Source organism: Streptomyces sp. NPDC014864, from assembly GCF_043081525.1.
Taxonomy (GTDB): domain Bacteria; phylum Actinomycetota; class Actinomycetes; order Streptomycetales; family Streptomycetaceae; genus Streptomyces.
In genome coordinates this window covers 57,672-105,446 of sequence record NZ_JBIBWT010000021.1, presented here as the reverse complement: position 1 = coordinate 105,446, position 47,775 = coordinate 57,672, and the positions used below count along the sequence as shown (strand labels likewise).

Sequence of the window (47,775 nt, the reverse complement as noted above, 5' to 3'; positions counted from 1 at the left end):
ATCCGAGAACCGATCAACCCCCGACGACTTCACCTGACCCGGCCTTGGCACAACCCACCCAACGACCAGAACCCACCAAAGTCACCGGTATTGGCACTAGGCCTGGACGCCGCCGGCCCGCGGGCCGGGCCGCGGAAAGCGAACGGGCCGACCCTGGCGGGTCGGCCCGTTCGTGTTTCACGTGAAACGTCACTCGGCGATGAAGTCCTCGAGGTCGCGGACGATCGCGGCCTTCGGCTTCGCCCCGACGATGGTCTTGGCGACCTCGCCGTTCTGGTAGACGTTCAGGGTCGGAATGGACATGACGCCGTACTTGGCGGCCGTACCCGGGTTCTCGTCGATGTTGAGCTTGACGACCTCGATCTTGTCGCCGTACTCGCTGGCGATCGCCTCGAGGGACGGAGCGATCTGGCGGCAGGGACCGCACCAGGCGGCCCAGAAGTCCACCAGGACGGGCTTGTCGCTCTTGAGGACGTCCTGCTCGAAGCTGTCGTCGGTCACGTTCTTCAGGGTGCCGGCCACGGCGGGCTCCTTAACTGGTTCGTGCGGTGGGGTGGTTGGGGGTCTCAGACGGTGGTCTTCTCGGGCTCGGCCTTCTGCTCGTTGTCCGCGAGGACCGCGAGGAAGCGCTCGGCGTCGAGGGCGGCGGAGCAGCCGGTGCCCGCCGCGGTGATCGCCTGACGGTAGGTGTGGTCGACCACGTCTCCCGCGCCGAAGACCCCGGTGAGGTTGGTACGGGTGGACGGTGCGTCGACCTTGAGGTAACCCTCTTCGTCCAGGTCGAGCTGGCCCTTGAAGAGTTCCGTGCGCGGGTCGTGCCCGATCGCGATGAACAGGCCCGTCACCGGCAGGTCCGAGAGCTCGTCCGTCTTGAGGTTGCGCAGCTTCAGGCCGGAGAGCTTCTGCTCGCCCTGGATCTCGGCCACCTCGCTGTCCCAGATGAACTTGATCTTCGGGTCGGCGAAGGCGCGCTCCTGCATCGCCTTGGAGGCGCGCAGGGTGTCGCGGCGGTGGACGACCGTCACCGACTTGGCGAAGCGCGAGAGGAAGGTGGCCTCCTCCATCGCGGTGTCGCCACCGCCGATCACGGCGATGTCCTGGTCCCTGAAGAAGAAGCCGTCGCAGGTGGCACACCACGAGACACCGCGGCCGGAGAGGGCGTCCTCGTTGGGCAGGCCGAGCTTGCGGTGCTGCGAGCCGGTGGCGACGATGACGGCCTTGGCCCGGTGCACCGTGCCCGAGGTGTCGGTGACGGTCTTGATCTCACCGGTCAGGTCGACGGAGACGATGTCGTCCGGGACCAGCTCGGCACCGAAGCGCTCGGCCTGGGCGCGCATGTTGTCCATGAGGTCGGGGCCCATGATGCCGTCGCGGAAGCCCGGGAAGTTCTCCACGTCGGTGGTGTTCATCAGCGCACCGCCGGCGGTGACGGCGCCCTCGAAGACCAGCGGCTTCAGCGACGCGCGCGCGGTGTAGAGCGCCGACGTGTAGCCTGCGGGCCCGGAGCCGATGATGATCACGTTACGGACGTCGCTCACGGCTTGATTCCTCGTCTCTGGACTGTGTCGTACGGCGGCGGGAGCCTCTCTCACAGCTCTCACCCCACCCAACGGATCCTACGGGGCGTGCATTCCCGGCGTGGCTGGGCACACGGAGGCGCGTCAGCGTACGGAATACCACGCAGCGCGCGAATCAGGCGTGCGCGCTCAGGAACGCGTGTAGGAACGCTTCAGCAGTACCTTGGCCGCCGTCGCGGGGTGGTGGACGCAGGTGGCGTCGACGACATAGGCCGTGACCCGTGTGCTCTCGCCGGAGGCGTCGGGCAGCACGACCAGAAAGGCGTCCTTGCCGGCGTAGGTGCCGTGCTGGGCGGCGAGCGCCGTGTCCTCGCGTGCGATGCCCTGCTGGACGCACGGGGGGACCGAGACGGTGGGCTGAGTCTTGAGGACCCGCGGCCGATCGGTGTCCGGGGCGGAATCCACGCCGAAACTGTGCGGGGCGCGCGTGTCGCCCTGTTGCTTCTGAGCCTTGGCAAGGAGGTCCGAGACCCGGCCCTCCAGGGTCCCCGCGGCGAAGGTGTCCGCGGAAGCGGTCGGCCGACCCTGCGCGGTGGTGTCGGAGCCCTTGCCGTCGTGCAGGGAGGCCAGCACCACGGACGCGATGCCCAGGACGGCGAGCGTGCACACGGACCCCAGGACGGCGATCCTGCGGCGCCCGTGCCGCGTACGGGTCTTGCGGGCCGGGCCGGTGATGGAGGCGCGGGGGTGGCCCCTGGGACGGTCCGCCGTCGATGTTTCACGTGAAACGTGCGCGCCGTCACCGGCATCGGTCTCGGGGCGGGAGGTGCGGGAGGTGCCCACAGCGGCAGGTGTGTGCGTGGCCTCGCGCTCGTCCGTGGCCTCGGCGGCCGTGGCGCTGAGCAGAGCCTCGGCGGCGAGCGCGGCGTCGATACGGCCCGCGACGTCGTTGGGCATACGGGGCGGGCCCGGCAGCGTGCCGAGGAGGCCGCGGATCTCCTCCAGGGACGCGTAGACGTCGGCGCACAGCTCGCAGCCGTCCAGGTGCCGCCGGAGGGCCGTGCTGCGGGACGGTGCCAGCAGGCCTTCGGTGAGGTCGGAGATCTCGGTGACGTCCGGGTGCCCGGCCCTGTCCGTCGTGGATGTCACGCCCGCCCACCTCCGCCCTTCACAGCAGTCGAATCGTCCGGCCCCGCCCCCTGTGGACCCGTGTCCAGAGGATGCGCTGCCGGTGGGACGGATGTCCCCTGCGCCCGGTTCCGTCCTCTGTCCGGTTCCTTTTCCCCTCCCGTACTTTCCGCCGCGCCTCCCGGCCGCAGATGGGTGAGCAGCGGCAGGAGCCGCGCTCTGCCCCGGGCGCAGCGGCTCTTCACCGTCCCGGTCGGCACGTCGAGGATCCGGGCGGCCTCGGCCACGGGGTAGCCCTGCATGTCCACGAGGACCAGAGCGGCCCGCTGGTCGGCCGGGAGGGTGCCCAGCGCCTCGATGAGCTGCCGCTGGACGTCGTTCCGCTCGGCGGGCGCCGAGGCCGACTCGTGCGGCTCCAGCAACTGCTCCAGGCGCTCGGTGTCGTCCACCGGCGAGGTCTTCCGCGAGGCCGCCTTGCGGGCGCGGTCCAGGCAGGCGTTCACCGTGATCCGGTGCAGCCAGGTCGTGACGGCCGACTGCCCGCGGAAGGTGTGGGCGGCCCGGTAGGCGGAGACGAAGGCGTCCTGGACGGCGTCGGCGGCCTCCTCGCGGTCCCCCAGCGTCCTCAGGGCGACGGCCCAGAGGCGGTCGCGGTGTCGCCGTACGAGCTCCCCGAAGGCGTCGGGGTCACCTTCCACATGGCGGGACAGGAGGTCCTGATCGCTCAGGTCGGCGTGAGCGCTGCCCTCTGCCATCCGACCCCCTCCCCCTCGTTTGAGACGTCAGCCCGTGAACTTCACTTCGGTGATGGCCTGCTTGTAGCCGGCGCCGGTGTACGCGCTCGCGTCCGCGCCGGAGTACGGCACGGCGGTGAGCCAGACGAGGACGTACCGCGTCTTCACCGGCTTGGTGACCTTCACCGTGGCGGTGTTCGCGTTCGTCCTGGCCGTGCCGAGCCGCTGTGCGGAGGTCAGCGACGCCGATGCGAGCGAGTCGGACGCGTACAGCTCGACCGTCGTGTGATCGCCCGCGTAACGCAGACCGATGGACGCGGTGGTGAGTTCGTGCGGCGAGCCGAGGTCGTAGACGATGCCGACGCCCGGCTTGTAGGGCGCGAGGGCCGGACCGTCTATGAAGGTGTTGGTCTTCCAGAACGTCGAGTTGTCGCCGTCATGGGTCCTGCCGACGTCACCGGGGTGCTGGGCGTCGCCCTTCACGACGTACTCCTGGGCGCCCTGGATCGCGATCGGCCTGACCGGCTTCGGCTGCTTGCCGCCCTTGCCGCTGCCGTCCGTCGTCTGGGTCTGATTGCCGTTGCCGGACTTGCCGCCCTGGTCCATCAGGGCGTCCGCGAGCTGCCAGCTGCCCAGGCCGAGGGCGGCGATGAGGAGGGCCGAGACGGCCCACTTCAGCGCCTTGCCGGTGCGGCTCTGCAGCGGGGGCGGCGGCGGGGCCACCGCCTGCGTGACACCGTGGTGCGGCGTCGTACGCCCGTAGGAGCCCTGCTGGTAGGCCGTGTGCTGGTACTCCGGCGGAGCGGCGAACGAGGGCTCCGGCGGGCGGATGCGCGGCATCTCGCCGATCGCCTTCACCAGTTCCTCCGGCGTGGTGCAGGGGGACTCGTGGCGGGAGGCGGTGGCGCCGTTGTTGGCGAGGGCACGCATGGCGAGTTCGGACAGGCCCCGGTGCACTCCCGCCCGCACCTGGTCGGGCGGGATGAGACCGATGTCCTTGGGCAGGCCGGACAGACCGTAGGCGTCGCTCTCGTACGGCCAGCGCTGGGTCAGCGCCGCGTACAGCAGGGCGCCGATCGACTCGGTGTCGGTGCGCTGGGGGGTGTCGGAGCTGACACCGCGCAGCGCCGCGTTCACGGCGAGGCCGCGGATGCGCCACTGGCCCGAGGAGGTGCGCAGCACCGCGTTGGGGTTCAGACGCAGATGCGCGAGGCCCTCGCGGTGCGCGGCGGCCATGGCGGAGGCGACCTGGCTGACCAACTGGTAGGCGTCGTGCGGCTCCATGGGCCCGGCGGACAGCAGGGTGGTCATTTCGACGGCGTCGGGCAGCCATTCGTGGACCACGTAGACGACGTCGTTCTCCTCGACGGCGTCCAGGACCTGGACGAAGCGCGGATCGCCGAGCAGGGCCGAGGAACGGGCCGCGGCCAGCACGGAGCGGGCGCGCGTGTGGTCCGCGGGCAGGATGTGGACGCCGACGGCGCGGCGGAGCTTCTCGTCCACCGCTCGCCAACTGCTGAATCCGTCCAGACGGGTGACGCACTCTTCGAGGCGGTAGCGACTGGCGAGCTTGTGACCGCTGTGCAGTTCGGGCGGTGAGGCCTTCTCTCCGGGACTCTGGGTCCCTCGGCTCCCCTGTGCCTCGTCGTTGTCCGTGTCCCGCTCCCGGTTCTGGGCCACCCCGTCGGCCGTGGCCTGGTCCGCCTTCGCGGTCAGCGGCTCGTCGCCGCTGTTCTCTGCCACGTCGACGGCAGCCGTGCTCCGTTCCGCCACCGTCGCTCCTGCCTCCCCATCCATTGCGCGCTGTCCGACGCCGAAACCAATTGTGCCCACAGTCCGCTGCTATGCACGACACACGGCCGCGGACGATGGTTGTGCGCCTACCCCCGCCTCAACGCCCCAGGCGCCCGCGGACCATGCCCACGAGCGAGTTGAGTTCCTCGATGCGCATACGGCGGGCGGCGACGAAGAAGACCCCGAGCAGCAGGGCCCCGCCGGCCAGCAGCGCCGCGAACGACCCGAGGACGCCCTGGCCCAGGGCGTGGCCGATGGCGTAGCAGGCCGCGCCGCTGAGCAGCGCCGCCGGCACCGAGGCGATGCACAGCCGTGCGTACGTCCGCATGACACGGGAGCCGTCGAGGTCGCCGCCGAGCCGCACGCGCAGTCGGCGCCAGGCGACACCCACGCCGATCGCGTACGCGAGACCGTACGCGGCGGCCATCCCTGCGACGGCCCAGCGGGGCGGAAGCAGCACGTAGCAGAGCGCGGAGGCACCCGCGTTGACCGCGGCCACGATGACCGTGTTGTAGAAGGGCGTCCGGGTGTCCTCGTACGCGTAGAAGGCACGCAGGACGACGTACTGCACCGAGTAGGGGATCAGGCCGAGGGCGAAGGCCATCAGCATGTAGCCCATGTTGGTGGCGGCGCCGGTCCCGGAGGAGCCGAAGATCAGGGTGCACATCGGGATGCCGAGGGAGAGGAACCCGAAGGCGATGGGCACGATGGCGACGGCCGTCGTGCGCAGGCCCTGCGAGATGTCGTCACGGACGGCTCCCGCGTCGCCCTCGGCGGCCGAGCGCGAGATGCGGGGCAGCAGCGCCGCCATCAGCGAGACCGTGATGATGGCCTGCGGCAGACCCCAGATCAGCTGCGCGTTGGCGTAGGCGCTGAAGCCCGTGCCGGGCAGCTCGGTGTCGGTGACCGCGGCGGTGGCCAGCTGGGTGACGACCAGGGCGCCCGCCTGATTGGCGAGGACGAACAGGACCGTCCACTTGGCGAGCATGGCGGCCTTGCCGAGGCCGTGGCCCCGCCAGTCGAAGCGCAGGCGCAGCCGGAAGCCGGTCTCGCGCAGATACGGGATCATCGCCAGCGCCTGCACGACGAGGCCGAGCAGCACGCCGACGCCCAGCAGGCGCTGACCCTCCACCGGAATGTTCGTGACGTTCATGTGGGAGTCCGCGGCGGTGCCGTAGACCCACAGGAACATGCCGAGCGTGGCGATGATGACGATGTTGTTGAGGACCGGAGTCCACATCATCGCGCCGAACTTGCCCCGGGCGTTGAGGATCTGCCCCATCACCACGTGGATGCCCATGAAGAAGATGGTGGGCAGGAAGTACCGGGTGAAGGTGACGCCCACCTCGTTGGCCGCGGGGTCGCTGGCGACCGGGTTGGACAGCAGCCGGACCAGGAGCGGCGCCGCGAACATCGCCAGCGCGGTGAGCAGGCCCAGCGCCACGACGACCAGGGTCAGCAGCCGGTTGGCGAAGGCCTCGCCGCCGTCCTCGTCCTCCTTCATGGCGCGGACGAGCTGCGGGACGAACACCGAGTTGAGGCCGCCACCGACGGTCAGGATGTAGATCATCGTCGGCAGCTGGTAGGCCACCTGGAAGGTGTCGCCCAGGAGGGCCGTGCCCAGCGCGGCCACGATCATCGCGGAACGGACGAAGCCGGTGAGCCGGGAGACCATCGTGCCCGCCGCCATCACGGCGCTCGACTTCAGCAGCCCCGACGCGCGCCCGCCCTTCTTCGCCGCCGCGGGCACGGCGGCGGGGGCGGTCGTCTCCGTGGCGGCCGGAGCCGCGGCGTACGGTCCCGCCGGGCCCTGGCCGCCGGCCGGCGCGGGCGAGGGGCCGGGGACCGAGGGCGCGTCCGTCCGCGGGTGCCCGCCGGTCTGCTGCGGGGGCTGGTAGCCGCGCTGCCCGGCCTCATGGAAACCGTCCTGGCGCGCGTCGGGGTAGCCGCCCTGCCGGGCGTCCTGGTAGCCGCCCTGCTGCTGGTCGCGGAAGAGGTGGGCGAAGGCGTCCGGCTCGTGGCGCTCCTCGCCGGAGTGGCTGACGAGGTCGTCGACGCCCACGAACCGGGTGCTGCGGGGGTCCTCCCCGTGCGGCAGGTACTGCGTGGTGCCCGACGGCTCCGGCGGCGGGGTCTGGGCCCACACGCGCGGGTCGGGGGCGTACGGCGACTGCTGCGGCGGGCCGTACAGCGGCTGCTGCGGCTGCTGCGTGCCCGGAGCCTGCGGAGGATGGGCGGCACGGTCGTACAGCGCCTCGTCGACCGGGTCCTGGGCGGAGAGGTCCTGCGCCCGGTAGGGGTCGTCCGCGTAGGCGTCCTGGAGGTACATGTCCGCCGGCGGCTGCGAGGGCACCTGGCCGTGCTCGGGCGGCGCCCCCTCGGGGTGGCCCGAGCCGCCCACGGCCTGGCCGCGGTCACCGTCGTACGGCGCGTTCATGCTTACCCCACCTCGTCGTCCCGGGCCCACCGGGCCATGACATCCTCAACGGTCCACCCTCTCACCCGTGCCGGAGGGGTCGGCGTCTCCCGCTGCGGTGTCCGGTGCCGGGTCACTCGGCTGCTCGGGGGTGTCCGCCCCGGGCCGAGCGCCGGACTGTTCTGTGAGACGGTCCGCGGGGCCCTCGGGGTTCTCCGCACCGTCGTTCTCCTGCTCGTCGGGGGTTCCGGCGTCCTCGCCGGTCCCGTCGGGGCCGTCCTCCGCGGTGTCACGGGCGGCCGCCCGCTTGCGCTGGGTGTACATGCGGAAACCGGCGAGGACGAGCAGCAGGACGCCGCCGCCGATGACCAGCATCACCGTGGCCGTGACCTCGGTGACCTTCACGTCGAAGGTGACCGGGTCCCCGTACTCCTGGCCGTCCTGCGTGTACAGCTGGGCCACCACGGTCACCGGGCCGTTGGCGTTGGCGGAGGTGGTGAACTTCACGGACTGGCTGTGCCCGCCGGAGATGGCCACGCGCTGTTCCGTGTAGGCCTTGCCGCCGATCTTCAGTCGCGTCGGGTTGGTCGAGGTGAGCCGCAGCACCAGGTGGTCGACGCCCTGCACCAGGTTGTTCTGCACGGTGACCGGGATGGTCGCGCTGCGCCCGGAGAGCTTGGTCTCCGACTTGTCGATCAGCTTGACCTCCTGGGCGAGGTCGTCGAGGTACGCCTCCACGCCGTCCCGGTAGTCCGCCGCCGCGGAGGACCGGCCGCGCCACGACGTGGACATCTCGCGGTTCATGGCCCGGCCGAAGGGGGTGACGACCCGGGACTCGTCGGTGAGCACGACCTTGAAGTTGTCGACCTTGTCCTGCGTCCTGCCGATCGAGGCGAAGGCGGAGCGTGCCAGCTCCTGCCTGCGCAGCGAGGAGGGGTAGTCCGCGGACGACGGCACCCGCGTGGTGGCGCCGGGGTCCGGCTTGGCGTGGGCGGCCGCGGTCAGGTCCTGCGCCTCCGACCAGGTGCTGTGCTGGAGGTCGGTCAGCGCCTGCGCCATGGCCCGGGCCTGGCTCGCGCTCGGCATCCGCTGCGGGGTGACGACGATGCTGCGCTGCTTACCGGTCTGTTCCCCGAGTTCCAGGCTCTGGGCGAGGAACTCCTGCACGGCGAGCGTGGAACTGCCGGCCTCGGTCAGGTCACCCTGGAACGCCGTGGACAGCCGCGCGTCCGCGACCACGGCCGTGGTGCCGCCGCCGATCGGGCGGGCCGCCGAGGGCGTGTAGGACAGACCTTCGGTCTCCTGGAGGCTGTCGCCGCGCGCGATCACCTTGTCGGCGCCCGCGGAGGTGGCGACCTTCACGATCGACGGGTCGACGGCGCCGTCGACGGGCCAGGCGAAGTCGGTGCTCGGCTTCACGTGGAGCACCGTCTCCACCGTGCCGGCGGCGACTTCGGTGGCGTCCCTGAGCTGGCTGAGGGAGCCGGTGACGCTCGTCCCGCTGTGTGCGAGGGAGGCCAGGTCCGGGTCGGCGAAGGGGAGCGCCACCACGTCCTTGCCCGCCACCGCCTGCTGCAACTCGGCGAGCCACTTCTTGGCGACCGCCTGCTTGGTGCCCGCCACGGGACGGCCGCTGCCGTTGCGGATGCGGTAGTTGCGGGTCATGGCGTCGACGGAGGCCAGCAGGTCCGGGTCGATCACCCAGGTGACGTCGAGGTCCTTGCCCAGCGCGAGCATCTGCTCCAGACGGCCGCCGGGAGCGAGGTCCTGGGCGAGGTCGTCGTTGCCGAAGGTCGGCGTCTGCTGTTCCCCGGGGCCGGTCTCAGCGGTCATGTGGACGTCGGAGACGAGCGGCCACAGATAGGTGGTCTTCGTCTTGGTGTCCGCCTCGTCGGGCTTCCAGGGCAGGAACGTGTGCCGGATGCCCAGCACCTGGTCCCACGGCTGCGCGGCGGTCCGGCCGGAGAGCGAGACGGAGAGCGCGTAGACCCCGTCCGGGCCGAGGTCGAGCTTGTCGACCGGCACCGAGATGCTGAAGTGCTCGGCGACGCCCGGGGTGAGCCGGTCGAACTTCTGGGCGTACTTGCCGCCGACCTCGGCGCCGTCGGTGCCCGGCACGAAGTCGGTGCGCCGGGCGACCGCGTCGATCGCCGAGCGGGTGTTCAGCTCGGGGCCCACGCGCAGGCCCACGTGGGCGCCGGTGACCGCCTGCTTGCCGTTGTTCGTCACCGTGCCGCTGACGGTGACGGTGTCACCGTCGGAGGGGGCGCTGGGGCTGAGCGAGTCCAGGGAGACGGCCACCGTGCGCGAGCCGGTGGCGGCCGCCTGTGCGGCGTCCTGGCCCGTGGCGTCCGCGGTCGGCGCGGCGGGCAGCTGGAGCAGACCGGCCAGCAGGGGCGCCCCGGCGAGTGCTGCGCCGGTGCGCCGCAACCAGCGGCGGGCAGGTGAGGGAGTGGTCCCCTGGAAGTCTGCCGCGTCGGCCACGCGCTCGCCCGTCCCTCGTCGTCGTCAGTGGTCGTCGGATGTGCGTCCCCGCATGGTAACGATGTGCGCTGAGGCGAAGTGCCACGGAGGCGCCCACAAGATCGGCGGGCACCGGCGCTCGCCCTTCATATGCCCGTTTCCGCGGATGCTGTTCATTACGTCACAAATGCGCTGATCGCGTGCCTGGCGGAAGGACCTGCGTCTCCCGTCGGCGGGCCCGCCGGGCTCCGTATATGGCGGCGCGTCCGGGCGGCCGGGCCACGTACCCTCTTCTGTTGTGCCGAACGCCAACGAAGACACTCCCCCTGCCCTGAGCCAGGTCCAGCAGCGCGCGGTGAACGAGCTGCTGCGGGTGGCCCCCGTCGCCGACGACCTCGCGCGCCGCTTCCAGGAGGCCGGGTTCTCACTCGCCCTGGTCGGCGGCTCGGTCCGGGACGCGCTGCTCGGCCGGCTCGGCAACGATCTGGACTTCACGACCGACGCCCGCCCCGAGGACGTACTGAAGATCGTGCGGCCCTGGGCGGACGCGGTGTGGGAGGTCGGGATCGCCTTCGGCACGGTCGGGCTCCAGAAGCAGGCCCGCGTGGGGGACGTCGACCGGTGCTTCCAGATCGAGGTGACCACCTACCGGTCGGAGGCGTACGACCGCACCTCACGCAAGCCCGAGGTGTCGTACGGCGACTCCATCGAGGAGGACCTCGTCCGGCGTGACTTCACGGTCAATGCGATGGCCGTCGCGCTGCCGCGGATGGAGTTCGTGGACCCGCACGGCGGGTTGGACGACCTCGCGGCTCGGGTGCTGCGCACCCCGGGCACGCCCGAGGAGTCCTTCTCCGACGACCCGCTGCGGATGATGCGGGCCGCGCGCTTCGCCGCCCAGCTCGACTTCGAGGTGGCGCCCGAGGTCGTCGCCGCGATGAAGGGGATGGCCGAGCGGATCGAGATCGTCTCCGCCGAGCGGGTGCGGGACGAGCTGAACAAGCTGATCCTGTCCGCGCACCCGCGCAAGGGCCTCAGCCTGCTGGTCGGCACCGGCCTGGCCGACCGGGTGCTGCCGGAACTGCCCGCCCTGCGCCTGGAGAGCGACGAGCACCACCGGCACAAGGATGTCTACGAGCACACGCTGATCGTGCTGGAGCAGGCGATCGCGCTGGAGGAGGACGGCCCCGACCTGGCCCTCCGGCTCGCCGCGCTGCTGCACGACATCGGGAAGCCGCGCACGCGCCGCTTCGAGAAGGACGGCCGGGTCTCCTTCCACCATCACGAGATGGTCGGCGCGAAGATGACCAAGAAGCGCATGACGGCGCTGAAGTACTCCAACGACCTCGTGAAGGACGTCTCGCGACTGGTCGAGCTCCACCTGCGCTTCCACGGTTACGGCACCGGCGAGTGGACCGACTCCGCGGTCCGCCGTTACGTCCGCGACGCCGGGCCGCTCCTGACCCGGCTGCACAAGCTCACCCGCTCCGACTGCACCACGCGCAACAAGCGCAAGGCGGCCGCGCTGTCCCGCGCGTACGACGGTCTGGAGGCGCGCATCGCCGAGCTTCAGGAGAAGGAGCAGCTCGACGCCATCCGGCCCGACCTCGACGGCAACCAGATCATGGAGATCCTCGGGATGAAGCCCGGCCCGGCCGTCGGCAAGGCCTACAAGTACCTGCTGGAGCTCCGTCTGGAGAACGGCCCGATGGACCACGACGCCGCGGTGACGGCCCTCAAGGAGTGGTGGGCCGAGCAGGGCCCGCAGGGCTGAGGCCACACGGCACTGGGTCGCGCCCACGGGGCCGAGTGGCACCGGGTTCGTGTTTCACGTGAAACACAGCCGCGCGGCATGACCCCCGGAAAGCCCGAAGGGGCGATGTTTCACGTGAAACATCGCCCCTTCGTCATGGGGACCGAGGTGTTACTTGGTCTCCTTCAGGCAGAGCACCACGTTGTGGCCGCCGCCCGACTGCACGTAGTAGATCGTCGAGTCCGTGACCGTCTTGCACTGGGACTCGTCGGTGGAACCGTCGAACTTCTGGACGACCTTGTACTGGGCGCCGCTGGACGAGCAGTCGACATCCTGGAGGTCGGGCTTGGAGTACGAGCCGTCGTTGTGCATGCACGAGCCCACTGACGTGGTCTCCGCGTCGTCGCGGGTGAGGAACCAGCCCGCGCCGAACTTGATGATGCCGATGATGACGGCGACGACGATCAGCCCGACGATGCGCAGCGCCTTCTTGCCCGCACGCTTGCCGACCGAGGGCGGCGGCGGGGGTACCGGAGCGCCCTGCTGCTGCGGGAACGGAGCGTACGGCTGCTGCGGTGCACCCGGAGTGGCCGGCTGCCCCGTGGGCGCCTGGGCGTACGGGTTCTGGCCCTGGGCAGGCGGTGGAACGGTCACTTGGGGTCCCCCTGGAAAGTAGGCGGCGCCGCTGACGCGGACATGGCGCGAATAAGACGCACGTAAATTACCGGTCCCCACTGACAGCGCGGCAGCCGAGGCGGACTCTGTAGCTCTGATGTGACACTTACCAGCGCTCAAAGCGGGCCATAGCGGCCGCAACCGCGCCGTAGATCACGCCGATCGTGATCACCAGTGCGGCCGATCGCCCGTCCGGCGGGAGCATCAGCGCGGCGACGCCGGCGGCGCCGACGAAGGAGACGTTGTACAGCACGTCGTAGACGGAGAAGATGCGGCCGCGGAAGCCGTCCTCGACCGTGGACTGCACGACCGTGTCCGTGGCGATCTTCGCCCCCTGGGTGGTCAGTCCCAGCACGAACGCCGCCACCAGCAGCGGCCCGACGGCGAAGGGCAGGCCGAGCGCCGGCTCCAGGACCGCCGCGGCCGCCGCGCACACGACGATCCAGCGGGCGGGGCCGAGCCGTCCCGCTTCCCACGGAGTGACGAGCGCCGCCGCGAAGAACCCGGCGCCCGAGGCGCCCAGCGCCAGGCCCAGCAGGCGCAGCCCCTCCTGCGGGTGGGAGGTCAGCCCGTACCGGCACAGCATCAGCACCATGACGGTCAGCGCGCCGTAGCAGAACCGCATCAGCGTCATCGAGGCCAGCGCCCAGGCGGCCTCCCGGCGCGGCGGGGCCGCGAGGTGCCGCACGCCCGCCGCCAGGTCGCGCGCGGTGCCCCGAAGCGCCACGCCAAGCCGGGGCTGGATCAGCTCCTGGTCGGGGCCCAGCAGCTCCGGCGCCATGAGCAGCGACACCAGGGCGGCGCACAGGTACAGCGCGGCGCCCAGCAGCACCACGGCCGCGTCGGAGTCCTCGGCCACCAGGCGGACCGAGAAGGCGAGCCCGCCGCCCGCGAAGGCGGCCAGTGACCCGGCGGTCGGGGACAGGGAGTTCGCGATCACCAGGCGCTCCCCGTCGACCACGCGGGGCAGCGCCGCGGACAGGTCCGACAGGACGAAGCGGTTGACGCCGGTCACGCACAGGGCGGAGACGTAGAACAGCCAGTCCGGGACGGCGGCGACCATCAGCACCGCCGTCACCGTGGCCATCGCCGCGCGGGTCAGGTTGCCGTAGAGGAGCACCTGGCGGCGCCGCCAGCGGTCCAGCAGGGCTCCGGCGAACGGGCCCACCAGGGAGTACGGCAGCAGCAGTACCGCCATGGCGGAGGCGACCGCGGCGGCCGAGGTCTGCCGCTCCGGGGAGAAGACGACGTAGGTGGCGAGCGCGGTCTCGTACACGCCGTCGGCGCCCTGGGAGAGCAGCCGCACGGACAGCAGACGCCGGAAGTCCCGGAAACGCAGCAGGACGCGCAGGTCACGGACGACGGGCATGGGGCACAGCCTCACATACGGGAAGGGCCCCCGGGGGGATGATCCCCCCGGGGGCCCTCAAGGACCCGTGATCACGAGCGTGTTCAGCGCTCGACCTCGCCGCGGATGAACTTCTCCACGTTCTCCCGGGCCTCGTCGTCGAAGTACTGGACCGGCGGGGACTTCATGAAGTACGAGGACGCCGACAGGATCGGGCCGCCGATGCCGCGGTCCTTGGCGATCTTCGCGGCGCGCAGCGCGTCGATGATGACGCCTGCGGAGTTCGGGGAGTCCCACACCTCGAGCTTGTACTCGAGGTTCAGCGGGACGTCGCCGAAGGCGCGGCCCTCGAGGCGGACGTAGGCCCACTTGCGGTCGTCCAGCCAGGCCACGTAGTCGGACGGGCCGATGTGGACGTTCTTCTCGCCGAGCTCCCGGTCGGGGATCTGGGAGGTGACGGCCTGCGTCTTGGAGATCTTCTTGGACTCCAGGCGCTCGCGCTCGAGCATGTTCTTGAAGTCCATGTTGCCGCCGACGTTCAGCTGCATCGTGCGGTCCAGGATGACACCGCGGTCCTCGAACAGCTTCGCCATGACGCGGTGCGTGATGGTGGCGCCGACCTGGGACTTGATGTCGTCCCCGACGATCGGGACGCCCGCCTCCGTGAACTTGTCCGCCCACTCCTTGGTGCCGGCGATGAAGACCGGGAGGGCGTTGACGAAGGCGACCTTGGCGTCGATGGCGCACTGCGCGTAGAACTTCGCCGCGTCCTCGGAACCCACGGGCAGGTAGCAGACGAGGACGTCGACCTGCTTGTCCTTGAGGACCTGGACGACGTCGACCGGCTCCTCGGCGGACTCCTCGATCGTGAGGCGGTAGTACTTGCCGAGGCCGTCGAGGGTGTGACCGCGCTGGACGGTCACGCCGGTGTTCGGCACGTCGCAGATCTTGATGGTGTTGTTCTCGGAGGCGCCGATGGCGTCCGCGAGGTCGAGGCCGACCTTCTTCGCGTCGACGTCGAAGGCGGCGACGAACTCGACGTCACGCACGTGGTACTCGCCGAACTGCACGTGCATGAGGCCCGGGACCTTGGACGCCGGGTCGGCGTCCTTGTAGTACTCGACGCCCTGCACCAGCGACGCGGCGCAGTTGCCCACGCCGACGATGGCTACGCGAACCGAACCCATTGGCGGTTGCTCCCTGTGTGTACTCGGTGAGGTCCCGTCGGGACCTCACGTGGCGGTGTCGTCGGGCGTATCCGGCCGGGGCGACTCCCCGGACCGGGGCAGGCCGCCCGTCGCTCCAGATGTGGTGTCCTGCTGAGCGGATCCCCCGGGGCCGGAACCCTTCAGGTCCCGTCCGGCCCGCTCGCTCTCGATGAGCTCGTTCAGCCAGCGCACTTCGCGCTCCACGGACTCCATCCCGTGGCGCTGGAGCTCGAGGGTGTAGTCGTCGAGGCGCTCCCGGGTGCGCGCCAGGGAAGCGCGCATCTTCTCCAGGCGCTCCTCCAGCCGGCTGCGGCGGCCCTCCAGTACGCGCATGCGCACGTCGCGCGACGTCTGCCCGAAGAAGGCGAAGCGGGCGGCGAAGTGTTCGTCCTCGTACGCGTCGGGGCCGGTCTGCGAGAGCAGCTCCTCGAAGTGCTCCTTACCTTCCGCCGTCAGCCGGTAGACGATCTTGGCGCGGCGCCCTGTGAGGGGAGCGGCCAGGGCGTCCTCGTGGGTGCTGCCCGGTTCCTCGATCAACCAGCCGTTTGCGACGAGCGTCTTGAGGCAGGGGTAGAGCGTCCCGTAACTGAAGGCACGGAACACACCCAGTGACGTGTTGAGGCGTTTGCGCAGCTCGTAGCCGTGCATCGGAGACTCGCGGAGCAGGCCGAGCACGGCGAACTCGAGGATGCCGGAACGTCGGCTCATCGTCGCCCCTCTCGTCCTTATCTCGCGCTGATGTATCGACTCGATACATCACGACGATAGAACGGCCGTCCGGATGCGACAAGAGGGCACATGGTGAACGGGATCACATCACCGTTTCGTTGCAGGCGAGTTGCCTGATTTGGGGTGAACTCGGCGGCTCGGGGGGTTTTGGCGATGCGTAGTCTGTGCGCCATGCACACCACCGGGAACCGAGAGACTCCTGGGGACGTCCTCGTCCTCGGTGCAGTACGGGTGAATGCGCAACCGACCACATCCGTACTTCGGGGGGACCGGAAACCAGCCGCCGTTTCCAGGCGCGCAAGGGTGCGCCTGCCCGAGGAGTAATCGTTCGATGAGCGAGCACCGTCGCAAACCGCCGCAGCCGCAGGAAGGCGGACGTGCCGCGGCCCGACGCGGTCAGTCCGGTTCGCCCTCCGGCCGCCGCGCGGCACCGCGAGGCGCCACCGGATCTCCCGCCGACTCCTATGGGTCCAGTTCCCATGGATCCAGTCCCTACGGGGGTTCCCAGGGCGCGGGGCCCCATGGCATGGGGGATGAGGGCCGCGTGTACGGCAGCCGTGCCGAGGCCAGGCGCGCGGCGCAGAGAGGCGGCGGCCGCCGCCGCGCGCCCGAGCCGGCCGGCCCCGGCCGCGGCAGGGGCCGCAGCGCCCCTCCCGCCGCCAAGCGGATGATCGACTACCCGCGCGCGGGCAAGTACGGATGGCGTCGCTGGATGCCGTCCTGGAAGCTCGTGACCGGCCTGTTCATCGGCCTCGTCGGGAGTCTGGTGGCGGTCGCGGGCATCGGGTACGCCATGGTGAGCGTGCCCAACGTCGCGGACACCGCCGAGGCGCAGAACAACGTCTACTACTGGTCCGACAAGACCCAGATGGTCGCGACCGGTGGTGAGACGAACCGCCAGATCGTCAACCTCTCGGAGATTCCGGAGGCGATGCAGAACGCGGTCATCTCCCAGGAGAACAAGACCTTCTACAGCGACAGCGGCGTCGACCCCAAGGGCATCGCCCGCGCCGTGCTGAACATGGCCCGGGGCGGTCAGACACAGGGTGGCTCCACCATCACCCAGCAGTACGTGAAGAACGCGCGGCTGGACGACCAGTCGCAGACGATCACCCGCAAGTTCAAGGAGATCTTCATCTCCATCAAGGTGGGCGCCACGGTCCCCAAGAAGGAGATCCTGGCCGGCTACCTGAACTCGGCGTACTACGGCCGCGGCGCCTACGGCATCCAGGCGGCGGCGCGCGCGTACTTCAACAAGGACGCCATCAGGCTGAACCCGGGCGAGTGCGCCTTCCTGGCCGCGACGCTCAAGGGCGCCACGTACTACGACCCGGCGGGCGCGACCTCCATCGACCCGGCCGCCACCGAGCAGGCCAACAGCAAGCGCGCGCTGAGCCAGATGCAGGACACGCTCGAGAAGATGGTCGAGTACGGGCATCTGAGCGCCACGGAGCGGGCGAAGTACACCAAGCTCCCCAAGGTGCAGAACCCGCGGTCGAACACCCGGCTGAGCGGCCAGACCGGCTATCTGGTCGACCTGGCCAAGGCCTACATCATCAACAACACCGACATCTCCGCCAGCGAGCTGCAGCGGGGCGGGTACCGGATCTACACGACCTTCGACAAGAAGAAGGTCAACGCCCTCAAGACCGCGGTGGAGAAGGTCCAGAAGAGCAACATCAAGCCCAAGCTGCGTCCGGACACCGACACCCACGTCCAGTTCGGCGGCGCCTCGGTGGACCCGAGGACGGGCGCCATCGCGGCCATCTACGGCGGTGAGGACGCCACCAAGCACTTCACCGACAACGCCGACGCCACCGGTGCCCAGGTGGGCTCGACCTTCAAGCCGTTCGTGCTGGCCGCGGCCATGAAGTGGGGGGTGCGCAACCCCGACGGCCTGGAGGACCAGCCACAGGACGAGCGCACGCAGGTCTCCCCGAAGAGCCTGTTCAGCGGCCAGAACAAGCTCAAGATCAAGGACTATCGGGGCGACGTCTGGAAGAACGAGAAGGGCGAGGAGTGGCTGCAGACGAACGACGGCAACCAGTCCTACGGCACCCCGCCCCAGTACCAGATCGACCTGCGTGAGGCGATGCGGGAGTCGGTGAACTCCGCCTTCGTGCAGCTCGGCATGGACATCGGCCTGGACAAGGTCAAGGAGTCGGCCATCGACGCGGGCCTGAAGTCGAACAGCCTGGCCGGTACCAACTACCCCTCCTTCTCCATCGGCATCTCCGACCCGAGCGCGATCCGCATGGCGGGGGCGTACGCGACCTTCGCGGCCAGCGGCAAGCAGAACGAGCCGTTCTCGGTCAAGGAGGTCAAGGACAAGGACGGGACGCGCTACAAGCACGAGGCCAAGACCAAGCAGGCCTTCACCTCCAAGGTCGCCGACAACGTCACAGACGTGCTGAAGACCGTGGTCGAGAAGGGCACGGGTACCAACGCCCAGCTGCCCGGCCGTGACGTGGCCGGCAAGACCGGCACCACCGACGGCAACAAGTCCGCCTGGTTCGTGGGCTACACCCCGCAGCTGTCCACCGCGATCAGCATGTTCCGGATGGACGACAACGCGGAGAACAAATCGCGCACGTTTCTGAAGATGTACGGAACGGGTGGGCAGAAGAAGATCCACGGTGCCTCGTTCCCGGCCCAGATCTGGCACGACTACATGGCCGAGGCGCTCAAGGGCCAGCCGGCGATTCCGTTCCAGGCGCCCGAGCCCATCGGCGAGGTCGTCAACGCCCAGCCCAGCCCGACCCCGACCCCGTCGGTCACGCAGAGCCAGGACCAGGAGACGAGCTCGAGCCCGTCGCCCACGCCCAGCGAGACCCAGACCAGCCCGAGTCCCTCGCCGAGCGACAGCTGTGGCTTCTTCGGCTGCAGCAACAACGGCGGACAGAACGGCAACGGCGGTACCACCGACGGCGGCACCAGTCCGACGCCGACGATCACGGACACGAGCACCACGAGCAGCACCCGGGGCAACGGCAACGGCGGCTTCTTCGGAGGCAGTACGGGCTGACCCCGGCCGGCCGGTCCCCCGGCCGGCCACCGTGGCGCGGCACCCGCGCCGGCACGACAGGGCAGGGCCCCCGGAACCGATCCGGGGGCCCTGCCCTTTTCCGCGCCGTGGTTCCTCGTCCGGGTTTCGTGCCGAGGCTTCGTGCCGTTCCGTGCCGCTGTTCCGCGCCGGGTTCCGGGTTTCCCTGCCGGGCGGCCGCGGAGAACGGTGTGCGCGGCGTCCCGCTCAGGCGCGTACGGCAGGATGTGCGGCATGACCGGTGCTGAATCGACGCAAGCGAGCGTGCCCGAGACCGACCCGGTGCGGCCGACCGTGGAGGACCCGGTCGCCGCGGCCGGCAGCGAGCTGATCGGCGGACCCGTCGGACGGCTCGCCCTGCTCGGGACGTCCTGGTGGACCCCGGTACGGGTCGTGGCGCTCGTGGCGATCGGCATGTTCGCCCTCGGCCTGGTCCAGAAGGCGCCCTGCTACAACGGCGCCTGGTTCTTCGGAGCCGGCTCGCAGTACACCAAGGCCTGCTACTCCGACATCCCGCACCTCTACCAGGGGCGCGGGTTCGCCGAAGGGCTCGTGCCGTACTTCGACAAGCTCCCCGGCGACATGGACTACCTCGAATACCCGGTGCTGACCGGCGTGTTCATGGAGGTGGCCGCCTGGCTCACGCCCGGCAGCGGCAGCATCCAGCACCAGGAGCAGTGGTACTGGATGGTGAACGCGGGGATGCTGATGGCCTGCGCGGCCGTGATCGCCGTCTGCGTCAGCCGGACCCACGCGCGCAGGCCCTGGGACGGTCTGCTGGTCGCGCTGGCGCCCGCCTTCGCCCTGACCGCCACCATCAACTGGGACCTGCTGGCGGTCGCCCTGACGGCCGCGGCGATGCTGATGTGGTCCCGCGGCCGGTCCCTCGCCTTCGGCGTCCTGCTCGGGCTCGCCACGGCCGCCAAGCTGTATCCGGTCTTCCTGCTCGGCCCGCTGCTGATGCTGTGCTGGCGCGCGGGCAGGTGGCGGGAGTTCGGCCGGGCGTTCGCCGGCGCCGCCGTGGCCTGGCTGGTGGTGAACCTCCCCGTGATGCTGTTCGCCTTCGAGGGATGGTCGAAGTTCTACCGGTTCAGCCAGGAGCGCGGTGTCGACTTCGGTTCCTTCTGGCTGATCCTCGCCCAGAACTCCAGCAGCCCGCTCAGCACCGACACCGTCAACACCCTCGCCACTCTGCTGATGCTGCTGAGCTGCGTCGGTATCGCGGCCCTCGCCCTGACCGCCCCGCGCCGGCCCCGCTTCGCCCAGCTGGCCTTCCTGATCGTCGCGGCCTTCATCCTCACCAACAAGGTCTACTCGCCCCAGTACGTCCTGTGGCTGGTGCCGCTGGCCGCGCTGGCCCGGCCCCGGTGGCGGGACTTCCTGGTCTGGCAGGCGTGCGAGGTGGCGTACTTCCTGGGGATCTGGATGTACCTCGCGTACACGACCAGCGGGGACGCCCACAAGGGGCTGCCGACCGACGGCTACCACTGGGCCATCGGCGTGCACCTGCTGGGAACGCTGTACCTGTGCGTCGTCGTGGTGCGGGACATCCTCATGCCGGAGCGGGACGTGGTGCGCCGGGCCGGGGACGACGACCCCTCGGGCGGTGTGCTCGACGGCGCGGAGGACGTCTTCGTGCTCGGCACGGCGGCCCGTCCGCGGCGCCACGCTGCCCACTTCGCCGGGCCCCAGGTGGAGTGGGGCGCCCGGGCCGTCGCCTCCCCCGGAGAAGGTTCGCTCTGAGCGAACAGGGGGCGAAGGCCCCCACAGCCCCGGCCGCATGCGAAAGGCCGTACACCGGGCGTTCCGGGTACGGCCTTTCGTGCGGATGGGACCTCAGCGGTCCATGAGCCGGTCGAACTGCGTGGTGGTGTGCCGCAGATGGGCCACCAGCTCGTCGCCGACCTTCGGCTCCGGGGCGTCCATGGGCACGAACAGGATCGAGACCTGCATGTGCGGCGGCTCCGCGAACCAGCGCTGCTTGCCGCCCCAGACGAACGGTGAGAGGTTCCGGTTGACCGTGGCGAGGCCGGCGCGGGCGACGCCCTTGGCGCGCGGCATGACGCCGTGCAGCGCCTTCGGGGCCTCCAGGCCCACACCGTGCGACGTACCGCCCGCCACGACCACCAGATAGCCGTCGGAGGCGGCCTTCTGCTGCCGGTAGCCGAAGCGGTCGCCCTTGGTCACGCGTGTGACGTCCAGGACCGCGCCGCGGTACTCGGTGGCGTCGTGGTCCCCCAGCCAGAGCCGGGTGCCGATCCGGGCCCGGAAACGGGTCTGCGGGAACTGCTGCTGGAGCCGGGCCAGTTCGTCGGCCTTGAGGTGGCTGACGAACATCGTGTGCAGCGGCAGCCGGGCCGCGCGCAGCCGGTCCATCCAGCCGATGACCTCCTCGACGGCGTCCGAGCCGTCGGTGCGGTCCAGCGGCAGATGGATGGCGAAGCCCTCCAGCCGGACGTTCTCGATGGCGGCGTGCAGCTGGGGCAGGTCCTGCTCGCTGATGCCGTGCCGCTTCATCGAGGACATCACCTCGATGACGACACGGGCGCCGACGAGGCCGTACACCCCGTCGACCGAGGACACCGACCGGATCACCCGGTCGGGCAGCGGCACCGGCTCCTCACCGCGCCGGTACGGCGTCAGCACCAGTAGGTCGCCGCCGAAGAAGTCCTTGATCCGGGCGGCCTCGTACGTCGTGCCGACGGCGAGGACGTCCGCGCCCAGCCGTGTGGCCTCCTCCGCCAGGCGCTCGTGCCCGAAGCCGTAGCCGTTGCCCTTGCAGACCGGGACGAGGCCCGGGAACTGCTCCTGCACGTGCTTGTGGTGCGCCCGCCAGCGCGCGGTGTCGACGTAGAGCGTGAGCGCCATGGCCGGACCTGGAACCTTTCCTTCTGGTGGCTGCGGTGGTCTGCTGCGGTGGTCTGCTGCGGTGGTCAGCTGTGGTGAAGAGGGGACGGGGGACGGGGGCTCAGCGCCGGGACATGTAGATGTCGAGCGCCTTGTGGAGCAGCTTGTTCAGGGGGAAGTCCCACTCGCCGAGGTACTCGGCGGCCTGTCCGCCGGTGCCCACCTTGAACTGGATCAGACCGAAGAGGTGGTCGGTCTCGTCCAGCGAGTCGGAGATGCCGCGCAGGTCGTAGACGGTGGCGCCGAGCGCGTAGGCGTCGCGCAGCATCCGCCACTGCATGGCGTTCGAGGGCCGGACCTCGCGGCCGATGTTGTCGGAGGCACCGTAGGAGTACCAGACGTGGCCGCCGACGATCAGCATGGTCGCCGCGGCCAGGTTCACCCCATTGTGCCGGGCGAAGTACAGCCGCATCCGGTTGGGGTCCTCGGAGTTGAGGGCCGTCCACATGCGCTGGAAGTACGACAGCGGGCGGGGCCGGAAGTGGTCGCGCACGGCCGTGATCTCGTACAGCCGCTGCCATTCCTCGAGGTCCTGGTAGCTGCCCTGGACCACCTCGACGCCGGCCTTCTCGGCCTTCTTGATGTTGCGCCGCCAGAGCTGGTTGAAGTTCTTGTGCACCTCTTCCAGGGAGCGGTTCGCGAGCGGCACCTGGAAGACGTAGCGCGGCTGGACGTCGCCGAAGCCGGCGCCGCCGTCCTCGCCCTGCTGCCAGCCCATGCGGCGCAGCTTGTCGGCGACCTCGAAGGCGCGGGGCTCGATGAAGTCGGCCTCCAGGTCGCGCAGGCGCTTGATGTCCGGGTCCTGGATGCCCCTCTTGATGGACTCGGCGTTCCAGCGCCTGATGATCACCGGCGGGCCCATCTTCACGGAGAAGGCGCCCTGCTGCTTGAGATGGGCCAGCATCGGCTGGATCCAGTCGTCCAGGTTCGGCGCGAACCAGTTGATGACCGGGCCCTCGGGCAGGTAGGCGAGGTACCGCTTGATCTTGGGCAGCTGGCGGTACAGCACGAGACCCGCCCCGACCAGCTCGCCGGTGCGGTCGTCGAACCAGCCGAGGTGCTCCGAACGCCATTCCGCCTTCACGTCCGCCCAGGCCGGGACCTGCATGTGACTCGCCGCGGGCAGGCTCTGGATGTAGGCCAGATGCTGCTCTCGACTGATGGTCCTCAGGATCAGGGTCATTCGGGGCGCTCCTCGGGCTGGCGTGTCCCCATGGGGTCAGGGGCTCCGGCTCTCGCGCCGAAGCCTACTGCGCCCGGCGCGCGGCCCGAATGACCGTACGGTGCCTTCGCCCCGGTCCGATGCCCGGCCGGGGCGTGCGGTGGGCCGGCGTGGGGCGCCGTCCGGAGATCCGGCGGACGGCGCCTCATGCCGTGCGGACGGTGTCCGTGATGTTGTGGTGGAGGGGGGTGTGCGGCGTCAGAAGAACCCGCCCCAGGCCAGGCCGAGTCCGAAGCCGACCGCCGAGGCGCCGAGGCCGACGATCAGCCCGAAGCGCTCCCGTGTCGTCTCCGAGATCCACTGGCCGTACGCGCCGGTGAGGATGCCCACCAGGCCGGCCCAGGAACTCAGCGCATGAAGACCGGGGAACCACGCGGCGACGACAGCCGTCAGGCCCAGCGCCAGGGTCACCGCGAGCAGGGTGTCCTGGACGGGATGGGGCTTGCCGTCCGTGGAGAGGAGTCCACCGCCGGGGGCGGTGTTGGGTCGCAACGTCTGTGCCATCGGGCACCTCCTGCGAAGGGCGGCGCATCGTAGCGCCTTACACACCCGTCGTGTCCAGATTGACGGGTCCCGGGGCCCGATTTCAACCGGAAGCGGGGGTGCGGGTAGTCTGTAACGTCTGCATCGGTCTCTGTCCGGGCACCCTCGCGGCGCCTGGCGATTCCGTCGGCCGCCTCCGATTGTCAGTGGCGGCCGATACCGTTGCGTACGCATCACAACCCTCCTGCCACGGAACGACCGTGGCCGCCGAGTCCAAAGGAGGTGGGTTCCACATGCGTCACTACGAGGTGATGGTCATCCTCGACCCCGACGTCGAGGAGCGCGCTGTCTCTCCGCTGATCGAGAACTTCCTGTCCGTCGTCCGTGACGGCGGCGGCAAGGTCGAGAAGGTCGACACCTGGGGTCGTCGTCGTCTCGCCTACGAGATCAAGAAGAAGCCCGAGGGCATCTACTCGGTCATCGACCTGCAGGCCGAGCCTGCGGTCGTCAAGGAGCTCGACCGCCAGATGAACCTGAACGAGTCGGTCCTCCGGACCAAGGTCCTCCGTCCCGAGACCCACTGAGCTCTCCCGCTCAGCTGATCCCGGGATTCGAGTAGCAGCACCAAGCAGCCAGCAGCACACCCGCCGAGAGGTTCCCCCATGGCAGGCGAGACCGTCATCACGGTCGTCGGCAATCTTGTCGACGACCCCGAGCTGCGCTTCACCCCCTCCGGTGCGGCGGTCGCGAAGTTCCGTGTCGCGTCCACGCCCCGCACCTTCGACCGCCAGACGAACGAGTGGAAGGACGGCGAGAGCCTGTTCCTGACCTGCTCGGTCTGGCGTCAGGCGGCGGAGAACGTCGCGGAGTCGCTCCAGCGAGGCATGCGCGTCATCGTGCAGGGCCGGCTGAAGCAGCGGTCCTACGAGGACCGCGAGGGCGTCAAGCGCACGGTCTACGAGCTGGACGTCGAGGAAGTCGGCGCCAGCCTGCGCAACGCCACGGCCAAGGTCACCAAGACCACCGGCCGCGGTGGCCAGGGCCAGGGCGGTTACGGCGGCGGTGGCGGCCAGGGTGGCGGCGGCTGGGGCGGCGGCCCCGGCGGCGGTCAGCAGGGCGGCGGCCAGGCCGACGACCCGTGGGCGACCGGCGCTCCCGCCGGTGGCAACCAGGGCGGTGGCGGCGGCTGGGGCGGCGGCTCCGGCTCCGGCTCCGGCGGCGGTGGCGGCTACTCGGACGAGCCCCCCTTCTAGGTCCCCGGACCGAGGGTGGGCCGTACCCACACTTCTTGATCACACAGGAGAATCACCATGGCGAAGCCGCCTGTGCGCAAGCCGAAGAAGAAGGTCTGCGCTTTCTGCAAGGACAAGGTCACGTACGTGGACTACAAGGACACGAACATGCTGCGGAAGTTCATTTCCGACCGCGGCAAGATCCGTGCCCGCCGCGTGACCGGCAACTGCACGCAGCACCAGCGTGACGTCGCCACGGCCGTCAAGAACAGCCGTGAGATGGCGCTGCTGCCCTACACGTCCACCGCGCGCTAAGGGAAGGGTGACCGAATCATGAAGATCATCCTCACCCACGAGGTCTCCGGCCTCGGTGCCGCAGGCGATGTCGTAGACGTCAAGGACGGCTACGCTCGCAACTACCTGATCCCGCGGAAGTTCGCGATCCGCTGGACCAAGGGTGGCGAGAAGGACGTCGAGCAGATCCGTCGTGCTCGCAAGATCCACGAGATCCAGACCATCGAGCAGGCCAACCAGATCAAGGCCCAGCTCGAGGGTGTGAAGGTCCGTCTGGCCGTTCGCTCCGGCGACGCCGGCCGTCTCTTCGGTTCCGTCACCCCGGCCGACGTCGCCTCGGCGATCAAGGCCGCCGGTGGTCCCGAGGTCGACAAGCGCCGCATCGAGCTCGGTGCGCCGATCAAGACCCTGGGCGCCCACGAGACGTCCGTGCGTCTGCACCCCGAGGTTGCCGCCAAGGTCAACGTCGAGGTCGTCGCGGGCTGACCGCTGCGTTCGGCTTGAACAGCCAGGAGAAGGGCCGCACCCGGTGGGGTGTGGCCCTTCTTCATGGCCGTGTTTCACGTGAAACGGTATGCGGTGCGTGCTGTCGCGTGTTTCACGTGAAACAGCCCCGTTTCCGGTGAACCGCTCAGCGTCGTGTCGCGCCCGTCACCAGCCAGCGGCCGGAGCGGGCCCGCAGCCACAGGGTCAGCATCCGTACGGCCATCATCAGGGTCATCGCTCCCCACAGCGCGGTCAGGCCTCCGCCGAACGCGGGCACCAGCAGCGCGGCCGGGGTGAAGACCGCCAGCGTGAGCAGCATGGCCCACGCCAGGTAGGGGCCGTCGCTCGCGCCCATCAGGACCCCGTCGAGGACGAAGACGACACCGCAGAGCGGCTGGGAGAGCGCCACCACGAGCAGCGCGGGCAGGGCGGTGTCCGTCACCGCGGGGTCGCCCGTGAACAGCGGCAGGAACACCGGACGGGCCACGGCCACCAGCAGCCCCAGTGCGGCGCCGACCGCGATGCCCCACTGCACCATGCGACGGCAGGCCGCCCGGGCGCCCTCGGCGTCCTCCGCGCCCAGGTAGCGTCCGATGATGGCCTGCCCGGCGATCGCGATGGCGTCCAGGGCGAAGGCGAGCAGACTCCACAGGGACAGAACGATCTGGTGGGCGGCGATGTCCGCGTCCCCCAGCCGGGCCGCGACCGCGGTGGCGATCATCAGGATCGCCCTGAGGGAGAGCGTGCGGACCAGCAGAGGGGCGCCGGCCTGGGCGGAGGCCCTGATCCCCGCGACGTCCGGGCGCAGTGAGGCACCGTGCTTGCGGGCGCCGCGGACGACCACGGTGAGGTAGACCGCGGCCATGCCGCACTGGGCGGTGACGGTCCCCCAGGCGGAGCCCGCGATACCGAGCCCGGCGCCGTACACGAGACCGGCGTTGAGGACGGCGTTGGCGACGAAGCCGCCCACGGCGACGTAGAGCGGAGTCCGGGTGTCCTGCAGACCGCGCAGGACGCCGGTGGCCGCGAGCACGACGAGCATGGCCGGGATGCCCAGGGCGGAGATGCGCAGATACGTGGTCGCGTACGGGGCCGCGGTGGGCGACGCGCCGAAGAGGTCCACGACGGCGGGAGCGGTGGGGAGGGTGACCGTGATGACGGCGGCGCCCAGCAGCAGCGCCAGCCAGATGCCGTCCATGCCCTGGCGGATGGCGGCCGGGAGGTCTCCGGCGCCCACGCGACGGGCGACGGCGGCGGTGGTGGCGTAGGCGAGGAAGACGAAGACGCTGACGGCCGTCGTCAGCAGGGCCGAGGCGACGCCGAGTCCGGCGAGCTGTGCCGTGCCGAGATGGCCGACGATCGCGCTGTCGGCCAGCACGAAGAGCGGCTCGGCAACCAGCGCGCCGAAGGCCGGAACGGCCAGCGCGACGATCTCCCGGTCGTGCTCGCGCCGGGTGCTGGCGGGGCGTGCGGGGGCCTGTGTCATGGGCATCAATGTAATCGTCCACAGGTAAGAGATGCAAAGTCCCTGAGGTCCTTACTGAACGTCTCGGGGTGTGTGCTTGTGCGCACCGTTCGAAGCGAATGTGGTCCGACCGGGGAAGTTTTTCTTCTGCACAGCCCGTGGATGGCAAAACGGCAGCTCAGAGGCGTGCTTCGGGGGAGGGCGAGGGCTTGTTCACAGTGCTGTCCACCGGGTCGTGCACAGGTTTTCCCGAGTTCTCCACAGCATCCGGGCGCTCGTCCACATGGCCTGTGGATAACCAGATTGGCTGACGCTGCCCGGGGGCCTACCGTGGACCGGCGCCCGCTCCGTTCGCCGGCCTCCGAACCGTCACAGAGTGACGCGCCAGAAGCGGAGATTGGCTTCTCGTTTTGTCAGTGCCGTGCCCTAGAAAAGAGGGGCACGGCGAGGTCCGCTCGGCGGACGGGAGGAGGTCGCTCGGTGAGCATTTCCGAGCCCTTGGACGACCCGTGGGCCGAGAGCGGACCCAGTGATCGTCTGCCCGCCTCCCGCCGGCGCCCCGAGGGCGGCCGCGCGCGCGACGAGCAGCACGACCGGGGCCGGGACAGCGGCGGGTGGGACGGCGCGGGCTCCTCCTTCGAGCGGGTTCCGCCGCAGGACCTCGACGCCGAGCAGTCCGTCCTCGGCGGCATGCTGCTGTCCAAGGACGCCATCGCCGACGTCGTCGAGATCCTCAAGGGCCACGACTTCTACAAGCCCGCCCACGAGACGATCTACCAGGCGATCCTCGACGTCTACGCCAAGGGCGAGCCGGCCGACCCGATCACGATCGCCGCCGAGCTGACCAAGCGCGGCGAGATCAACAAGGTCGGCGGCGCCTCGTATCTGCACTCGCTCGTCCAGACCGTCCCGACCGCGGCGAACGCCGCTTACTACGCGGAGATCGTCCACGAGCGTGCCGTGCTGCGCCGGCTGGTCGAGGCCGGCACCCGCATCACGCAGATGGGATACGCGGCCGACGACGACGTCGACGAGATCGTCAACCGGGCCCAGGCCGAGATCTACGCGGTCACCGAGCAGCGCACCAGCGAGGACTATCTGCCGCTGGGCGACATCATGGAGGGCGCGCTCGACGAGATCGAGGCGATCGGCTCGCGCAGCGGCGAGATGACGGGTGTGCCCACCGGATTCACGGACTTCGACTCCCTCACCAACGGCCTGCACCCGGGCCAGATGATCGTCATCGCCGCCCGTCCCGCGATGGGCAAGTCGACGCTCGCGCTGGACTTCGCGCGCGCGGCGTCGATCAAGAACAACCTGCCGAGCGTCATCTTCTCCCTCGAGATGGGGCGCAACGAGATCGCGATGCGTCTGCTGTCCGCCGAGGCCCGGGTCGCCCTGCACCACATGCGCTCGGGCACGATGACCGACGAGGACTGGACGCGGCTGGCCCGCCGGATGCCCGACGTCTCGGCCGCCCCGCTCTACATCGACGACTCCCCGAACCTGTCGATGATGGAGATCCGCGCCAAGTGCCGCCGCCTGAAGCAGCGCAACGACCTGAAGCTGGTCGTCATCGACTACCTCCAGCTGATGCAGTCCGGCGGCTCCAAGCGCGCCGAGAGCCGGCAGCAGGAGGTGTCGGACATGTCCCGGAACCTCAAGCTGCTCGCCAAGGAGCTGGAGATCCCGGTCATCGCGCTCTCCCAGCTCAACCGTGGTCCCGAGCAGCGCACCGACAAGAAGCCGATGGTCTCCGACCTGCGTGAGTCCGGGTCCATCGAGCAGGACGCCGACATGGTCATCCTGCTGCACCGCGAGGACGCCTACGAGAAGGAGTCTCCGCGGGCGGGCGAGGCCGACCTGATCGTCGCCAAGCACCGTAACGGCCCGACGGCGACGATCACGGTCGCCTTCCAGGGCCACTACTCGCGCTTCGTGGACATGGCGCAGACCTGATCGGGACTCTGCTGCCTTGGTGTGCCGGTGGCTTGGCGGTCCGGCGGGGCGGCCGTCCCGGCGCGCTCGGTGAAATGAACTCGACGTGCGCGGTCGCACCGGGTGGACTGGGGGCATGACGACACCCCAGGACGAGCTTCTCCCCGCTACGCGCCGGGCACTGCTGCACCGGATCGCCGTGGCCCAGAGCGAAGGACGGGCGCCCTCACTCGTCGCTGCGGTCGTACGGGACGGGCGGAGGGTGTGGCATGGCGCGCGGACGTCGGTGGACGGGCACGGGCCGGACGAGAACACCCAGTACCGCATCGGCTCGATCACCAAGACCTTCACCGCGGTGCTCGTCCTGCGGCTGCGGGACGAGGGGCTGCTCGACCTCTCTGACCCGCTGGAGAAGCATCTGCCGGGCACCGGTGTGGGGGAGGCCGCGATCGCGGACCTGCTGGCCCACACGGGTGGACTGGCGGCCGAGTCCCCCGCCCCCTGGTGGGAGCGCACGCCGGGGACGCTGCGCCCCGAGCTGTCCGACGTCCTCGGCGAGCGGCCGCTCGTGCATCCCGTCGGCCGGCGGTTCCACTACTCGAACCCCGGCTACACCCTGCTGGGCGCCCTCGTGGAGAAGCTGCGCGGGGCCCCGTGGGAGGAGGTTCTTCGGCGGGAAGTGCTCGAACCGCTGGGCCTGCATCGCACGTCTGCGCGACCTCAGGCGCCCCATGCGGGGGGCTGGGCCGTGCACCCCTGGGCCGATGTGCTGCTCCCCGAGCCCGCCGAGGATCTCGGCCGGATGGCACCGGCCGGGCAGCTCTGGTCCACCACGGGCGACTTGGCACGGTTCGCGGCCTTCCTGGCCAAGGGGGACGACCGGGTGCTGGGTGCCGCCTCCCTGCACGAGATGCGTACTCCCGCCGCTCCGCCCGAGGCCGTTGATGTGGCCACCGGCTACGCGTACTGCCTCGGGCTGGAGTTGAGGCGCATGGACGGACGCCTGCTCGTCGGGCACACGGGGTCGCTGCCGGGCTTTCTCGCCTGCCTCACCTTCAGCCCGGCGGACGATGTCGCCGCCGTTGTTCTGGCCAACTGCACACAGGGTCCACTGGTGTCGACCGTGGGCGCCGCCCTCGTCGGGATCGTCGCCGAGGCGGAGCCGCGGATCCCGGAGCCCTGGCGGCCGCTGCGGGAGGTCGATCCGGCCGTCCTGGAGCTGGCGGGGCAGTGGTACTGGGGGACCCAGGGCGTCGCCCTGAGGATCACGGCCGACGGGCTGGTCTCGCTGGAGCCGCTGTCCGGCACGGGCCGCCGCTCGCGGTTCCGGGCGAACGGCGACGGGACATGGACCGGTCTGGAGGGGTACTACGCCGGAGAGGTTCTGCGGGCGGCACGACGCCCCGACGGGACGGTGAGCCACCTCGACCTCGGATCGTTCGTCTTCACGCGTCAGCCGTACGACGAGACGGCGCCGGTGCCCGGCGGGGTGGACGCGGAGGGGTGGCGCGGGATCGGCTGACGCGGCCGCTGCCCGACCCTTTCGGCGGGCGTCCTGTTTCACGTGAAACAGGACGCTTCGCTGCTTCTGGGCACCTGCCTGCCGACCTTCCGATCGACCGGCCGACGGGGCGATCCGGTGCGGAGGCGGGCCCGTGGTCAGAGCTGGAGCTTGAAGCCCACGTGGGAGGCCTGGAATCCCAGTCGCTCATAGAAGCGGTGGGCGTCGGTGCGTGTCGTGTCCGAGGTCAGCTGGACCAGTCGGCAGCCCTGGCGCCGTGACGCGTCGATCGCCCACTCGATGAGCCGCGTGCCCAGGCCGCTGCCGCGTTCGTCGGCATGGATGCGGACCGCCTCGATGATCGACCGGGTGGAGCCGCGGCGGGACAGCCCGGGAATGATCGAGAGCTGGAGCGTGCCGACGACGCGCCCTTCGCGCACGGCGACGACCAGGTGCTGGTTCGGATCGGCGCTGAGCCGCTCCAGAGCGGCCAAGTACGGGGTGAGATCGTCGGGGGACTCGCGCTGCGCGCCGAGCGGGTCGTCCGCGAGCAGGGCGACGAGGGCGGGGATGTCGTCGGTGACGGCGGCGCGGATGTCGAGATCTCCCATGCCCCGCACCCTATGCGCCGTCGGCGACCCGGGGGGTCATGCCGGAGCCGGTGCGTGCAACGACTCCACGGCCCGGACCAGCGGTGCCAGTTCGGGGTTCTTCGCGGCCTCGTCGAGTGCGTCGCGCAGGGCGGCGTCATTGGTCGGCCGGGCCTCCCCCAGGAGCTTGAGGCCGGCCTCGGTGACGTTGGCGTAGATCCCCCGGCGATCGGTGGGACACAGGTAGCGCTCCAGCAACCCGCGGTCCTCGAGCCGGGTGACCAGCCGTGTGGTGGCGCTCTGGCTGAGGACGACCGCATCCGCCACCTGCTTCATCTGCAGATGGCCTCCCTCGCCGTCGTGCTGTCGGCTGAGCACGTCGAGCAGCGAGTACTCGCGCACGCTCAGGTCGTGCGCGGACTGCAGGGCGCGCTCGATGTGCGCCTCGATCCTCCCGTGCAGCAGGGAGAGGGCGCACCAGCCCTGGGCGAGGGCGATGAGCGCGGGATCCGTCGCTGTCATGGGCGTTCTCCTCCGTCCCGGAGCGGATGCCCCCAGGATAGAGCAGCTTCGAAATATCCGTCGCTTGCATATAGCCAGCGTCTGCAATTATTGTGAACGCACGCTAAGCGCACCTGCAATCGTCTGGGAAGGTCTACCCCTCATGCCTCTCGCGCTTCTGGCCCTCGCGATCGGGGCCTTCGGCATCGGAACGACCGAATTCGTGATCATGGGCTTGCTGCCCCAGGTCGCGAACGACTTCGGGGTCACCATCCCCACCGCCGGTCTCCTGGTGACCGGCTACGCGCTCGGCGTCGTGTTCGGCGCCCCGCTGATGACCGCGCTCGGCACCAAGGTCTCCCGCAAGCGGATGCTGATGCTGCTCATGGGCCTGTTCATCGCCGGGAACCTGCTCTCCGCGCTCGCTCCCGCCTTCTCGGTCATGCTGATCGGCCGGGTGGTCGCCTCGCTGGCCCACGGCGCCTTCTTCGGCATCGGCTCGGTCGTCGCCGCGGACCTGGTAGCCCCCGACAAGAAGGCCGGTGCCATCGCGATGATGTTCACCGGCCTGACGGTCGCCAACGTCGTGGGCGTGCCGCTCGGCACTCTGCTCGGCCAGTCCGCGGGCTGGCGCGTCACCTTCACCGTCGTCGCCGCTCTCGGCGTCGTGGGACTGGCCGGCATCGCCCGGCTCGTCCCCGAGATGCCCAGGCCCCAGGGTGTGCGCCTGCGTCATGAACTGGCCGCGTTCAAGAACGCCCAGGTCCTGCTCGCCATGGCGATGACCGTGCTCGGCTTCGGCGGTGTCTTCGCCGCCATCACCTACATCGCGCCGATGATGACCCGCGTCGGCGGCTTCGCCGAAGGGTCCGTCACCTGGCTGCTGGTCCTCTTCGGCCTCGGCATGGTCGCCGGCAATCTCGTCGGCGGAAGGCTCGCCGACCGGGCCCTGATGCCCATGCTGTACGTCTCCCTCGGCGCCCTGGCCGTCGTTCTCGCGCTCTTCACGATCACCGCGCACAACAAGATCGCCGCCGCCGTCAGCATCGCCCTGATCGGCGCCCTCGGCTTCGCCACCGTGCCGCCGCTGCAGAAGCGGGTCCTTGACCAGGCGCACGGTGCCCCGACCCTGGCCTCGGCCGTGAACATCGGCGCGTTCAACCTCGGCAACGCGCTGTCCGCCTGGCTCGGCGGCCTGGTCATCGCGGCCGGATTCGGCTACACCGCGCCCAACTGGGTCGGCGCCGTGCTCGCCGCCGGAGCCCTGGTCCTCGCCGTCGTCTCGTCCGCCCTGGAGCGCCGGGACACCGCGCCCCACACCGTCGTCGCGGGTGCCCCGGCGGGCGAGCAGCGGACGGTTGTCCACCACTGACGACACCCTCTGCACGACGACGCCGGTCCCCGACCCAGGTCGGGGACCGGCGTTCTGCCGTACCGCGCCACAGGTGCCCGTGCCCGTGCGGGCGGCTCAGCCCGCCGCCACCGTGACCGGGGCGAACCGGCGGGTCCAGTCCCCGGGCAGCTCCGTGATCCCGTAGGTCATGACGGTGTTGAAGGCGACGGACGCCAGTCCCCGCTCCTTGACCCAGGCCAGCAGCTCCTCGTGCCGTACGTCGATGTCGGTGCGCAGCGGCCGGTCCGTCCGGGCACCGAGCGAGGCGAGGAGCGCTTTGGCGGTGTCGGTGTCGCGGGCGATCAGCGGGCCCACCACCTGGGTGTCCATGTTCGGCCAGGCCGCCGCGTACCCGATGACGCGGCCGTCGTCCTCGGCGATCCTCAACTGGTCGGCGAAGGCGGGCAGTCGGGTGACGATGTGGGTGCGGTCGGCACCGAACACCTCCTCATCGAGCCGCAGGATGCCGGGGAGGTCCTCGGCGGACGCCGCCCGCGTGGCGACCCGGAGCTCCGCGCCACCCGGCGTGAAACGGCCCGTCACCATTTCCGCCCGGCCGGTCGCCTTGAATCCGAGCTCCTCGTACAGCGGTCGGCCGTACGGCGTCGCGTGCAAGGTCAGCGGGGTGGTGTCCAGCATCGAGACGACATGGCGCATGAGCCGGCGCCCGATGCCCTGACGCGCGTGCCGTTCCGCCACCAGGACCATGCCGATGGCGCCCAGGTCAGGGCGATCCCGCGGTCCGTACTCCGTGACCACACAGGCGGCGACGAGCCCGCCCTCGGGATCGTCGATCCCGTACCCCCGACCGGCCGTGAGGAGGAAGCCCCACTTGTGCTCCTCGCGCGGCCACCCCCGGTTCTCGGACAAGTCGGCGCAGGCGGTGAGATCGCGGAGCGTCAGACGGCGGATGGGCAGAGCGGTGGGAAAAGAAGTCGGCACGCAGTTCAGGCTGTCCGACCCGTGCCCTCGACGTCCACCCGTTTCAGGGGAGACACACGTGGTTTTGGCCATGTCGTCGCCCTGTGCACAACCTCTGGACAGCTGCCGGTGGTTTCACGTGAAACGTGGTCACCGTGATCTGTGGGGCCCGGCATATGCGGGACCTCGCGTGGATACGGCCGTGGCGGGTACGCAACCGCACGGCAGGATTCAAGCCAAGGCGGGGGAGAGCACACGTGCACGGCCGAGGACGTGCGCAGACCGACCACACGATGTCCGAGGCGAGGCACAGCATGGACGCTCCGATCAGCCCGTCGGCCGGGAACGGCCTGCCGGACGGGGGCGGCAAGCCGGAGGGGGGCGGCAAGCCCGACGGGGGCGGCTGGTTCGTTCCGCGCAGAGGGCCGGCGGAGTCGTCCGGCACCCGCGAAGGGCGGCCCGGCTCCTCAGCGGACCCCGCGGCGGGTCAGGATCGCCCACCGGCAGCCCACCCGGCCGCACCGCCGCCCGCTCCGGTGCCGGGCGTTCGCGGCGCGTCCCCGGACGCGCTGCTCATCCGCCGCACGCTGGCCGCGATCGAGCCCGTCGCCGACGACGCCACCTCGTACTTCTACGCGCTGCTCTTCGTGCGCCATCCCGACCTGCGGTCCCTGTTCCCGCTCGCCATGGACACCCAGCGGGACCGGTTGTTCAAGGCCCTGCTCACCGCGGCTGAGCGCTTCGACGACACCGAGGTCCTCGTGGGCTATCTGCGGACCCTCGGCCGTGGTCACCGCAAGTACGGCACCCGGGCCGAGCACTACCCGGCCGTCGGTGAATGCCTCATGGGCGCGCTCAGCACGTATGCGCCCGGCGTCTGGGACCAGGAGACCGCGGCGGCCTGGATCCGGGCGTACACGAGGGTGTCCCAGGTCATGATCGACGCGGCGGCGGCCGACGAGGCACATGCCCCGGCCTGGTGGTCCGCGGAGATCGTCGCCCAGGAGAAGAGAACCCCGGACATCGCAGTCCTCACCCTCCGCCCCGACCATCCCTATCCCTTCCTGGCCGGGCAGTACACGAGCGTGGAGACACCCTGGTGGCCGAGGATCTGGCGGCACTACTCCTTCGCGTCCGCGCCCCGCTCCGACGGGCTGCTCACCTTCCATGTGAAGGCGGTCCCCGCGGGCTGGGTCTCCCAGGCGCTGGTGCACCGCGCCCGGCCCGGCGACATCGTCCGCCTCGGCCCGCCCGCCGGTTCGATGACCGTCGACCACACCACCGAGAGCGGTCTGCTGTGCCTGGGCGGAGGCACCGGGATCGCGCCCATCAAGGCGCTGGTCGAGGACGTCGCGGTCCACGGCGAGCGGCGACCGGTGGAAGTGTTCTACGGCGCCCGCACTGACCACGACCTGTACGACATCGACACGATGCGCCGGCTCCAGCACGCCCACCCCTGGCTGTCGGTCCGCGCGGTCGTCGACCGGCGGGCGCACCCCGGGCTGCCGGAGGCGGTGCGGGGGGCCGGTCCGTGGAACGAGTACGACGCCTATCTCTCCGGACCGCCCGGCATGATCCGCAGCGGGCTGACCACCCTGCGGGACATCGGCATCCCGTCCGCGCGGATCCGCCACGACGCGGTGGGGGAACTGGCCCCCGCCGGATCGTGAGCCGGACCGCCCGTCGTCACCCCAGGTCGGGCGCGTGCATGGCGCGTACGCCCTCGATGTTGCCGTCCAGGTAGTGCCGCAGCGACAGCGGGACCAGATGGACGGAGGCGATCCCCACCCGCGTGAACGGCACACGGACGATCTCGTACTCGCCGGCGGGTTCCTCCACCTCGGGGCCGTGCCGCAGGGAGGGGTCCATCGACTCCAGACGGCAGACGAAGAAGTGCTGCACCTTGACCCCGGTCGCCCCGCCGTCCTCGCCGATGTGCTCCACGGTGTCCACGAAGCAGGGCACCACATCGGTGATCTTGGCGCCGAGTTCCTCGTAGACCTCGCGGTGCAGGGCGTCGACGACGGTCGTGTCCCCCGGTTCGACCCCGCCACCGGGCGTGACCCAGTAGGGATCGACCCCGGGCTTGGTGCGTTTGATCAGGATCAGGTCGTCGCCGTCGAGAAGGACGGCGCGGGCGGTGCGCTTGACCACGGGTCGGACGGTCATGGGAGAAATGTGGCCCGGCTGGTTCCACGTGAAACATCGCGAAACGTCACCGGACCAAGTCAGGAAGTGACGCCCTCGTCGGACTGCGTCTAGCACCAGTGGGCAGCCGCCCGCAGCAGCCACTCGTGGGCCCGCGCGATGTGCGGCATCGCCAGCGTGCCTGTGCGGGCCACCAGGAAGTACGTCCGCAGCGGCGGCACCGCCGGCTCGTGCAGGGCCACCACCCGGCCGTGTTCGAGGGCGGGCGCGCACAGATACCGGGGCAGCACCGCGAGCCCGGCGCCCGCGACCGCGCAGGCGAGGACCGCGCGCAGGTCGGGGACGATCACGGTGCCGGAGGCGGCCGGCCGGGAGTCGAAGACCGAGGCCCAGTAGCGGGAGACGAAAGGGAGCGACTCGTGGACCTCGACCACGGGGATGTCGTCCAGGGCCGGTGCGTCCTCGCGGCGCAGTGGGGTGGAGCCGATCTGCTCCGCCCAGCTCCGGGCGGCGACCAGTACGTGCTCCTCGTCGCACAGTGTGGTCGCCGTGAGCAGGGCACCGCGTGGCCGGGCCGTGCCGATGGCCAGATCATGGTGTCCGGCGGCCAGTCCCTCCAGGGTCTCCTCGGCATTCCCGAAGGAAGCGCGCAGCGGGAAGGCCTGTCCGTCCTCGCCGGTCAGCTCGGTCAGCACGGGAAGCGCCCGTTCGGCGGTGAACTCGGGCGGCCCGGCCAGATGCAGCGTCCGCACGGACGCCTCGTCGTCGAGGCCCGATTCGGCGATCTCCACCAGGGCGTCCAGATGCGGCGCCGCCTTGTGCGCGAGCTCGTCACCGATGGATGTCGGCGTGACACCGCGGGCCTGGCGCAGGAACAGCGGACGGCCGAGCTGCCGTTCCAGGGTGCGGATCTGGGACGTGACGGCCGGCTGGGAGAGACCGAGCAGCGCCGCAGCCCGGGTGAAGGAGCCCGCCCGGTGCACGGTGACGAACGTCCGCAGCAACGCCAGATCCATGGCACGCCCTCCCCTCTTGGTGCCCTTCCCCCGGCCCCCCGGCCGCGCCCAACTATAAATATGTCGATAGGTCTCTGACGCTACTGTGATTGGACACTGACAGACAGTCAACTAGCCTTGTTCGCGCGGTTCTTCGCGCGGGGAACCGAGGACGGTCCGAGCCACGAGGGGGGAGGCTCGGACCGTCCGCCGTACGCAGGCGGACACCGAACGGCGTCCGGGAGAGGACCGCCGACCGGCGTCCGGGAGAGTCACCGCGCCGACTCGTCGAGCGCCCGCAGCACATCGGCCACCAGGTCCGCGGGGTCCTCGGCCCCGACCGAGAGCCGGATGAAGCCCTCCGGCACGGCGTCGCCACCCCAGCGTCCCCGCCGCTCGGCGGTCGAGCGCACCCCGCCGAAGCTCGTCGCGTCGTCCACGAGCCGCAGCTTGTCGAGGAAGCGCTCGGCCCGCGTGCGCGAGGGCAGCGTGAAGGACACCACGCATCCGTAGCGTCGCATCTGCTGCGAGGCGATCTTGTGCGAGGGGTCGTCGGGCAGGCCCGGATAGCGCAGCCCGGTCACCTCGGGACGTTCCCGCAGCGCCTGTGCGAGCGCCAGGGCGGAGGCGTTCTGCCGTTCGACGCGCAGCTGGAGCGTGGCGATCGAACGGTGCGCGAGCCAGGCCTCCATCGGCCCCGGGATCGCGCCGACGATCTTGCGCCAGCGCCGCACGGCGGCCATGGCCTCGGTGTCGCGCCCGGCGACGTACCCGAGCAGGACGTCGCCGTGCCCGGTGAGCTGCTTGGTGCCGCTGGCCACCGCGAAGTCGGCGCCGAGGTCCAGCGGCCGTTGCCCGAGCGGTGTGGCGAGCGTGTTGTCGACGGCGACCAGGGCCCCGCGGGCGTGGGCCGCCTCGACCAGCCGCCGGATGTCGCACACGTCGAGCCCGGGGTTCGACGGGGACTCGATCCACAGCAGCCGCGCCCCGTCCAGGACCTCCAGCTGCGCGTCGCCGGCGGTCGGCGCGGTGCGCACCTCGATCCCGTACCCCTCCAGCTGGGCGCGAGCCAGCGGCAGCGCCTGGTAGCCGTCGCTGGGCAGGACCACGGCGTCCCCCGCGCGCAGCTGGGAGAAGAGCACCGAGGAGATGGCGGCCATGCCGGAGGCGAACACCAGCGTCTCGACGTCCCCGCGTCCGGGACCCTCCAGCTCGCCGATGGCCCGCTCCAGCAGCGTCCACGTCGGGTTCTCGTCACGGCCGTAGGCGTACGGACCGGTCGGGTCGCCCGGCAGGTGGAAGTGGGCGGCGAACACCGGCCCCGGGAGCGTGGGCTCGTGCTTGACCGGCTCGGGCAGCCCGGCGCGCACCGCGCGCGTGCCGTCACCGGCAGTGGCCGGGGAACCGGCCCGTTCCAGCGTGCCGCCCTCGTCGTCCTCAACCGAATCGTTCATGCCGGCCGTCCTTCCGTGCTCTCCTACCGCGGCGAGCAGGACGGGGCCCGCTCGCCCCTCCACCCTCTCAAGACGGTCCTCGACGCCGTGCGCACCCCCGTGACAGGGGCCGGGCACGACCACGACGAGGCCCGAGGAGCCCCGCTCAGTCCTCGTCCGGCAGGACGAGGTTCAGCGCCCAGGAGACGACCGAGATGATCAGGCCACCGACGACCGCGGTCCAGAAGCCGTCCACGTGGAAGCTCAGGTCGAGCTCGCCGCACACCCACGAGGTCAGCAGCAGCATCAACGCGTTGACCACCAGGGTGATCAGGCCCAGCGTCAGCACGAACAGCGGGAACGTCAGCACCTTCACGAGCGGCTTGACGAGGAAGTTCACCAGGCCGAAGACCAGCGCCACCGCGATCAGCGTGCCGATCTTCCTGCCGGTGCTGTCACCGGTCAGAGTGATCTTGTCGAGCAGCCATACGGCGACCGCCAGGGCACCCGCGTTGGCGATCGTCTTGACTATGAAATTCTTCATGTGTCTGATCGTGGCAGACCGGATGGGGCTACGAGGTGGGCGAGGGTGAATGAAGGCATTCCGGCTGGACGATCTGGAGGCGGAGCGAGCCGCCAATGAGGGCGCCTACCTCCAGTTCCTGAGGGAGCGGAACATGTCGGTCGGCCTGTACGCCCTCGACGCGGGCGAGCACGACCCGCAGAAGCCCCACCACCAGGACGAGGTGTACTTCGTCGCGAGCGGCCGAGCGTCGATCACGGTCGGCCCGGAGACCACCGAGGTGGCGCGCGGCAGCGTGGTCTACGTCCCGGCCGGAGTCGCCCACAAGTTCCACCACATCAGCGAGGACCTGCGGGTCCTTGTGGTGTTCTCTCCCCCCGAAGCCTGAGGCGCCGTCCCGGGGTTCCCTAGGGGAACGGTCAGGGACGGGCAAGGGATGCGAGGCCCCCGCCGGGCCCGTTCGCGGCCCTAGCATCGGGTGCAGGACATCGACACGACCCGGCGGCGAGGAGCCGTGGCCCGACAGGGGTCCGGCGCCGGCGACGGGCGGAGAGTAGGGACGAGGGCAATGCGAGAGATCTTCGCGGGTCTGCCGTGGTGGGTGAAGTGGGTCGCGGTGCCGGTCATCGCCCTGGTCGTCTTCGGCGGCCTGATCGCGAGCGTGGTCGGCTTCGTGATCGGCCTGCTGTTCAAGCTGCTGGTCTTCGTCGCCCTGGTCGGCGGGCTGATCTACGTCGTGCGGAAGTTCATGTCGGGTTCGTCGTCGCGCAGCGACTGGTGAGCGGGACGCGCGGCGTGCGGTGAGCGCGGCGCGGCGGCGACCGGCGGATGCCGGTCGCGCGGCGGCCGCGGGGCACGTGGGGGGAACGGCGGTGACCGGTAACAGGAATCGCCTGTTCCCTCGCGGGAGGGAAGTTTCCCGCACGGGCCGTCCGCGAGCGGTGGCGGGCGGATAGGGTCCGGAAATCGACGCGGGGGTCGGTCCCCCGCGGGCGGCGCACACCCCCTTCCCGTGTTCCCCCGCACGGGATGCCCCCTCGCGCTTCGGGAGTGACCCCTTGGCCACTGTTGACACCGCACCCGCAGAACCGCACGCGCCCCGGATGCCGTCCCACTCCACGGCGCTCCCCGCGCAGCCGCGCTCTGCGGCCCATGTGGAACGGCCGAGACCCAGCGTCCCGGAGCAGCAGCACTCCCAGACCCTCATCGGATCCGTGCAACGCGCCATGCGCCTGCTGGAGACGGTCGCCCGGCACGAATACGGCGCGCCCGCCAAGCAGCTGGCACGCGAGACCGGCCTGGCGCTCCCCACCGCCTACCACCTGCTGCGCACCCTCGTCCACGAGGGCTATCTGTACCGGGACAAGGGACTGTTCTTCCTCGGCGACGCCGCCGAACGGCTGAGCAGCAGCGGAGCGGCGCAGAAACGTCGCAGCACGGTGGTCGACGCGCTCGCGCACTGGCGCGATGCGATCGGTGCCCCGGTGTACTACGCGATGTACCGCGACGGCGAGATCGAGATCGTGTGCGTCTCCGACAGCCCGGGCAGCCCCGCGGTCGAGGAATGGGCCGACTTCCGTGAGACCGGGCACGCGCACGCGGTCGGCCAGTGCCTGCTGTCCCAGCTGGACGACGGCGCCCGCCGGGACCATCTCGACCGCTACCCCGTGCAGTCCCTCACCCCGTACACGGTCCGGGACGATCACGCTCTGTTGCGGCGTCTGGAACGGATGTGCCGGATGGAACCCGTGACCGAGCGTCAGGAGTACGCGCTGGGCACCGTTTGTGCGGCGGTCCCGATCACGGTGGGCACCACGGCGGCCACGATGGCCCTGTCCCTCCCCGCCCACCAGGCCTCCCGCCTGCTGCCCGCGGCCCGTCAGCTCCAGGGCGAGGTGAGCCGGAGGATCGGCTCCCTGGCCCTCTCTATCAGCATCTGAAAACTCACTCCTTGTGATCTGCCATGCACGTTCAGCAAGATGCACCCAGTGTGACGGGGACGATTCCCGGCCAGTCGACGGCAGATGACGGGGTAGCGATGCGCGAGTCCGTACAGGCAGAGGTCATGATGAGCTTTCTCGTGTCCGAGGAGCTCTCCTTCCGCATCCCGGTGGAGCTGCGGTACGAGACCTGCGATCCCTATGCCGTGCGGCTGACCTTCCATCTGCCCGGGGACGCACCGGTGACCTGGGCCTTCGGGCGCGAGTTGCTGATCGACGGGGTGGGCACGCCGTGCGGTGACGGCGACGTGCGGATCTCGCCCGCCGACAACGAGGCGCTCAGCGAGGTCCTGATCCGCCTGCAGGTCGGCGGCGACCGGGCGCTGTTCCGTTCCTCGGCGGCCCCGCTCGTGGCGTTCCTCGACCGCACGGACAAGCTGGTGCCGCTCGGGCAGGAGGGCGCGCTGGGGGACTTCGACGCCCACCTCGACGAGGCCCTGGACCGCATCCTGGCGGAGGAGCAGAGCGCGGGCTGAGCCACGGCCGTCGGGGCGCTGTTGCCGTAACGCTTCGCCGTCCCCGAGGGCATCCGCCGCGTCACCCGCGGCCTCGCCGGCGCCACCGTCTGTCCCCTCGTCCGCGTCCCGCCCGTCTCGCTCTCCGTGGACCGGCCCGAGGTGCCGCCTCAGCGCCTGCGGCGTCGTCCCCGTCCACCGCGCGCCGGGGCCGGCTGGGCGGCCGGTGCCGAGGCCGGGTCGCCTCCCGGGCGGTCGGCCGAGACCACGAGGGCGGCGAGGGCCGTGGTGACCGGGACCGAGGCCACCAGGCCGATCGAGCCCACCAGCGTGCGCACGATCTCCTCCGCGACCAGTTCGCTGGTGGCGACGGTCCCCACGCTGCTCTGCGCGATGGAGAAGAGCAGCAGCAGCGGGAGCGCGGCGCCCGCGTACGCGAGGACCAGCGTGTTGACGACCGACGCGATGTGGTCGCGTCCGATGCGGATACCCGCCCGGTACAGGCCTCGCCAGCCCATCGCGGGATTGGCCTCGTGCAGTTCCCAGACCGCCGACGTCTGCGTCACCGTCACGTCGTCCAGCACACCGAGCGAGCCGATGATGACGCCGGCGAGCAGCAGACCGCTCATGTCGATCGACGGATACAGGCCGTGGATGAGGCCCGTGTTGTCGTCCGTGTTGCCGGTGAGGGCGGCCCAGCCGATGAACAGCGAGCCCAGGATGCCGATCAGCACCAGAGATATCAGGGTGCCGAGCACCGCGACCGAGGTGCGCGCGGACAGGCCGTGGCACATGTAGAGGGCGATCAGCATGATGGCGCTCGACCCGACCACCGCCACGACCAGCGGGTTCGAGCCCTGCAGGATCGCCGGCAGGACGAAGAAGTTCAGCAGCAGGAAGCTGATGGCCAGCGCGACCAGCGCCATGACGCCCCGCATCCGCCCGACGACCACGACGGCGAGTGCGAAGACGCCGGCCAGCAGCCCCATGGGGAAGCGCCGGTCGACATCGGTGACCGAGTACTGGAGATCCTTCGGCGCGGAGGGCTCGTAGGCGACCACGACCTTCTCGCCCTCGCGCAACTGCCGCGACTGGTCCGGCTGCACGAACTCGGTGAACGTGCGGCCCTTGTCGGAGCCGGTGTCGACCCGGACCGTGGCCTTCTTGCAGGTGCCGGAGGCCTGATCCGGCGCGGAGGAGCCTCCTGCGGCGGAGGGGCCTCCGGCGGGGGCGCCGGCTGAGGCGTTCGCCCCCTTGCAGCTGACCGCGATCACCCGGGTGACGGTGGCCTGCTGGCTCTGCCGGTCGAATCCGACGCCGGTGCGCTCGTGCGCGGGGGCACCGCCGGGCCAGAGCACCGCGAGCCCGACGACCACCGCGGCGGCGAACGGGATCAGGATCGCCGCGATCACCTTGCGCAGGTGCTTCGAGACGGGCGTGGCGGGCCCATGACTGTGACTGTGCCCGTGGCCGTGTCCCTGCCCGTGCTCGTGGCCCTGTCCGGGCCTGTGCTCGTGGCCCTGTCCAGGCCCGTGCCCGTGCCCATGGCCCTGGGCGTGCCCAGGGCCTGGTCGGCCTCGTGGTTCGGGCGGTGGATAGGGGGACTGCCGTGTCGTGGTCACCGCCAGATCATCGCAAGAACGGCAGAGGCCCACTGTTCACCGCGCCACAAAGGACGCTAGCGTGGAGGCACCTTTGCACACGCGGGAGCTCGGAGCACCGGGCTGAGAGGGCGCTGACCTCCGTATTCGCGATGTTTCACGTGGAACGAGAGATGTCTCACGCGAAACGTCGACGGACGGAAGCCGCTGCGTCGACCGCCGAACCTGTTACCGGGTAATGCCGGCGTAGGGAGTAGGTCTCATGACCAACAAGGACGCACGCACGCCTGCCTCCACGCAGATCTCCAGCGACGGGGAGGCCGGGAAGTCCATCGGCTGGCACAAGGCGTATGTCGAGGGCTCGCGCCCCGATCTGCGGGTGCCGGTCCGTCAGGTGCACCTCACCAACGGGAAGTCGGTCACGCTGTACGACACGTCGGGCCCGTACACCGATCCACTCGTCGACACCGATGTCCGCAGGGGCCTCCCCCCGCTGCGGGAGAACTGGGTCATCGCCCGCGGTGACACCGAGGAGTACGCGGGCCGTCCCGTCCGCCCCGAGGACGACGGGATCAAGCACACCTCGCCGCGCGGGGGCCTGCGCAACCTCGACGCGGTGTTCCCGGGACGGCCGCGCCAGCCGCGCCGGGGCCGCGACGGCCAGGCGGTCACGCAGCTCGCGTACGCGCGCCGCGGCGAGATCACGCCCGAGATGGAGTATGTGGCCCTCCGCGAGAACGTCGCTGCGGAAGTGGTCCGGGAGGAGATCGCGGCGGGCCGCGCCGTGCTGCCGGCCAACGTCAACCACCCGGAGATCGAGCCGATGATCATCGGCAAGCGGTTCCTGGTGAAGGTCAACGCCAACATCGGCAACTCCGCGGTGACCTCGTCCATCGAGGAGGAGGTGGAGAAGATGACCTGGGCGACCCGGTGGGGCGCGGACACGGTCATGGACCTCTCCACCGGCCGCAACATCCACACCACCCGGGAGTGGGTGCTGCGCAACTCCCCCGTCCCCATCGGCACGGTGCCGCTCTATCAGGCCCTGGAGAAGGTCGACGGCAGGGCCGAGGAGCTGACCTGGGACATCTACCGGGACACCGTCATCGAGCAGGCCGAACAGGGCGTGGACTACATGACGGTCCACGCCGGTGTGCGCCTGGCCTACGTGCCGCTGACGGCGAACCGCAAGACCGGCATCGTCTCGCGCGGCGGCTCGATCATGGCGGCCTGGTGCCTCGCACACCACAAGGAGTCGTTCCTCTACGAGAACTTCGAGGAGCTCTGCGAGATCCTCGCCGCCTACGACGTCACCTACTCGCTGGGCGACGGACTGCGTCCCGGCTCCATCGCCGACGCCAACGACGAGGCGCAGTTGGCGGAGTTGCGCACGCTCGGGGAACTCAACAGGATCGCCAAGCGTTTCCACGTACAGACCATGATCGAGGGCCCGGGACATGTCCCGATGCACAAGATCAAGGAGAACATCGACCTCCAGCAGGAGATCTGCGATGAAGCTCCGTTCTATACGCTCGGCCCGCTGACCACGGACATCGCGCCGGCGTACGACCACATCACCTCCGGCATCGGTGCCGCGATGATCGCCTGGTGGGGCACGGCCATGCTCTGCTACGTCACGCCCAAGGAGCACTTGGGCCTGCCCAACCGCGACGACGTCAAGACCGGGGTCATCACCTACAAGATCGCCGCTCACGCGGCCGACCTCGCCAAGGGCCACCCCGGGGCGCAGGAGTGGGACGACGCACTGTCCGACGCCCGCTTCGAGTTCCGGTGGGAGGACCAGTTCAACCTGGCCCTCGACCCGGACACGGCACGCGAGTTCCACGACGAGACCCTCCCCGCGGAACCGGCCAAGACGGCCCACTTCTGCTCGATGTGCGGCCCGAAGTTCTGCTCGATGAAGATCTCGCAGGACATTCGCCGTGAACACGGCACCGGTCAGGCCGAGATCGAGGAGGGCATGGCCCAGAAGTCCAAGGAGTTCGCGGAGGCGGGGAACCGGGTCTACCTGCCCATCACCGACTGACCCCCGAACGCCCCACCGCGGGGTCCGTGTTCCGCCCCATGCCTCGGCCGCGTCAGCCCGAGCCCGGAGTCCGGAGCGCGGACCCCGTGGAGCCGGTGTCGTAACGGAAGGGGCACGACGGTGTTCGGTGGGGAGCAAGATCTCTACTGTCGGGGGCGTGGGTGGGATCGATGTTGCCAATGGAGTGGCCGGCGCCGTCATCGGCATGTTGTTCGCGGTGCTGTTCCAGCAGCCGTTGCAGGACGCCTGGTTCCGGCTGCGGGGGCGCTCGGGGCGCGCGCTGCGCACCCTGCGGCGCCGGGACGAGTCCAGTCCCGCCTGGCGCACCTTCTCCCTCGGGCCGTTGCAGACCTCGGCCCTGATCGTCGAGGGGGACGGGGAGACGCCGATCCCTCCCGAGTCGGTCTTCGTCCACGTGCTCGACGAGGAGGTGAGGCTGCCGGAGGACATGGCGCCCTGGCGGGACGAGGTCGCCGCCGACAGCGAGCGTCTGCGCGCCGAGGGACGCACCCCGGTGTGGAACGGCCCGCGGTACGCCGTGGAGTCGTTCGACATCTCCCGCACCGCCCTCGACGAGACCCCGGAGGTGCATCTGCGCCTGCGGCCGACCGACTACTACACCTTCCTCGCCGCCCAGCAGCTCGACCGCCGACTGCCCGACGGGGCGACCCCCCGCTCGCGCCATCTCGACCCGGGGGAGCCGCTGCGGGCTCCGGCGTTCCTGCAGTGCAGCTTCGCCGTCAACGTCGCGGTGGTCACCGCCGACGACATGCTGGTGGTGAGCCGGCGCAGCGACCGGGTCCGGATGGCACCGGGCGTGTGGAACTCCTCCGTCAACGAAGGCCTGTCACGCCACATCGACTCCTCGGGACGGAGCGCGCCGGACCTGCACGCCGTGTGCCGCCGGGGCATGCGCGAGGAACTGTCGCTGGAACCGCACGAGTACACCGTCGACCTGCTGGCCTTCGTCCTGGACGTCGAGCGGCGGCACTGGAGCGCCCATTTTTACGCCCGGCTCAAGGAGTTGAAGAGCACGGACCTGCAGGAGCGGATGAGCCGGGGCGTCGCGGACCGCTGGGAGCACCAGACGATCGACTACGTGCCCTTCCGGCCCGCCCCGGTGGTCCGGTACATGATGCGGGAGGACCGCGTGCACCGGTGGGCGCCGCTGGCCCCGGCGCTGTTCCACCTCGCTCTCGTCCATGCCTACAGCCGCACGCTCGTCGAGCGGGTGGAAGCGCAGATCCTCAGACGTCCGTAGCCGGGGCGACCCGTACGCCCGGGTCACTCCGGCTGGTGCTCCGGTCCTCCGAAGTCCGGGCTGGTGAAGTCGGGGCTGGTGAAGCTCGTGCGGTGGCCCGGGCTTCCGTCGTCGGGGCTGCTGAAGCCGGGACGGTCGTACCCGAGCCGCGGCATACGGCCGGTCGGCGCCGAGGGAGCCGGTGACGTCCGGGGGGCCGCGCCCGATCCGCGGTCGGTGAGCGCCTCGCGCAGGAACGGCAGTATGCCGCGCTCCAGCAGCGCCTCCCGCCAGGCGTCCCTGGCCCGGGCGACCTCCTCGTCGAGCGCGCCGTACGGACCGGCTGTCGGCGAGGGGCGGTTGCGCAGGGCGGTGAGCAGCAGCCCGACGGCGGCGACGAGGATCGCGGCCGCGGTCACCGCGCCGAACACCCAGCCCGTCGTGATCATGGTCTGGGCGAAGGCCGGCGCGGGGTCGAGCATCTTCAGGACGTAGCCGACGAGCAGGAAGAGGGCCGCGGCGGTCCCGGCCAGCACGGGGGCGAGAACGGCGACGACGGCGACGGCGCCCGCGCCGGTCGTCTCCGCGACCTCTCCCATGGTGGCGGCGATGTCCACCGCCCCCGGCTCGGCGGATCCGGCCTCACGGACGGGCGACGCCGTGGCCTGCTCCGGACGGCGCAGTTCCTCGCGGATCTTCACGTAGTGCTGGTACTCGGTCGCCGCGGCCGCCGTGATGAGGGCGGAGGCGTCGAGTGCCATGGTGCGCAGCTGTTCGAGGTTGAGCCGCTGTCCGACAGCGGCCAGTTCCTGGCGGTGCGGGGCGGAGCGCAGCGCCTCATCGAGGATCCGCTCGTATTCCTGGCGGTCCTCGCTCAGCAGGTGCTGCGGAACGCTGTTCATGTGCATCCCCCGATGCTCCGTAGGGCTTGGGGCTCGCACGCCGGCGAGCCGTCGGGCAGAAACGGAGGGGAGCCTGCTACGGATAAGCCGATGGTAGAGCCGTGACGGCGCGCGGTGACAGGGGGTTTCCACAAATTCGGTGCGGACCTGCGCGTCCGCGAGCGCGACAAGCCGTTCCGGTGAACGCTCAAACGTCCAGGGGCAGTTGCTGGACCAGCAGCTTTCCGGCCATGGTCACGCCGCCGTCCATCGCGATGGCGAGTCCGTCGGCGTAGACGTGCGGTCCCTCCACCACGGGGCCCGCGTTGTCCTCGCCGTCCTCCGAGCCGACCTCGCCGAGCAGATAGGGGATGGGGCTGTGGCCGTGAACGATGCGGTTGCCGCCGTACGTGTCGAGCAGGGAGCGCACGGCGTCGGCGCCGCCCTCGTCGCGGAAGGAGAAGCGTTTCGTGAACTTGCGGAAGAGGTCCCACACCTCGTCGGCGTCGTTGCGCGTGATGGTCTCGCGCACGGTGTCGTTGACCGCCTCGATGGAGTCGCCGTAGTCGAGGTAGGCGGTGGTGTCGGAGTGCACGAGCAGGTGGCCGTCGACCTCCTCGACGGCGTCCAGGCGGGCCATCCACTGCAGGTGGTGGTCCTGGAGGCGGTCCATGTCGGACTTCTGGCCGCCGTTGAGCAGCCAGGCCGCCT

At 70.5% G+C, this 47,775-nt stretch carries 42 protein-coding genes and 1 riboswitch (1 of these 43 cut by a window edge); of the genes, 17 read left to right on the top strand and 25 right to left on the bottom strand.

Annotation, left to right across the window (positions count from 1 at the left end; genetic code table 11):
- Positions 1-189 precede the first annotated feature (189 nt).
- The 7 genes from trxA to ACF1A5_RS29680 all read right to left on the bottom strand — a co-directional run bounded on the left by trxA (position 190) and on the right by ACF1A5_RS29680 (position 10,073).
- On the bottom strand, positions 190-522 hold the full coding sequence (trxA, locus tag ACF1A5_RS29710) for a thioredoxin (protein WP_030049453.1): 333 nt from the start codon (positions 520-522) through the stop codon (positions 190-192).
- A gap of 44 nt (positions 523-566) precedes the next feature.
- The gene (gene trxB / locus ACF1A5_RS29705; protein WP_392195966.1) at positions 567-1,538 is read right to left on the bottom strand and encodes a thioredoxin-disulfide reductase; all 972 of its coding nucleotides are present in this window, start codon (positions 1,536-1,538) and stop codon (positions 567-569) included.
- Between the two features lie 168 nt (positions 1,539-1,706).
- Positions 1,707-2,666: a hypothetical protein gene (locus tag ACF1A5_RS29700; protein WP_392195965.1), complete on the bottom strand. Its 960-nt coding sequence runs from the start codon at positions 2,664-2,666 to the stop codon at positions 1,707-1,709.
- Complete coding sequence (gene sigM, locus ACF1A5_RS29695) at positions 2,663-3,400, bottom strand: RNA polymerase sigma factor SigM (RefSeq protein WP_392195964.1); 738 nt, start codon at positions 3,398-3,400, stop codon at positions 2,663-2,665. Before sigM ends, ACF1A5_RS29700 begins: the two co-directional genes overlap by 4 nt.
- A 27-nt stretch (positions 3,401-3,427) precedes the next feature.
- Positions 3,428-5,152, bottom strand: a complete 1,725-nt coding sequence (locus ACF1A5_RS29690; protein WP_392195963.1) for a protein kinase family protein — start codon at positions 5,150-5,152, stop codon at positions 3,428-3,430.
- Positions 5,153-5,270: 118 nt separating this feature from the next.
- On the bottom strand, positions 5,271-7,610 hold the full coding sequence (gene murJ / locus ACF1A5_RS29685; RefSeq protein WP_392195962.1) for a murein biosynthesis integral membrane protein MurJ: 2,340 nt from the start codon (positions 7,608-7,610) through the stop codon (positions 5,271-5,273).
- 45 nt (positions 7,611-7,655) lie between these two features.
- Positions 7,656-10,073: a DUF6049 family protein gene (locus ACF1A5_RS29680; RefSeq protein ID WP_392195961.1), complete on the bottom strand. Its 2,418-nt coding sequence runs from the start codon at positions 10,071-10,073 to the stop codon at positions 7,656-7,658.
- A gap of 277 nt (positions 10,074-10,350) precedes the next feature.
- On the opposite strand from ACF1A5_RS29680, the gene ACF1A5_RS29675 reads away from it, so the two are divergent.
- Positions 10,351-11,826, top strand: a complete 1,476-nt coding sequence (locus tag ACF1A5_RS29675; protein ID WP_392195960.1) for a CCA tRNA nucleotidyltransferase — start codon at positions 10,351-10,353, stop codon at positions 11,824-11,826.
- A gap of 150 nt (positions 11,827-11,976) precedes the next feature.
- On the opposite strand, the gene ACF1A5_RS29670 is transcribed toward ACF1A5_RS29675, so the two are convergent.
- The 4 genes from ACF1A5_RS29670 to ACF1A5_RS29655 form a co-directional block, all read right to left on the bottom strand.
- Positions 11,977-12,459, bottom strand: a complete 483-nt coding sequence (locus ACF1A5_RS29670) for a hypothetical protein (protein WP_392195959.1) — start codon at positions 12,457-12,459, stop codon at positions 11,977-11,979.
- 127 nt (positions 12,460-12,586) lie between these two features.
- The gene (locus tag ACF1A5_RS29665) at positions 12,587-13,849 is read right to left on the bottom strand and encodes an MFS transporter (RefSeq protein WP_392195958.1); all 1,263 of its coding nucleotides are present in this window, start codon (positions 13,847-13,849) and stop codon (positions 12,587-12,589) included.
- 83 nt (positions 13,850-13,932) lie between these two features.
- Positions 13,933-15,015, bottom strand: a complete 1,083-nt coding sequence (locus ACF1A5_RS29660; RefSeq protein WP_392195957.1) for an inositol-3-phosphate synthase — start codon at positions 15,013-15,015, stop codon at positions 13,933-13,935.
- A gap of 45 nt (positions 15,016-15,060) precedes the next feature.
- Positions 15,061-15,744: a helix-turn-helix transcriptional regulator gene (locus ACF1A5_RS29655; protein WP_392195956.1), complete on the bottom strand. Its 684-nt coding sequence runs from the start codon at positions 15,742-15,744 to the stop codon at positions 15,061-15,063.
- A gap of 352 nt (positions 15,745-16,096) precedes the next feature.
- Between ACF1A5_RS29655 and ACF1A5_RS29650 the strand changes: the two genes are divergently transcribed.
- Both ACF1A5_RS29650 and ACF1A5_RS29645 read left to right on the top strand, forming a co-directional pair.
- Positions 16,097-18,790 (top strand): transglycosylase domain-containing protein, encoded by a 2,694-nt coding sequence (locus ACF1A5_RS29650; protein WP_392195955.1) that lies wholly within the window; start codon positions 16,097-16,099, stop codon positions 18,788-18,790.
- Between the two features lie 252 nt (positions 18,791-19,042).
- Positions 19,043-20,551 carry a glycosyltransferase family 87 protein gene (locus tag ACF1A5_RS29645; protein WP_392195954.1) on the top strand — a complete coding sequence of 503 codons (1,509 nt, stop codon included), beginning with the start codon at positions 19,043-19,045 and terminating at the stop codon, positions 20,549-20,551.
- Positions 20,552-20,644: 93 nt separating this feature from the next.
- On the opposite strand, the gene ACF1A5_RS29640 is transcribed toward ACF1A5_RS29645, so the two are convergent.
- The 3 genes from ACF1A5_RS29640 to ACF1A5_RS29630 form a co-directional block, all read right to left on the bottom strand.
- On the bottom strand, positions 20,645-21,676 hold the full coding sequence (locus tag ACF1A5_RS29640) for an alanine racemase (protein ID WP_392195953.1): 1,032 nt from the start codon (positions 21,674-21,676) through the stop codon (positions 20,645-20,647).
- Positions 21,677-21,776: 100 nt separating this feature from the next.
- Complete coding sequence (gene femX, locus ACF1A5_RS29635) at positions 21,777-22,898, bottom strand: peptidoglycan bridge formation glycyltransferase FemX (RefSeq protein WP_392195952.1); 1,122 nt, start codon at positions 22,896-22,898, stop codon at positions 21,777-21,779.
- Between the two features lie 237 nt (positions 22,899-23,135).
- Positions 23,136-23,441: a hypothetical protein gene (locus ACF1A5_RS29630; protein ID WP_392195951.1), complete on the bottom strand. Its 306-nt coding sequence runs from the start codon at positions 23,439-23,441 to the stop codon at positions 23,136-23,138.
- A gap of 272 nt (positions 23,442-23,713) precedes the next feature.
- Between ACF1A5_RS29630 and rpsF the strand changes: the two genes are divergently transcribed.
- From rpsF to rplI, 4 genes are all read left to right on the top strand, one after another.
- Positions 23,714-24,004: a 30S ribosomal protein S6 gene (rpsF, locus tag ACF1A5_RS29625; RefSeq protein ID WP_003991486.1), complete on the top strand. Its 291-nt coding sequence runs from the start codon at positions 23,714-23,716 to the stop codon at positions 24,002-24,004.
- Between the two features lie 78 nt (positions 24,005-24,082).
- Positions 24,083-24,673, top strand: coding sequence for a single-stranded DNA-binding protein (locus ACF1A5_RS29620; protein ID WP_392195950.1), 591 nt, complete (start codon positions 24,083-24,085; stop codon positions 24,671-24,673).
- Positions 24,674-24,730: 57 nt separating this feature from the next.
- The gene (gene rpsR, locus ACF1A5_RS29615) at positions 24,731-24,967 is read left to right on the top strand and encodes a 30S ribosomal protein S18 (RefSeq protein ID WP_003949403.1); all 237 of its coding nucleotides are present in this window, start codon (positions 24,731-24,733) and stop codon (positions 24,965-24,967) included.
- A gap of 18 nt (positions 24,968-24,985) precedes the next feature.
- Entirely contained in the window at positions 24,986-25,432 is a 447-nt protein-coding gene (gene rplI, locus ACF1A5_RS29610; protein WP_392195949.1) for a 50S ribosomal protein L9, read from the top strand.
- Positions 25,433-25,577: 145 nt separating this feature from the next.
- On the opposite strand, the gene ACF1A5_RS29605 is transcribed toward rplI, so the two are convergent.
- Positions 25,578-26,918 (bottom strand): MATE family efflux transporter, encoded by a 1,341-nt coding sequence (locus ACF1A5_RS29605; protein ID WP_392195948.1) that lies wholly within the window; start codon positions 26,916-26,918, stop codon positions 25,578-25,580.
- A gap of 459 nt (positions 26,919-27,377) precedes the next feature.
- Between ACF1A5_RS29605 and dnaB the strand changes: the two genes are divergently transcribed.
- The gene (dnaB, locus tag ACF1A5_RS29600) at positions 27,378-28,856 is read left to right on the top strand and encodes a replicative DNA helicase (protein WP_392195947.1); all 1,479 of its coding nucleotides are present in this window, start codon (positions 27,378-27,380) and stop codon (positions 28,854-28,856) included.
- A gap of 115 nt (positions 28,857-28,971) precedes the next feature.
- Positions 28,972-30,357, top strand: a complete 1,386-nt coding sequence (locus ACF1A5_RS29595) for a serine hydrolase domain-containing protein (protein WP_392195946.1) — start codon at positions 28,972-28,974, stop codon at positions 30,355-30,357.
- Between the two features lie 137 nt (positions 30,358-30,494).
- Here ACF1A5_RS29595 and ACF1A5_RS29590 read toward each other — a convergent pair whose 3' ends face one another.
- On the bottom strand, positions 30,495-30,947 hold the full coding sequence (locus ACF1A5_RS29590) for a GNAT family N-acetyltransferase (protein WP_392195945.1): 453 nt from the start codon (positions 30,945-30,947) through the stop codon (positions 30,495-30,497).
- A 36-nt stretch (positions 30,948-30,983) separates the two neighbouring features.
- The gene (locus ACF1A5_RS29585; RefSeq protein WP_392195944.1) at positions 30,984-31,448 is read right to left on the bottom strand and encodes a MarR family winged helix-turn-helix transcriptional regulator; all 465 of its coding nucleotides are present in this window, start codon (positions 31,446-31,448) and stop codon (positions 30,984-30,986) included.
- A 142-nt stretch (positions 31,449-31,590) separates the two neighbouring features.
- On the opposite strand from ACF1A5_RS29585, the gene ACF1A5_RS29580 reads away from it, so the two are divergent.
- Positions 31,591-32,799, top strand: coding sequence for an MFS transporter (locus tag ACF1A5_RS29580; protein WP_392195943.1), 1,209 nt, complete (start codon positions 31,591-31,593; stop codon positions 32,797-32,799).
- 96 nt (positions 32,800-32,895) lie between these two features.
- On the opposite strand, the gene ACF1A5_RS29575 is transcribed toward ACF1A5_RS29580, so the two are convergent.
- Entirely contained in the window at positions 32,896-33,762 is an 867-nt protein-coding gene (locus tag ACF1A5_RS29575) for a GNAT family N-acetyltransferase (protein ID WP_392195942.1), read from the bottom strand.
- 293 nt (positions 33,763-34,055) lie between these two features.
- Between ACF1A5_RS29575 and ACF1A5_RS29570 the strand changes: the two genes are divergently transcribed.
- Positions 34,056-35,411 carry a globin domain-containing protein gene (locus ACF1A5_RS29570; RefSeq protein WP_392195941.1) on the top strand — a complete coding sequence of 452 codons (1,356 nt, stop codon included), beginning with the start codon at positions 34,056-34,058 and terminating at the stop codon, positions 35,409-35,411.
- Positions 35,412-35,427: 16 nt separating this feature from the next.
- On the opposite strand, the gene ACF1A5_RS29565 is transcribed toward ACF1A5_RS29570, so the two are convergent.
- The 4 genes from ACF1A5_RS29565 to ACF1A5_RS29550 form a co-directional block, all read right to left on the bottom strand.
- Positions 35,428-35,910: an NUDIX hydrolase gene (locus ACF1A5_RS29565; RefSeq protein WP_356181323.1), complete on the bottom strand. Its 483-nt coding sequence runs from the start codon at positions 35,908-35,910 to the stop codon at positions 35,428-35,430.
- A gap of 89 nt (positions 35,911-35,999) precedes the next feature.
- Complete coding sequence (locus ACF1A5_RS29560) at positions 36,000-36,905, bottom strand: LysR family transcriptional regulator (protein WP_392195940.1); 906 nt, start codon at positions 36,903-36,905, stop codon at positions 36,000-36,002.
- Between the two features lie 251 nt (positions 36,906-37,156).
- Complete coding sequence (locus ACF1A5_RS29555) at positions 37,157-38,338, bottom strand: cystathionine gamma-lyase (protein ID WP_392195939.1); 1,182 nt, start codon at positions 38,336-38,338, stop codon at positions 37,157-37,159.
- A 145-nt stretch (positions 38,339-38,483) separates the two neighbouring features.
- A complete protein-coding gene (locus tag ACF1A5_RS29550) occupies positions 38,484-38,861 on the bottom strand; it encodes a phage holin family protein (RefSeq protein WP_392195938.1) in 378 nt (125 codons plus the stop codon).
- A gap of 49 nt (positions 38,862-38,910) precedes the next feature.
- Between ACF1A5_RS29550 and ACF1A5_RS29545 the strand changes: the two genes are divergently transcribed.
- From ACF1A5_RS29545 to ACF1A5_RS29530, 4 genes are all read left to right on the top strand, one after another.
- The gene (locus ACF1A5_RS29545; protein WP_392195937.1) at positions 38,911-39,228 is read left to right on the top strand and encodes a cupin domain-containing protein; all 318 of its coding nucleotides are present in this window, start codon (positions 38,911-38,913) and stop codon (positions 39,226-39,228) included.
- Between the two features lie 180 nt (positions 39,229-39,408).
- Positions 39,409-39,621 (top strand): DUF5326 family protein, encoded by a 213-nt coding sequence (locus tag ACF1A5_RS29540; protein WP_392195936.1) that lies wholly within the window; start codon positions 39,409-39,411, stop codon positions 39,619-39,621.
- A gap of 277 nt (positions 39,622-39,898) precedes the next feature.
- Positions 39,899-40,780, top strand: coding sequence for an IclR family transcriptional regulator (locus tag ACF1A5_RS29535; RefSeq protein WP_392195935.1), 882 nt, complete (start codon positions 39,899-39,901; stop codon positions 40,778-40,780).
- A gap of 98 nt (positions 40,781-40,878) precedes the next feature.
- On the top strand, positions 40,879-41,316 hold the full coding sequence (locus tag ACF1A5_RS29530) for an SsgA family sporulation/cell division regulator (RefSeq protein WP_356181304.1): 438 nt from the start codon (positions 40,879-40,881) through the stop codon (positions 41,314-41,316).
- 149 nt (positions 41,317-41,465) lie between these two features.
- Here the strand turns inward: ACF1A5_RS29530 and ACF1A5_RS29525 are convergent, their stop codons facing one another.
- The gene (locus tag ACF1A5_RS29525; protein WP_392195934.1) at positions 41,466-42,917 is read right to left on the bottom strand and encodes a YibE/F family protein; all 1,452 of its coding nucleotides are present in this window, start codon (positions 42,915-42,917) and stop codon (positions 41,466-41,468) included.
- Positions 42,918-42,988: 71 nt separating this feature from the next.
- Positions 42,989-43,166, top strand: a riboswitch (TPP riboswitch).
- On the opposite strand from ACF1A5_RS29525, the gene thiC reads away from it, so the two are divergent.
- Together thiC and ACF1A5_RS29515 are read left to right on the top strand one after the other, a co-directional pair.
- Entirely contained in the window at positions 43,159-44,943 is a 1,785-nt protein-coding gene (thiC, locus tag ACF1A5_RS29520) for a phosphomethylpyrimidine synthase ThiC (RefSeq protein ID WP_392195933.1), read from the top strand. (Overlaps the previous riboswitch by 8 nt.)
- A 157-nt stretch (positions 44,944-45,100) precedes the next feature.
- The gene (locus ACF1A5_RS29515; protein WP_392195932.1) at positions 45,101-46,204 is read left to right on the top strand and encodes a hypothetical protein; all 1,104 of its coding nucleotides are present in this window, start codon (positions 45,101-45,103) and stop codon (positions 46,202-46,204) included.
- Between the two features lie 23 nt (positions 46,205-46,227).
- Here the strand turns inward: ACF1A5_RS29515 and ACF1A5_RS29510 are convergent, their stop codons facing one another.
- Entirely contained in the window at positions 46,228-47,091 is an 864-nt protein-coding gene (locus ACF1A5_RS29510; protein WP_392195931.1) for a hypothetical protein, read from the bottom strand.
- Positions 47,092-47,272: 181 nt separating this feature from the next.
- Positions 47,273-47,775, bottom strand: partial view of a metallophosphoesterase gene (locus tag ACF1A5_RS29505; RefSeq protein ID WP_392195930.1) — the final stretch only. The gene runs 589 nt beyond the window's last position; 503 of the gene's 1,092 nt are visible here — the last part of the coding sequence; the start codon falls outside the window, past its right edge — the gene reads right to left on this strand; the stop codon is at positions 47,273-47,275.

Excerpts from the sequence above, each read along its gene's own strand:
- ACF1A5_RS29645 (WP_392195954.1), top strand. The coding sequence starts at position 19,043 with ATGACCGGTGCTGAATCGACGCAAGCGAGCGTGCCCGAGACCGACCCG.
- thiC (WP_392195933.1), top strand. The coding sequence starts at position 43,159 with ATGACCAACAAGGACGCACGCACGCCTGCCTCCACGCAGATCTCCAGC.
- ACF1A5_RS29540 (WP_392195936.1), top strand. The coding sequence starts at position 39,409 with ATGCGAGAGATCTTCGCGGGTCTGCCGTGGTGGGTGAAGTGGGTCGCG.
- ACF1A5_RS29655 (WP_392195956.1), bottom strand. The coding sequence starts at position 15,744 with ATGAGCCGACGTTCCGGCATCCTCGAGTTCGCCGTGCTCGGCCTGCTC.
- sigM (WP_392195964.1), bottom strand. The coding sequence starts at position 3,400 with ATGGCAGAGGGCAGCGCTCACGCCGACCTGAGCGATCAGGACCTCCTG.
- ACF1A5_RS29555 (WP_392195939.1), bottom strand. The coding sequence starts at position 38,338 with ATGAACGATTCGGTTGAGGACGACGAGGGCGGCACGCTGGAACGGGCC.
- ACF1A5_RS29605 (WP_392195948.1), bottom strand. The coding sequence starts at position 26,918 with ATGACACAGGCCCCCGCACGCCCCGCCAGCACCCGGCGCGAGCACGAC.
- ACF1A5_RS29590 (WP_392195945.1), bottom strand. The coding sequence starts at position 30,947 with ATGGGAGATCTCGACATCCGCGCCGCCGTCACCGACGACATCCCCGCC.
- ACF1A5_RS29595 (WP_392195946.1), top strand. The coding sequence starts at position 28,972 with ATGACGACACCCCAGGACGAGCTTCTCCCCGCTACGCGCCGGGCACTG.
- ACF1A5_RS29580 (WP_392195943.1), top strand. The coding sequence starts at position 31,591 with ATGCCTCTCGCGCTTCTGGCCCTCGCGATCGGGGCCTTCGGCATCGGA.
- ACF1A5_RS29585 (WP_392195944.1), bottom strand. The coding sequence starts at position 31,448 with ATGACAGCGACGGATCCCGCGCTCATCGCCCTCGCCCAGGGCTGGTGC.
- femX (WP_392195952.1), bottom strand. The coding sequence starts at position 22,898 with ATGACCCTGATCCTGAGGACCATCAGTCGAGAGCAGCATCTGGCCTAC.
- ACF1A5_RS29510 (WP_392195931.1), bottom strand. The coding sequence starts at position 47,091 with ATGCACATGAACAGCGTTCCGCAGCACCTGCTGAGCGAGGACCGCCAG.
- ACF1A5_RS29560 (WP_392195940.1), bottom strand. The coding sequence starts at position 36,905 with ATGGATCTGGCGTTGCTGCGGACGTTCGTCACCGTGCACCGGGCGGGC.
- murJ (WP_392195962.1), bottom strand. The coding sequence starts at position 7,610 with ATGAACGCGCCGTACGACGGTGACCGCGGCCAGGCCGTGGGCGGCTCG.
- ACF1A5_RS29665 (WP_392195958.1), bottom strand. The coding sequence starts at position 13,849 with ATGCCCGTCGTCCGTGACCTGCGCGTCCTGCTGCGTTTCCGGGACTTC.
- ACF1A5_RS29620 (WP_392195950.1), top strand. The coding sequence starts at position 24,083 with ATGGCAGGCGAGACCGTCATCACGGTCGTCGGCAATCTTGTCGACGAC.
- ACF1A5_RS29630 (WP_392195951.1), bottom strand. The coding sequence starts at position 23,441 with ATGGCACAGACGTTGCGACCCAACACCGCCCCCGGCGGTGGACTCCTC.
- ACF1A5_RS29570 (WP_392195941.1), top strand. The coding sequence starts at position 34,056 with ATGGACGCTCCGATCAGCCCGTCGGCCGGGAACGGCCTGCCGGACGGG.
- ACF1A5_RS29550 (WP_392195938.1), bottom strand. The coding sequence starts at position 38,861 with ATGAAGAATTTCATAGTCAAGACGATCGCCAACGCGGGTGCCCTGGCG.
- ACF1A5_RS29565 (WP_356181323.1), bottom strand. The coding sequence starts at position 35,910 with ATGACCGTCCGACCCGTGGTCAAGCGCACCGCCCGCGCCGTCCTTCTC.
- rplI (WP_392195949.1), top strand. The coding sequence starts at position 24,986 with ATGAAGATCATCCTCACCCACGAGGTCTCCGGCCTCGGTGCCGCAGGC.
- ACF1A5_RS29545 (WP_392195937.1), top strand. The coding sequence starts at position 38,911 with ATGAAGGCATTCCGGCTGGACGATCTGGAGGCGGAGCGAGCCGCCAAT.
- rpsF (WP_003991486.1), top strand. The coding sequence starts at position 23,714 with ATGCGTCACTACGAGGTGATGGTCATCCTCGACCCCGACGTCGAGGAG.
- ACF1A5_RS29650 (WP_392195955.1), top strand. The coding sequence starts at position 16,097 with ATGAGCGAGCACCGTCGCAAACCGCCGCAGCCGCAGGAAGGCGGACGT.
- ACF1A5_RS29530 (WP_356181304.1), top strand. The coding sequence starts at position 40,879 with ATGCGCGAGTCCGTACAGGCAGAGGTCATGATGAGCTTTCTCGTGTCC.
- ACF1A5_RS29660 (WP_392195957.1), bottom strand. The coding sequence starts at position 15,015 with ATGGGTTCGGTTCGCGTAGCCATCGTCGGCGTGGGCAACTGCGCCGCG.
- rpsR (WP_003949403.1), top strand. The coding sequence starts at position 24,731 with ATGGCGAAGCCGCCTGTGCGCAAGCCGAAGAAGAAGGTCTGCGCTTTC.
- ACF1A5_RS29640 (WP_392195953.1), bottom strand. The coding sequence starts at position 21,676 with ATGGCGCTCACGCTCTACGTCGACACCGCGCGCTGGCGGGCGCACCAC.